Annotated in this window: 47 protein-coding genes and 1 pseudogene; 18 read left to right on the forward strand and 30 right to left on the reverse strand. The window is 74.2% G+C overall.

The window, feature by feature from the left end:
- Nucleotides 1–179: 179 nt before the first annotated feature.
- Both ACIA5F_RS06005 and ACIA5F_RS06010 read right to left on the reverse strand, forming a co-directional pair.
- The gene (locus ACIA5F_RS06005) at nucleotides 180–1757 is read right to left on the reverse strand and encodes an aldehyde dehydrogenase family protein (protein ID WP_399349616.1); all 1578 of its coding nucleotides are present in this window, start codon (nucleotides 1755–1757) and stop codon (nucleotides 180–182) included.
- 258 nt (nucleotides 1758–2015) lie between these two features.
- Nucleotides 2016–2426 (reverse strand): rodlin, encoded by a 411-nt coding sequence (locus tag ACIA5F_RS06010; protein ID WP_399349618.1) that lies wholly within the window; start codon nucleotides 2424–2426, stop codon nucleotides 2016–2018.
- Nucleotides 2427–2725: 299 nt separating this feature from the next.
- Here ACIA5F_RS06010 and ACIA5F_RS06015 point away from each other — a divergent pair, with 299 nt between their 5' ends.
- Nucleotides 2726–4711: a serine hydrolase gene (locus ACIA5F_RS06015; protein WP_399349620.1), complete on the forward strand. Its 1986-nt coding sequence runs from the start codon at nucleotides 2726–2728 to the stop codon at nucleotides 4709–4711.
- Between the two features lie 102 nt (nucleotides 4712–4813).
- Here the strand turns inward: ACIA5F_RS06015 and ACIA5F_RS06020 are convergent, their stop codons facing one another.
- Genes ACIA5F_RS06020 through ACIA5F_RS06035 form a run of 4 tightly spaced genes read right to left on the reverse strand, consistent with a single transcriptional unit; the run spans nucleotide 4814 to nucleotide 7952 of the window.
- Nucleotides 4814–5590, reverse strand: coding sequence for a class I SAM-dependent DNA methyltransferase (locus ACIA5F_RS06020; RefSeq protein ID WP_399349622.1), 777 nt, complete (start codon nucleotides 5588–5590; stop codon nucleotides 4814–4816).
- Between the two features lie 37 nt (nucleotides 5591–5627).
- Entirely contained in the window at nucleotides 5628–6581 is a 954-nt protein-coding gene (locus tag ACIA5F_RS06025; RefSeq protein ID WP_399349624.1) for a transporter, read from the reverse strand.
- A complete protein-coding gene (locus ACIA5F_RS06030; RefSeq protein WP_399349626.1) occupies nucleotides 6578–7528 on the reverse strand; it encodes an ABC transporter ATP-binding protein in 951 nt (316 codons plus the stop codon). The genes ACIA5F_RS06025 and ACIA5F_RS06030 overlap by 4 nt, the downstream gene beginning before the upstream one ends.
- Nucleotides 7529–7562: 34 nt before the next feature.
- Entirely contained in the window at nucleotides 7563–7952 is a 390-nt protein-coding gene (locus ACIA5F_RS06035) for a GntR family transcriptional regulator (RefSeq protein WP_399349627.1), read from the reverse strand.
- 184 nt (nucleotides 7953–8136) lie between these two features.
- On the opposite strand from ACIA5F_RS06035, the gene ACIA5F_RS06040 reads away from it, so the two are divergent.
- Nucleotides 8137–8964 (forward strand): PhzF family phenazine biosynthesis protein, encoded by an 828-nt coding sequence (locus ACIA5F_RS06040; RefSeq protein WP_399349629.1) that lies wholly within the window; start codon nucleotides 8137–8139, stop codon nucleotides 8962–8964.
- 61 nt (nucleotides 8965–9025) lie between these two features.
- Here ACIA5F_RS06040 and ACIA5F_RS06045 read toward each other — a convergent pair whose 3' ends face one another.
- Together ACIA5F_RS06045 and ACIA5F_RS06050 are read right to left on the reverse strand one after the other, a co-directional pair.
- Entirely contained in the window at nucleotides 9026–9472 is a 447-nt protein-coding gene (locus tag ACIA5F_RS06045) for a GNAT family N-acetyltransferase (RefSeq protein WP_399349631.1), read from the reverse strand.
- A gap of 193 nt (nucleotides 9473–9665) precedes the next feature.
- On the reverse strand, nucleotides 9666–10625 hold the full coding sequence (locus ACIA5F_RS06050; RefSeq protein ID WP_399349633.1) for a LysR family transcriptional regulator: 960 nt from the start codon (nucleotides 10623–10625) through the stop codon (nucleotides 9666–9668).
- Nucleotides 10626–10765: 140 nt separating this feature from the next.
- On the opposite strand from ACIA5F_RS06050, the gene ACIA5F_RS06055 reads away from it, so the two are divergent.
- The 3 genes from ACIA5F_RS06055 (at nucleotide 10766) to ACIA5F_RS06065 (ending at nucleotide 15435) form a co-directional block, all read left to right on the forward strand.
- Nucleotides 10766–14278, forward strand: a complete 3513-nt coding sequence (locus ACIA5F_RS06055) for a M28 family peptidase (RefSeq protein WP_399349635.1) — start codon at nucleotides 10766–10768, stop codon at nucleotides 14276–14278.
- A gap of 336 nt (nucleotides 14279–14614) precedes the next feature.
- Nucleotides 14615–14818, forward strand: coding sequence for a cold-shock protein (locus ACIA5F_RS06060; RefSeq protein ID WP_399349637.1), 204 nt, complete (start codon nucleotides 14615–14617; stop codon nucleotides 14816–14818).
- Between the two features lie 185 nt (nucleotides 14819–15003).
- On the forward strand, nucleotides 15004–15435 hold the full coding sequence (locus ACIA5F_RS06065; protein WP_399349639.1) for a GNAT family N-acetyltransferase: 432 nt from the start codon (nucleotides 15004–15006) through the stop codon (nucleotides 15433–15435).
- A gap of 176 nt (nucleotides 15436–15611) precedes the next feature.
- On the opposite strand, the gene ACIA5F_RS06070 is transcribed toward ACIA5F_RS06065, so the two are convergent.
- Nucleotides 15612–15932 carry a hypothetical protein gene (locus ACIA5F_RS06070; RefSeq protein WP_399349641.1) on the reverse strand — a complete coding sequence of 107 codons (321 nt, stop codon included), beginning with the start codon at nucleotides 15930–15932 and terminating at the stop codon, nucleotides 15612–15614.
- Between the two features lie 191 nt (nucleotides 15933–16123).
- On the opposite strand from ACIA5F_RS06070, the gene ACIA5F_RS06075 reads away from it, so the two are divergent.
- The gene (locus tag ACIA5F_RS06075; protein WP_399349643.1) at nucleotides 16124–17161 is read left to right on the forward strand and encodes a PHP domain-containing protein; all 1038 of its coding nucleotides are present in this window, start codon (nucleotides 16124–16126) and stop codon (nucleotides 17159–17161) included.
- Between the two features lie 66 nt (nucleotides 17162–17227).
- Here the strand turns inward: ACIA5F_RS06075 and ACIA5F_RS06080 are convergent, their stop codons facing one another.
- Entirely contained in the window at nucleotides 17228–18121 is an 894-nt protein-coding gene (locus ACIA5F_RS06080) for a UbiA family prenyltransferase (RefSeq protein ID WP_399349644.1), read from the reverse strand.
- Between the two features lie 76 nt (nucleotides 18122–18197).
- Between ACIA5F_RS06080 and ACIA5F_RS06085 the strand changes: the two genes are divergently transcribed.
- The 6 genes from ACIA5F_RS06085 (at nucleotide 18198) to ACIA5F_RS06110 (ending at nucleotide 23836) form a co-directional block, all read left to right on the forward strand.
- A complete protein-coding gene (locus ACIA5F_RS06085; protein WP_399349647.1) occupies nucleotides 18198–19259 on the forward strand; it encodes a type III polyketide synthase in 1062 nt (353 codons plus the stop codon).
- Between the two features lie 10 nt (nucleotides 19260–19269).
- Entirely contained in the window at nucleotides 19270–19848 is a 579-nt protein-coding gene (locus tag ACIA5F_RS06090; protein ID WP_399350223.1) for an isoprenylcysteine carboxyl methyltransferase family protein, read from the forward strand.
- Nucleotides 19845–20870 carry an NAD(P)/FAD-dependent oxidoreductase gene (locus ACIA5F_RS06095; RefSeq protein WP_399349649.1) on the forward strand — a complete coding sequence of 342 codons (1026 nt, stop codon included), beginning with the start codon at nucleotides 19845–19847 and terminating at the stop codon, nucleotides 20868–20870. The genes ACIA5F_RS06090 and ACIA5F_RS06095 overlap by 4 nt, the downstream gene beginning before the upstream one ends.
- A 174-nt stretch (nucleotides 20871–21044) precedes the next feature.
- On the forward strand, nucleotides 21045–22652 hold the full coding sequence (locus tag ACIA5F_RS06100) for a carboxylesterase/lipase family protein (RefSeq protein WP_399349651.1): 1608 nt from the start codon (nucleotides 21045–21047) through the stop codon (nucleotides 22650–22652).
- A gap of 120 nt (nucleotides 22653–22772) precedes the next feature.
- Nucleotides 22773–23552: a DUF1524 domain-containing protein gene (locus tag ACIA5F_RS06105; protein ID WP_399349653.1), complete on the forward strand. Its 780-nt coding sequence runs from the start codon at nucleotides 22773–22775 to the stop codon at nucleotides 23550–23552.
- Entirely contained in the window at nucleotides 23549–23836 is a 288-nt protein-coding gene (locus tag ACIA5F_RS06110; protein WP_399349654.1) for a hypothetical protein, read from the forward strand. Before ACIA5F_RS06105 ends, ACIA5F_RS06110 begins: the two co-directional genes overlap by 4 nt.
- Before the next feature lie 55 nt (nucleotides 23837–23891).
- Here the strand turns inward: ACIA5F_RS06110 and ACIA5F_RS06115 are convergent, their stop codons facing one another.
- Nucleotides 23892–24425, reverse strand: a complete 534-nt coding sequence (locus ACIA5F_RS06115; RefSeq protein WP_399349656.1) for a GNAT family N-acetyltransferase — start codon at nucleotides 24423–24425, stop codon at nucleotides 23892–23894.
- Between the two features lie 154 nt (nucleotides 24426–24579).
- Here ACIA5F_RS06115 and ACIA5F_RS06120 point away from each other — a divergent pair, with 154 nt between their 5' ends.
- The 5 genes and pseudogenes from ACIA5F_RS06120 to ACIA5F_RS06140 form a co-directional block, all read left to right on the forward strand.
- Nucleotides 24580–25839: a sulfite oxidase gene (locus tag ACIA5F_RS06120; RefSeq protein ID WP_399349658.1), complete on the forward strand. Its 1260-nt coding sequence runs from the start codon at nucleotides 24580–24582 to the stop codon at nucleotides 25837–25839.
- Nucleotides 25840–25971: 132 nt separating this feature from the next.
- The gene (locus tag ACIA5F_RS06125) at nucleotides 25972–26769 is read left to right on the forward strand and encodes a beta-glucanase (RefSeq protein WP_399349659.1); all 798 of its coding nucleotides are present in this window, start codon (nucleotides 25972–25974) and stop codon (nucleotides 26767–26769) included.
- 167 nt (nucleotides 26770–26936) lie between these two features.
- Complete coding sequence (locus tag ACIA5F_RS06130) at nucleotides 26937–27734, forward strand: VOC family protein (RefSeq protein WP_399349661.1); 798 nt, start codon at nucleotides 26937–26939, stop codon at nucleotides 27732–27734.
- A 131-nt stretch (nucleotides 27735–27865) separates the two neighbouring features.
- Nucleotides 27866–28183, forward strand: a complete 318-nt coding sequence (locus ACIA5F_RS06135; RefSeq protein ID WP_399349663.1) for a hypothetical protein — start codon at nucleotides 27866–27868, stop codon at nucleotides 28181–28183.
- 253 nt (nucleotides 28184–28436) lie between these two features.
- Nucleotides 28437–28868, forward strand: a pseudogene (locus tag ACIA5F_RS06140) (serine hydrolase); the annotation flags it as partial.
- 23 nt (nucleotides 28869–28891) lie between these two features.
- On the opposite strand, the gene ACIA5F_RS06145 reads toward ACIA5F_RS06140, so the two are convergent.
- The 19 genes from ACIA5F_RS06145 to ACIA5F_RS06235 form a co-directional block, all read right to left on the reverse strand.
- Entirely contained in the window at nucleotides 28892–30277 is a 1386-nt protein-coding gene (locus ACIA5F_RS06145; RefSeq protein WP_399349664.1) for a M64 family metallopeptidase, read from the reverse strand.
- Nucleotides 30278–30762: 485 nt separating this feature from the next.
- Nucleotides 30763–31077, reverse strand: coding sequence for a DUF6158 family protein (locus tag ACIA5F_RS06150; RefSeq protein ID WP_399349666.1), 315 nt, complete (start codon nucleotides 31075–31077; stop codon nucleotides 30763–30765).
- 183 nt (nucleotides 31078–31260) lie between these two features.
- A complete protein-coding gene (gene hypE, locus ACIA5F_RS06155) occupies nucleotides 31261–32322 on the reverse strand; it encodes a hydrogenase expression/formation protein HypE (protein ID WP_399349668.1) in 1062 nt (353 codons plus the stop codon).
- Nucleotides 32315–33499 (reverse strand): hydrogenase formation protein HypD, encoded by a 1185-nt coding sequence (gene hypD / locus ACIA5F_RS06160; RefSeq protein ID WP_399349670.1) that lies wholly within the window; start codon nucleotides 33497–33499, stop codon nucleotides 32315–32317. The genes hypE and hypD overlap by 8 nt, the downstream gene beginning before the upstream one ends.
- Complete coding sequence (locus ACIA5F_RS06165; protein WP_399349672.1) at nucleotides 33496–33816, reverse strand: HypC/HybG/HupF family hydrogenase formation chaperone; 321 nt, start codon at nucleotides 33814–33816, stop codon at nucleotides 33496–33498. Before ACIA5F_RS06165 ends, hypD begins: the two co-directional genes overlap by 4 nt.
- The gene (hypF, locus tag ACIA5F_RS06170) at nucleotides 33785–36163 is read right to left on the reverse strand and encodes a carbamoyltransferase HypF (RefSeq protein ID WP_399349674.1); all 2379 of its coding nucleotides are present in this window, start codon (nucleotides 36161–36163) and stop codon (nucleotides 33785–33787) included. Before hypF ends, ACIA5F_RS06165 begins: the two co-directional genes overlap by 32 nt.
- Entirely contained in the window at nucleotides 36163–36984 is an 822-nt protein-coding gene (hypB, locus tag ACIA5F_RS06175; RefSeq protein ID WP_399349676.1) for a hydrogenase nickel incorporation protein HypB, read from the reverse strand. The genes hypF and hypB overlap by 1 nt, the downstream gene beginning before the upstream one ends.
- A gap of 3 nt (nucleotides 36985–36987) precedes the next feature.
- On the reverse strand, nucleotides 36988–37383 hold the full coding sequence (locus ACIA5F_RS06180) for a hydrogenase maturation nickel metallochaperone HypA (RefSeq protein WP_399349678.1): 396 nt from the start codon (nucleotides 37381–37383) through the stop codon (nucleotides 36988–36990).
- 123 nt (nucleotides 37384–37506) lie between these two features.
- Complete coding sequence (locus ACIA5F_RS06185; RefSeq protein ID WP_399349679.1) at nucleotides 37507–37611, reverse strand: DUF6893 family small protein; 105 nt, start codon at nucleotides 37609–37611, stop codon at nucleotides 37507–37509.
- Nucleotides 37608–38138, reverse strand: coding sequence for a hydrogenase maturation protease (locus ACIA5F_RS06190; protein ID WP_399349681.1), 531 nt, complete (start codon nucleotides 38136–38138; stop codon nucleotides 37608–37610). Before ACIA5F_RS06190 ends, ACIA5F_RS06185 begins: the two co-directional genes overlap by 4 nt.
- On the reverse strand, nucleotides 38135–39520 hold the full coding sequence (locus ACIA5F_RS06195) for a hypothetical protein (protein ID WP_399350225.1): 1386 nt from the start codon (nucleotides 39518–39520) through the stop codon (nucleotides 38135–38137). Before ACIA5F_RS06195 ends, ACIA5F_RS06190 begins: the two co-directional genes overlap by 4 nt.
- Before the next feature lie 149 nt (nucleotides 39521–39669).
- Nucleotides 39670–40371, reverse strand: coding sequence for a DUF6084 family protein (locus ACIA5F_RS06200; protein WP_399349684.1), 702 nt, complete (start codon nucleotides 40369–40371; stop codon nucleotides 39670–39672).
- Nucleotides 40368–41027: a DUF5947 family protein gene (locus tag ACIA5F_RS06205; protein ID WP_399349686.1), complete on the reverse strand. Its 660-nt coding sequence runs from the start codon at nucleotides 41025–41027 to the stop codon at nucleotides 40368–40370. Before ACIA5F_RS06205 ends, ACIA5F_RS06200 begins: the two co-directional genes overlap by 4 nt.
- Nucleotides 41024–41590, reverse strand: coding sequence for a hypothetical protein (locus ACIA5F_RS06210; RefSeq protein ID WP_399349688.1), 567 nt, complete (start codon nucleotides 41588–41590; stop codon nucleotides 41024–41026). Before ACIA5F_RS06210 ends, ACIA5F_RS06205 begins: the two co-directional genes overlap by 4 nt.
- Nucleotides 41587–43371: a nickel-dependent hydrogenase large subunit gene (locus ACIA5F_RS06215; protein WP_399349689.1), complete on the reverse strand. Its 1785-nt coding sequence runs from the start codon at nucleotides 43369–43371 to the stop codon at nucleotides 41587–41589. The genes ACIA5F_RS06210 and ACIA5F_RS06215 overlap by 4 nt, the downstream gene beginning before the upstream one ends.
- Before the next feature lie 114 nt (nucleotides 43372–43485).
- Entirely contained in the window at nucleotides 43486–44541 is a 1056-nt protein-coding gene (locus ACIA5F_RS06220) for a hydrogenase expression protein HypE (RefSeq protein ID WP_399349691.1), read from the reverse strand.
- A 474-nt stretch (nucleotides 44542–45015) separates the two neighbouring features.
- On the reverse strand, nucleotides 45016–45264 hold the full coding sequence (locus ACIA5F_RS06225; RefSeq protein ID WP_399349692.1) for a hypothetical protein: 249 nt from the start codon (nucleotides 45262–45264) through the stop codon (nucleotides 45016–45018).
- Nucleotides 45265–45403: 139 nt separating this feature from the next.
- Nucleotides 45404–46084, reverse strand: coding sequence for a response regulator (locus ACIA5F_RS06230; RefSeq protein ID WP_399349694.1), 681 nt, complete (start codon nucleotides 46082–46084; stop codon nucleotides 45404–45406).
- Nucleotides 46081–47271, reverse strand: a complete 1191-nt coding sequence (locus tag ACIA5F_RS06235) for a sensor histidine kinase (protein WP_399350227.1) — start codon at nucleotides 47269–47271, stop codon at nucleotides 46081–46083. Before ACIA5F_RS06235 ends, ACIA5F_RS06230 begins: the two co-directional genes overlap by 4 nt.
- Nucleotides 47272–47544: 273 nt before the next feature.
- On the opposite strand from ACIA5F_RS06235, the gene ACIA5F_RS06240 reads away from it, so the two are divergent.
- Entirely contained in the window at nucleotides 47545–49764 is a 2220-nt protein-coding gene (locus tag ACIA5F_RS06240) for an MMPL family transporter (RefSeq protein WP_399349696.1), read from the forward strand.
- Nucleotides 49765–49852: the final 88 nt, after the last annotated feature.

A 49852-nucleotide genomic window follows, 5' to 3' on the forward strand; every position in this document is an offset into this window, starting at 1 on the left:
TCCCCCAGCTACCGCTGGGAGGTGCCCCCGCGCTCGTTTCGTCTCGGCTCCTCTTCGAGGCCCTTGGAGGCCGAGCTGTCGGGGCGCCCGAGTACGTCCAGCACTACGGGCACTCTCCGCCTTGCGATGCGCCGCACCGGACGCCGCGGGCCTTACCGGCACCACTTCGACGACAGGACCTACGGCATCAGCTGGTACGCGGGAAAGTTGCCCGGCAGCCGTTCGCCGGCGGGGCCCTGGGTGACGGCCCGGACGAGCAGTTCACCGCCCACGAACGCGCCGCGCCAGGAGGCGCCGAAACCGCCGAAGAGCTCCTCCCGGTCCCCCCGGGAGCGGGGTGTGCCGTGGCCGAGTTTGAAGGCGCGGATCTGCGGGGCGAGACGGGCGAAGGTGTCCGGGTCGTCGGTCGACAAGGTCGCCACCAGCGCCCCGTTGGAGGCGTTCATGGCGGCGAGCAGCTCGGCCTCCGTGTCGACGAGGACGATGGTGTCGACGGGGCCGAACGGCTCGGCGTGGTAGAGCGGCGAGGCGGCGGGCGGGCTCAGCAGGGCGAGGGGGGCGGCGTACGCCGAGGTGTCCTGGCCGGGCAGGAGGCGCGCCGGGTCCAGGGCGCCCCGGAAGAGCGGTACGGCGCCCCGCTCGATCGCGTCGGCCGCCTGGCCGGCCAGCTCGCGGGCCTTGGCCGCGTTGATGAGCGGGCCGAAGTCCAGTGCGGGCAGGGGGTCCTCGGGGCGGGCGACGGCGAGCGGGTGGCCCGTACGGACGGACGCGACGGCGGGCAGGTAGGCGGCGAGGAAGGCGTCGAAGACGGTGCGCTGGACGACGAAGCGGGGGTAGGCGGTGCAGCGCTGCTTGCCGTAGTCGAAGAGCCGGGGGACGAGCGCGGTGAGGGCGGGCCAGTCGGTGTACTCCCAGATGCCCCAGGTGTTGAGGCCCTCCTGCTCCAGGATGTGGCGTTTGCCGAGGTCGGTGACGGCGGTGGCGATCCGGGCGCCGGTGTCGCGACCGCCGACGAAGGAGACACAGCCGATCTCCGGGGAGCGGACGAGGGCCTCGGAGAGTTCCCCGCCGCTGCCGCTGACCAGGGTGACCGGGACGCCCTCGCGCCGGATCAGCGCACAGGCGAGGGTGAGACAGGCGACCCCGCCGTCGGTGGGGGCCTTGGCGATGACGGCGTTCCCGGCGAGGGCCTGCACGAGCATGGCGTGGACGAGGACCGACATCGGATAGTTCCAGCTGGCGATGTTGGAGACCGGCCCGTCGAGCGGGGGGCGGCCCTCGACCATGGGCGCGATGTTCTCCACGTACCAGCGGACCCCGTCGACGGCCCGGTCGACATCGGCGCGGGCCAGGCGCCAGGGCTTGCCGATCTCCCAGACGAGCAGGAGCGCGAGGGAATCACGGTGCGCGTCGAGGGCGTCGAGGGCGGCGCCGACCCGGGCACGCCGTTCGGGCAACGGGACCTGTCGCCAGGCGCGGTGCTGGTCGAGGCCGGCCCGGACGGCCCGGCCCGCGGTGACGGCGTCCAGGCGGGGCGGTCCGGCGACGGGGCTGCCGTCGACGGGGCTGGTCGCGGGGAGCGCGTGGCCGTCGGGGACCCAGGAACCGTCCCAGAGGTTGAGGACCCGGTCGTCGCGGAACGCCTCGGGGGCGACGGTGAGGGCCCGTTCCCAGGCGTCGCTCCAGGAGGTGCCGGGTTTCAGCGCGCGGACGGGCGCGGCGGCGGCCGGGGGCGCGGAAGAGGAGGTGGAGGGCATCGGTGGTTCTCCGCTCAGGGGCGGGCGGGGGCGGACCCGCGTCGGGTGGAGGTCTTCGCGCACGCCCACGGGGGCCGGAAAACACCGCAGAGCCCCGCCCCTTGAAGGGGGAGGCTCTGCCCTGTGATCGGTGCCCACCGGACCGGGCGGCCGGTCCTGCCTGCGGAGAACCGGACGCGCGTGTCCGGGTGGAACAAGCCGGGGCCCCGTGGACACTCGCGCAGGCATCGGAGGCCCCGGCTCGAAGAGGGGACTGCGTCAGCTGCCGGCGGAGACGTTGCCGGAGAGGACCGGGATGTTGTCCAGGATGTGCGAGAGCGGCTCGTCGCCCTTGGCCTGGGTGGAGTTCTCGGTGCACTGCTGGTTCTGCGGGTTGGACAGGACGGGGATGTCCTGGATGCCGACGTTGATGAGGGCGATCAGCGACTGGGCGTTGACCTTGGCCGGCAGGCCGATGCAGGGCTTGTTCAGGCTGCCCTGGACCAGGCTGAGCTGCGGGCTCTGGTCGCCGTGGGTCTTCTGGTTGCCGTACGCCTGGACGGCGCCGTTGCCGTTGACGGTGTTGACCCCGTTGTCGTTGCCGATGGCCATGGCGGGGGCGGCCACTGCGGCGCCCGCGCCGAGGACGGAAGCGGTCACGGCGGCGGTGGCCATCATCTTCTTGATCATTACTGGTCCTTCTGTCGCACGAGTGCCCGATGGTGAGCGCCTTGATCAACGGCCGGGCCCCGGTCAGGTTCCGCTGCTTCACCCGATCGGCGGCGCGTCCGGACCCGGTGGTCCGGAGTATGACCGAACGGTCACAGCCCGGGGTGCGGGGAACGAGGTGATCACGACGGACGTCTAGCGGTTCGGTGACGGCGTGTCGTGCGCGTCGCCGGACGGAATCGGCAAGAACCGGCGGGCCGTCGGCCACCGCGTGGGCGGTGGAGGTGACGGCCGGGTGTGAGCAGCAAGGCGGCGCTGGGATGAAAGCGGTAACGGTGGCGGGCGAGCCCTCCGACACTCCGGAGGCCGAGGAGCCCCGCGGCCCGGGAACGGCGGACCCGGACTCCGCACACGGGACCGGACCGGAGGAGAAGGCCGAGGACTCGGCGGGGGACGCGGCGGACCCGGACTCCGGGGCCGAGTCGGAGCCCGAGCCCGAGTCCGGCGGCGAGGACGAGCCGGAAGCTGAGACGGAACCGGAACCGGAACCCGAGCAGGAATCGGAGACGGAGCGCCCCGAGGAGGCGGAGCCTGCGGCGGGCGAGGTGGCCGACGGCGATCCGGAAGACTCCGTGGCCGGGAGCGACAGCGACAGCGACCAGGCTGAGCAGGATGGTGAGGCTGCGGCCGGAACCGGAGTGGACCCCGAACCAGAGCCGGAGCCAGAACCGGAACCCGAATCGGAACCGGAATCGGAACCCGGGCCGGAAGCCCGCACCGCGTCCGGGCCGGAATCCGAGGGCCCGAAGAACGGGACGGATGGGGAGGACGGGGCGGACGGGGAGCCGACGAGTCGGCTCCCCGTGGTCACGCCGCGGGACACCACCGGAACCGTCCTCCTCGCGAAGGTTTCCGTTCCGCCGCGGGCCGAGGCCGTGCGGACGGTCCGGGAGGAGCCCTGGGCAGCCCGGCAGGCACCCCTGCCCCCGTTGGAGATGCCGGCGGAGTTCACCTACCCCGCTCCCCCGCCGGAGCCGGAGCCGGAGCCGGAGCCGGAGACACCCCGCCGGACCGGGGTGCGGCGGGTCAAGGTGTGGGTCCCGGTCCTGCTGCTGGCCGCCGGGGCCGTCACCGCCGCCCAGTTGCTGCGCCCGCTGCCCGCGCCGACGCTCGTCCCGACCGGGACGGTCCACACCATCGACGGGCAGTTCGGCATACCGTGGCCCGCCAAGGGCCAGGCAGCCGTCCGGGTCCCCGGCTCCGGGGAGATCGGCACCTTCGGCGAGCAGAAGCCGGTGGCGATCGCGAGTGTGGCCAAGGTGATGACGGCCTACGTGATCCTCCGCGGCCACCCGTTGGCCAAGAACGATCCGGGCCCGGACATCGAGATCGACGCGGAGGCCGTGGCGGAGGGCGCCTCCGTCGACGAGTCCCGGATCGAGGGGCTCGTCGCCGGGACGAAGTACAGCCAGCGGGACATGCTCAAGATGCTGATGATCCCCTCGGGCAACAACGCCGCCCGGCTGCTGGCCCGGTGGGACGGCGGCACCGGCTCCGACACGGCGTTCGTCGCCAAGATGAACGCCGCCGCCGCCGAGCTCGGGATGCGGGACACCGCGTACACGGACCCCAGCGGTCTGGACAAGGGGACCGTCAGTACCGCCACCGACCAGCTGAAACTCGCGGAGGCGGTGATGAAGGACGACGCGTTCCGCGCGATCGTCGCGCTGCCCGACGCGACCGTCAAGGGGCTGCCCGCGCCGCTCTACAACAACAACGACCTGCTCTCCGTCACCGGGCTGAGCGTCAAGGGCATCAAGACCGGATCGAGTTCCGCCGCGGGCGGCGCGCTGATGTGGGCCGCGTACAAGACGGTCGGCGGCGAGACCCCGCTGATCCTGGGCGTGGTGCTGGAGCAGCGCGTGGACGGCCCGGACCCCCAGGCCCTGAAGAGCCTCGCCCTCGTCAAGACCAACAGCAAGAAGGTCATCGGGGCCGTGCGGGAGGCCCTCGCCTCGGTTCCGGCCGTCCGCAAGGGGCAGGTCGTGGGGCATGTGGACGACGGGCTGGGCGGCCGTACCCCGCTGGTGGCCACGGAGGACCTGAACGTGGTCGGGGTGCCCGGTCAGAAGCTGCGGATGTCGCTCGACACCGGCGTCGGGCCGCTGCCCCGGACGGCGAGGGCGGGAACCGGGATCGGCGTGCTGAGGATCGGCGAGGGGGAGGGCGCGAAGTCCGTCCCGGTCGCGGTGCGGGGCCCCTTGGCGGAGCCGTCGTTCGGCACCCGGCTCACCCGGCTCCGCTGAGGCGGAGAGAAGAGGGAAGAAGAGGGAAGAAGGTCCGCCCGGGGCCTGCGGCGCTGTGCGCGGCAGGCCCCGGGCGGGCGGGTGCGGTGGCGGGGCCGTTGCTCAGCCCACGGTGACGCGGATCTTGGACTGGCCGTGGCCCAGTTTCTCCCAGTCCGCCATGAAGCGGGCGGTGAGGCCGTGCTTGGCCGCCAGGTCCACGAGGGTCTGCGTGCGGTAGTAGAAGTCCTCGCGCAGGACCTGGTGCTCGGTGCCCTCGGTGCGGTCGAAGGTGAAGTCGAACCAGCCGCCGGGGGCCAGGACACGGCCCACATGGGCGAAGCACTCGTCGATGATCCCGATCGGTGAGTGGGAGAAGACGCTGTGGGCGTGGACCACGTCGAAGTGGTGGTCGGGCAGGAAGTCCAGGGTGAGGTTCTGGGTGATGGTCAGGTGCGGGAGCTTGGCCTGGAGCTCCTGCTTGGTCAGGGTCTCCTTGGCCGATATGAGGATGTCGGGGGAGATGTCGATGCCGTAGTAGTGGCCGGCGTCGAGGTGGTCGATGAAGCGCCAGCCCGCCCGCAGGTTGCCGCAGCCGATGTCGAGCATCCGGTGCCGGGGGGTGAGGCCGTGCTCCAGGAGGTAGTCGAACTGCATCTTGCCGAGCGCCAGCCAGCGGTCGTGGGTCTGGCTGCCCACGGCGGCCTCGGGGTTGCGGCCCGTGTCGGAGGCCATGACCGCCCGGTAGTAGCCCACGTGGTCGGGATGCTTCAGGCGCAGCCAGCCGTCACGCGCCGCGCGGCGGAGGTAGGGAGTGATGCGGTCCGGGTTGGTCATCGCGTAGCGGACCTTGTGACCGACACTGGTCCGGTTGGCGAGGAGATTCTTCTTCGTGGCCATGGATTCCCTTGTCTGATGACGGTACGTGAGGGACTGCTCAGGCGGTGGTGCGGCGCAGGACGACGAGGATCAGCACGACCAGGGCGGCCACGAGGCCGACGTAGAGCGCGGTCTCGATCCACTGGAAGACCCAGAAGTCGCTGCTGGGGTAGACCTTGTGGTAGCGGGCGACGAAGCCGTGTTCGTCCATGCACTGGCGGAGGGGGTCGCCGGAGGTCTGGCACACCTCAAGGATGGAGTGCTCTCGCCCGTCGGGCGTCAGGTAGCCGAACTCCCCCGTGGACCAGGCGCTGCCGACCGGTGTCTTGGGTGTCGTGCCGGGGGTGATCCGGACCTCGGGGGAGATCCAGCTCCGCCGGAAGAAGGCCAGGAACACACTGGTCGTGCCGATCGCCGCGAAGGTCACGGCCATGGCGGGCAGGGTGCGGCGGACCAGCAGGCCCACGGCCGTGCCGACGGTGAGACCGAACAGGGCGCAGGCCACGGAGGCGGGCCCGGTCGCGTTGTAGATGGCGGCGTCGTGCCAGTAGAGCCCGTCGAGCGTGTTGGAGACGGGCGCCCACCACCAGGCGACGAGAGCGGCGACGACGGCCGAGGCGAGCGTGGTGAAGAGCGCGGCGAGGCCGAAGCGGGCGACGAACCAGTCGCGGACGCCGATGCCCTGGGTCAGGGTCAGCCGGAAGGTGCCGGTCTCCAGCTCGCGCCCGATGAGCGGGGCGCCCCAGAAGACGCCGATGAGGGCCGGGAGGGCGATCCCGAGGATGCCCAGGGCCCTGATCGCCTCCGTGTTGCCGTCCACGATGAGCATGGAGGCCAGGCTCTCGCAGTCGCCGTTCCATCCCTTGCACGGGACGAACCGGTACTCCTCGATGAGCGCCGTCATCGCGGCGCGCCGGTGGGCGACCCAGGCCGCGCAGGCCAGGAGCAGCAGGGTCGCGGTGAGGAGCATCACGCGCTGCTGGCGCCAGGCCAGCCAGAGTGCGCCGGTCATGCGGCGGCCCCTTCGGGAGCCGTGGCGGACGTGGTGGCGGACGTGGTGGGGTGCGGGGCGCGCAGGTAGGCGAGCAAGAGGTTTTCCATGGTGGGGGTCTCGGCGATCCAGCGGTCGTCGGCCCCGGGCAGGGGCGCGGCGCCGGTGGCGGGGTGACGGACGAGGGCGGTGACCTGGCGGCCGGTCCTGGCGGCGTGCACGACGGCCGTGCGGTCGAAGCCGTGGGGCAGGCCGTCGGTCTCGATGGGGTCGGCGCGTCCGGTGAGCCGGGTGTGACCGTCGCACAGCTCCTGGATGTCGCCGCAGAGCCGTACCGTGCCGTCCCTGAGGAGGAGGACCCGGTCGCAGACCTCGTCCAGTTCCGCCAGGACGTGCGAGGACATCACGATGCTGGTGCCGTGCTCGGCGGCCTCGGCCATGAGCAGGGCGGTGATCTCGTGCCGGGCGAGCGGGTCGAGGTCGGCGAGCGGCTCGTCCAGGAGGAGCAGCCCGGCGCGCTTGCCCAGGGTCATGGCGAGGGCGACGCGGGTGCGGTTGCCGCCGGAGAGGGAGCCGATCCGCGCGTCGAGGGGGATGTTCCCGGCCCGTACGAGGCGTTCGGCGGCGTCCTGGTCCCAGCGGCGGTTCAGGCGGCGGCCCAGGCGCAGGGTGTCGGCGACGGTGAAGCGGGCGAAGAGCGGCCGGTCCTGGGCCAGGAAGGCCGTGTCCTCACGGGCCTCGCGGGAGCCGGGGGCGTGGCCGAGGACACGTATCTCCCCGGTGGAGGGCCGCAGCAGACCGGCCGCGAGCTGGAGCAGTGTGCTCTTGCCCGCGCCGTTGGGTCCGACGAGCGCGGTGATGCTCCCGGCGGCGATGTCGATGTCGCACGCCCACAGGGCCCGGCGGCCCTCGAACTGTCTGCCGAGCCGCGTCGCGCGCAGCGCGCCGGCGACGGTCGGGTCACTCACGTGGTGTGTCCTCTCTCTGCCCCGAGACCGCGGGCTACGGCCCGGAGGGGGTGAAACATGTGTCCGCGACGGCCGTGACGAGCGCGGTGACGTCGTCACGGTCGAGTCCGGCTTCCCGCGCCCGGGTCATCCAGGCCGCGAGGGCGAGGCCGAGCGGGGCGTCGGCCGCCGTCTCGGGGCGGGACAGCGAGCGCCGTACGAAGGTCCCCGCGCCGGGGCGGGGTTCGACGAGCCCTTCGCGCTCCAGTTCCCGGTACGCCTTGAGCACGGTGTTCGGGTTGATCGCGGTGGCCGCGACCACTTCGCGGGCCGTCGGCAGCCGGTCGCCCGGCTCCAGTACGCCCATGCGCAGCGCCTGCTTGACCTGGGTGACGAGTTGCAGGTAAGTCGCGACACCGCTGCGCCGGTCGACCCGGAACTCCATCTCCACCTCATTTCACTAACGTGTTAGTGGAATAGTGCAGACTCCGGCCCTGCCCGTCAATTTCAAGATCACCGGACCCGCGTCCGGCCCGGCCGGGCCGCCCGACCCTGGACCACCCCCGGGCAGGCCACTCTTGCGGAATTGGCCTTGCCGGTGCGGTGATCGGCCCGGGTACGTTCGCCGCATGCGCATCCACATCGTCGACTCCTTCGCCGACCGTCCCTTCTCCGGGAACCCCGCCGGTGTCTGTCTGCTCCCGCCCGGTCAGTGGCCGCAGGACCCGTGGCTGCGGCAGGTCGCCGCGGAACTGAACCACTCCGAGACCGCGTTCGCCCTCCCCCTGCCGGCCGGGGGCGAGGCCGACTGGGAGATCCGCTGGTTCACCCCGCTCGTGGAGACCAACCTGTGCGGCCATGCCACATTGGCCACGGTCCACACCCTCCACCGGGAACGCGGCCTGGTCGGTACGGTGCGGTTCCGCAGCCGCTTCAGCGGCGTCCTGACCGCGTGGGTGGACGGGGACGGCGCCGTCACCCTGGACTTCCCGGCCGCCCCGCACCACGAGGTTCCCGTCCCCGACGGTCTCGCCGAAGCCCTCGGGGTGCGGCCCGAGGCCGCCTTCCGGACCGGCGCGCTCGGTGACCTGCTCACGGTCCTGCCCGACGAGGCCGCCGTCCGGGCGGTACGGCCCGACCTCCCGGCGATCGCCGCCCTGACCCGGCGCGAGGGGCTGCGCGGTGTCATCGTCACCGCGGCGGCCTCCTCGCGGGAGCCGGGCTACGACTTCGTCTCCCGCTTCTTCTCGCCCGCCGAGGGGATTCCCGAGGACCCGGTCACCGGCAGCGCGCACACCGCGCTGGCCCCCTACTGGTCCGCACGGCTGGGCCGTGACGGGCTGACCGGGTTCCAGGCGTCCGCCCGGGGCGGCCTGGTCGGGACCTCGCTCCACGGCGACCGCGTCCACCTCACCGGCCCGGCGGTCACCGTGCTGGAAGGGACCCTGCACGTCTGACACCGCCGCGGCGGCCACGACGACCAGGAACAGGCGGGGTGGGGCGGGCCGGGAGGCCGTGTCAGCGGGGCTCGCGGACGAAGAGGGTGACGGTCGCCCCCTCGACGAACCCGTGCCGGCGCATCAGCGCGGCCGAAGCCTCGTTGCGGGACTCCACATCGGTGACGACGGCGGTGGCGCCCGCCTCCTCCAGCGTGCGGCAGCAGGCTTCGGCGAGCCGGCCGCCGACGCCCCGCCCCTGGAAGTCGGGGTCGGTGGCGATCCATTCGAGGTTGCCCCAGTCGGCCCGCTGGTCGAAGCCCATGGACCCGAGCACGTACCCCGCGACCCGGTCGCCCGCGAGCGCCACCCAGCACGCGGACTCCACGCCGTCCAGGTGGTGGGCCACGGCGGAGAGCGACCACGAGGTGTAGGGCTTGACGGACAGGTCGTAGAGGCGCCGCCCCAGGGCCAGGACCTGCGGTACGTGATCCACGGACAGGGGAACCAGCCGGATCTCGGACACCATGGGACGACTCTAGAACGCTCGGCCGGTCACCGCCCGTCCGCGCTCCGCCACCCGGGCCCCACCCGGGCCCCACCCGTCCGGCGCCCGGGTGCCCGCGTGTGCCGGGAGCTCCCGGCAGGACAGGAACGCGGCCTGCCCGCCGCTCCCCGCCACGGCGGCTCCCTCGTGGAGAGCCCGGCGGCGGGCCCGGCCGTCAGTCGAGGGCCGGGTGCAGCTCGGGGTGGGCGTCCCACCACTCCTGGTGGAAGCGGTTGTTGCCGACATTGGCCAGGTAGGCGCGGGCCGCCGCGCGGTAGAGCAGTTCCGCCTGCCGGGCCGAGACCGAGGAACGGTTCCAGGCGAGGCGGATACGGCCGGTGACCGGGGAGCCGACGAGCGGGCGCAGCACCGTACCTTCCGCCCTCAGCGCGGTCGGCTGGCTGAGCGAGATCACCCGGCCCGCCGCGATCAGGTCGTAGTGCATCTTGCGGTCGGTGATGCGGTGGCTCAGCGAGGGGATGAAACCCGCCTTCGCGCAGGCCGTGGTCAGGGCTTCGGGGCCGCCGTCGTCGTCCTCCACCAGCGTCATCCACGACTCGGCGGCGAGGTCGGCCAGGTCGATGCGGTCCAGGTGCGCGAGGGGGTGGCGGGCCGACAGCCGGATGCAGAACGGTTCCCTCGGGACCAGGGTCCGGACCAGGACCCCTTCGGGGAGCGCCACCTCGTGGTCGTTGACCTCCCCGTACACGATGGCGTCGTACTGGCCGGCGCCGAGCATCCGGGAGAGCGCCGTCACCGAGTCCTCCAGGTCGACGGTGATCTCCCGGCCCGACATCGACAGGTCCGTGCGCGCGAGGAGGCCGTCGAGCAGGACGAGCATGATGCAGCCCAGCCGCAGCGGGGCGTCGGCGGCGAGGGCGCGGGCCTCCGCGCCGAGTGCGTCCATCTCGTTCAGCACCCGGCGCGCCTTGGCCAGGACGAACTGGCCGAGCGGGGTGGGCTCCACACCGCCCCGGCCCCGGACGAAGAGCTCACCGCCGGTGGCCCGTTCGATCCGGCGGAGCTGGGCGGAGAGCGCGGGCTGGGAGACGCCGAGCCGGCGTGCGGCGGCCCCCAGACTTCCCGCTTCCGCTATCCGGCAGACGGCTTGCAGGTGCCTCAACTCCAGCTGCATCCGGGCAGCGTACGCAGCGCGGTGCCGTCGCACCATAACGCGGGTCTTATGCCGTCCAGGATGTCCCATTCTTGCCATGTCCACGCTCATACTCGGCGGCGACGAGCACGGACTCCCACCCCCCACGATCGGAGTGGACGTTGCAGCCCACCAGACTGACGGCGACAGTGGCGGCCCTGGCGCTGACCGCGAGCCTCGCCGGCGCCCTGGCCGGGACGGCATCGGCCGCGCAGCAAGCGCAGCCCGCACCGCCCCCGAAGGACACCTCCGCCGCCCGCGCGGTCGCCGCGGCCGACCAGGCCGTAGGCAGCGGTCTCGACTCCCTGGTCAACTCCTCGCAGGAGCAGTACGAACGACGCCTGGTCACCCCCTGGCTGCGGGACCTGTACTCCGTGGCCTACGAACGCAGCTACCGCGGCCTGCCGGTCGTCGGGGGCGACGCGGTCGTCCTCGCGGACGGCGAGGGCAAGGTGCGCACCCTCCAGTCCGCCTCCTCCGTACGGATCGACGTGCCGACCCGGCCGACCGTCACCGCCAAGGACGCCGAGACGGCCTCGCGGGCGAAGCTGGTGAAGGTCGACAAGGTCGAGAGCAGCCGGCTGGTCGTCAGGCTCAAGGACGACAGGCCGGTCCTGGCCTGGGAGACCGTCCTGACCGGGCGGACGGGTACGGCCCCCAGCCGGCTCCACGTCTTCGTGGACGCCCGCACCGGCGCGGTCGTCGACACCCACGACGAGGTCGTCGCGGGCACCGGCAACAGCAAGTGGAACGGTCCCGGCCCGCTGGCCATCGACACCACCGCCTCGGGCTCCACGTACACGCTGCGCGACCCCAACCGGGCCGGGCTGAGCTGCGCGGACTACAGCACGGGCGCGGTCTTCTCGAAGTCCTCCGACTCCTGGGGCACCGGCAACCCCACCTCCAAGGAGACCGGCTGTGTGGACCTCATGTTCGCCGCGCAGAAGCAGTGGGACATGCTGGGGCAGTGGCTGGGCCGCAACGGCGTCAGCGGCAACGGCCGCAGCTTCCCGGGCAAGGTCGGCCTCAGCGACCTGAACGCCTACTGGGACGGCAGCGCGGTGACGATCGGGCGCAACAGCGCCAACGAGTGGATCGCCGGCCTGGACGTGGTGGCCCACGAGTACGGGCACGCCATCGACTCCAACACCCCCGGCGGCACCAGCGGCCAGGAGGCCGGGCTCGGCGAGGGCACCGGGGACATCTTCGGCGCGCTGACCGAGGCGTACGTCAACGAACCGTCCCCGTACGACACACCGGACTACACCGTCGGCGAGGTGATCAACCTCCAGGGGCGGGGCCCGATCCGGAACATGTACAACCCGCCGGCCGTCAACAACGACCCCGCGTGTTACAGCTCCGCGATACCCGGGACGGAGGTGCACGCGGCGGCGGGCCCGCTGAACCACTGGTTCTACCTGCTGGCCGAGGGCACCAGCCCGGGCGGCGGCAAGCCCAGCAGCAGCACCTGCAACCAGACCACGCTGACCGGTGTGGGCATCCAGAACGCGGGCAAGGTCTTCTACGGCGGCATGCTGCTCAAGACCAGCAGCATGTCGTACAAGAAGTACCGTACGGCGACGCTCAGTTCGGCGAAGGCGCTCGACACCACCTGCGACCTCTTCACCCGGACCAAGGCGGCGTGGGACGCCATCAGCGTGCCCGCCCAGACCGGTGACCCGACGTGCACCCCGAGCGGGCAGAACAACGACTTCTCGCTGGCGCTGAACCCTCCCTCGGGCACCGTCCAGCAGGGCGGATCGGTCACCACCACGGTGACCACCAGCACCACCACGGGCACGGCCCAGTCGGTGACCCTGAGCGCGTCCGGTCTGCCCGCCGGGGTGAGCGCCTCGTTCAGCCCGGCCACCGTGCAGTCCGGCCAGTCCTCGGTGCTGACGCTGAGCGCCACCTCCAACGCGGCGCCCGGCTCCTCCGGTGTCGTCGTCAAGGGGCAGGGCTCCACGCTCTCCCACACCGTCGACTACGCGCTCAACGTCGGCGGGACCCAGCCCGGCAACGACCCGCCGGACATCGGCGTCGCCAACATCCAGGCGCACCTGGCCCAGCTGAACACCATCGCCTCGCAGAACGGCGGCAACCGCCGTGCGGGCAGCGCCGGTCACACCCAGTCGCTGGCGTACGTGAAGGGCAAGCTCCAGGCCGCCGGGTTCACCGTCACCGAGCAGAGCTGCACCTCCTGCACCTACCCGTCCAACAACCTGATCGCCGACTGGCCGGGCGGCCCCGCCGACCAGACCGTCGTGTTCGGCGCGCACCTCGACGGCGTCCCGGCCGGGCCCGGCATCAACGACAACGGCTCGGGCTCCGCGACCCTGCTGGAGAACGCCCTGGTCCTCGCGCAGAAGAACCCCACGATGACGAAGCACGTACGGTTCGCCTGGTGGACCGACGAGGAGCAGGGGCTCAACGGTTCCCGTTTCTACGTCAACCAGCTGAGCGCCACGCAGCGTTCGGCCATCAAGGCCTACTACAACTTCGACATGGTCGGCTCCACCAACGGCGGCTACTTCATCAACAACGTCAACTCCGCCGCCGCCGCACCGCTCAAGGCGTACTGGACCTCGCTGAACCTCGCGCCCGAGGAGAACGTGGAGGGCCAGGGCCGCAGTGACGACGCCTCCTTCCAGGCGGCCGGCATCGCCACCTCCGGCTACGCGGCCGGTGCCAGCGCCCGCAAGACCTCGGCGCAGGCGGCCAAGTGGGGCGGCACCGCGAACGCGGCCTACGACTCCTGCTACCACAGCGCCTGCGACACCACGAACAACATCAGCGCCACGGTGCTGGACCGCAGCGCCGACGGTGTCGCGTACGCCGTCTGGAAGCAGGCGGTGGGCGGTGAGGCCCCCGCGCAGGACTTCTCGCTGAGCACCAGCCCCTCCGCGGGCACCGTCACCCCGGGCGGGACCACCTCGGCCACGGTGAACACCACCACCGTGAGCGGGGCCGCCCAGACGATCGCCCTGTCGGTCTCCGGCGCGCCCAGCGGCGTGAGCGCGACCCTCAGCCCCTCCTCCGTGCAGTCCGGCAGCTCCTCGACGCTGTCCGTGCAGGCCGCCGCGGGCACCGCGCCGGGTACGTACACCCTGACGGTGACCGGCTCCGGCACGGTCGGCCACACCACCACCTACACGCTGACGGTCGGCGGCGGGGGCGGCACCTGCACCCCGCGCCAGCTCGTGGCCAACGGCGGCTTCGAGGGCGGCACCAGCCCCTGGACCACCACCTCGGGCGTGATCACCAACCAGGCCGGCCAGGCGCCGCGCGGCGGCTCGTACATGGCCTGGCTCAACGGCTGGGGCTCGCCCCGTACGGACAGCGCCGCGCAGTCGCTGACCGTCCCGTCGGGCTGCTCCTCGTACCGGCTCTCCTTCTACCTGCACATCGACACGGCCGAGACCGGGAACGTGGTCTACGACCGGTTCACGGTCTCGGTCAACGGGCAGACGCTGGAGACCCTGTCCAACGTGAACGCCGGTCCCGGCTACGCGCTGAAGTCGTACGACCTCGCGCAGTTCGCCGGCCAGACGGTCTCCTTGCAGTTCAACGGCGTGGAGGACCAGTCCCTGCAGACCTCCTTCGTCGTGGACGACGTCACCGTCCAGGTGAGCTGACGCCCGCCCGACCCCCCATGGAGTCCGGCCCGGTCCCCCTCGGCGGGGGCCGGTCCGGACTTTTTTCGGCCGGGATTTTCCGGACAGGAGAGGGGATTCAGCCCCCACACGGCCGAATCGTATAATTAGTATTACCACGTGCTTCCGGCGGAACCGTGCTACCGTCGATCTTAGTTGCAGTTGTGGTTCCCAAAGACTTCAAGTGCCCTTGCCGAGTCATATCCGGTAAGAGCACTTTTGTTTTATCCGGACTTTTTCTCCGGGCGGGGCAATCAACGCGGCGACAGGGAACGCGCACCGTGCACGTCCCGGGAACTGCCCCGAAGGAGATCTGACATGGCTACTGGAACCGTGAAGTGGTTCAACGCGGAAAAGGGCTTCGGCTTCATCGAGCAGGACGGCGGCGGCGCCGACGTCTTCGCCCACTACTCGAACATCGCCGCCCAGGGCTTCCGTGAGCTCCAGGAGGGCCAGAAGGTGAAGTTCGACGTCACGCAGGGCCAGAAGGGCCCGCAGGCGGAGAACATCACCCCCGCCTGACGCCTCCGCGTACACCGGGCCGGGTCCCGCACCTCAGGGTGCGGGACCCGGCTCTTGTGTTTGCCGTGTCCGCCGTGTTTCCCGGGAAAACTTTCCGGGAAGACTGTCCCTTTCACGCCCACGGAGCCCACGGAGCCCCCCGGGCGGCCGGATCGCCGTGCGGGGCCCCCGATACGCTGCCGCCCATGAAGATCATCGACCTTGAGCCGGGCGACCCGCGCCTGACGGCCGACCTGCTGCCCGTGCTGCTCGAACTCCGCCCGCACCTCACCGAGGACCTGTTCCACGCGATCTACGCCGAGGGACACTCCCAGGGCCTGCGCTTCAGCGCGGCCTACGGCGACGACGGCGCGTGCGTGGGCGCGGCCGGCTGGCGGATCGTCGCCACCACCTTCCAGGTCCGCAAACTGTACGTGGACGACCTGGTCACCGCCGGAGCGGCCCGCTCCACCGGGGTGGGCCACGCCCTCCTGTCCCACCTGGAGCAACGCGCCCGCGCGGCGGACTGCGCCGTGCTCAACCTGGACTCCGGCACCCAGCGGACCGACGCCCACCGCTTCTACTTCCGGGAGCGGATGGCCGTGACCGCCTTCAACTTCGCGAAGCCGCTCCTCTGACCGGGCCCGTCCCGGCAGGGGCACACCCACCGACGCCGGGTCCGGGACGGCCCCCGCCGTAGGTCCTGTCGTCACAGTGGCGCCGGTCAGGCCCGCGGCGTCCGGTGCCGGGCGTCGCGGGCCAGGCAGGACTGTGACGACAGGGCCCAGGAGCGTCCCGGACCCGGCGCCAGGTGTCACCCGGCTTCGGCGGCCGTCCGCCGGTACTGACGGGCCGTCAGCTGGCCCTGGGCGAAGGCGTCGCCGTCCGGCGAGTAGGGACCGCCGCGGTCGAAGAGCAGGTCGGTGATGCGCCGCCACTCGGCCACCGCGGCGCGGGTGCGGCCGTCGGCGTCCTCCAGGTCTCCGGCGGCCTTCAACGCCGCCCGCTCGGCGGCTTCGAGCGCGGCGGCGCTCTGGTGGTGCGTCATGCCGGTGGCTTCGCTCCGGACCCGGTCCCGGGCCGCGCGTTCCTCGGCGGAGGGTCCGTACGGTACGGCAGCGGCGTCATCGGTCATCGGGGGCCCACCTTCCGTTTCGTGGTCCTGTCGTGTGGTCGTGCTTCCTGCTCCGGCCCCGGCCGGTCCGGGCCGTCCTGCCCCGTCCGGCACCCGTGGGCCCGGGAGTTCACGGCCGGGCCGCCGGTGCGCGCCGTCCCCCGGTGGCCCGCGCCTCTCCCGCTTGTCAGACTGGCACGAGGAGGTGTCCGATGGAACCGGTTGCGGCACTGGACCGGATCGCCTTCCTGCTGGAGTGCGCGGGGGCGCCCACGTACCGGGTGCGGGCCTTCCGGACGGCGGCGGCCGTGCTCGCGCGCAGGGACGGCCCGGAAGCGGCCGAGCGGGTACGGGCCGGTTCGCTGGAGGCCGTGCGGGGGATCGGCCCGAGGACGGCCCAGGTCGTACGGGAGGCGCTCGCCGGGGCGGTCCCCGCGTACCTGCGGGTGCTGGAGGACGAGGCGGCGGCGCTTCCCGAGGGGCCGCCGCCGGGGCCCGCCGCCCTCGCGCTGCGGGCGGCGCTGCGCGGGGACTGCCACCTGCACTCGGACTGGTCGGACGGGGGCGGCTCGATCGAGGCCATGGGGCGCGAGGCGGCCGGGGTGGGGCACGAGTGGGCCGTCCTCACCGACCATTCGCCGCGGCTGACGGTGGCGCGGGGGCTCTCGCCGGAGCGGCTGCGCGAGCAGCTGCGGGCGGTGGCCGAACTCAACCGGGGCTGGGCGCCGTTCCGGCTGCTCACCGGCATCGAGTGCGACATCCTGCCGGACGGGTCGCTCGATCAGGAACCGGAGCTGCTGGACCGGCTCGACGTCGTCGTCGGCTCCGTCCGCTCGAAGCTGCGGATGGAGGCGCCCGCGATGACCCGGCGGCTGCTGGCGGCCGTGCGCGATCCCCGGCTGGACGTCCTGGGCCACTGCACCGGGCGGCTGGTGACCGGGCGGACCCGGCCCGGGTCGGAGTTCGACGCGGAGGCCGTCCTCGCGGCGTGCGCGGAGGCCGGGACCGCGGTGGAGATCAACAGCCGGCCCGAACGGCTCGATCCGCCCCGGCGGTTGCTGCGGTCGGCGGTGGCGGCCGGGACACTGTTCGCGATCGACACGGACGCGCACGCCCCGGGCCGGCTCGACCTGCAGATCCTGGGCTGCGTACGGGCCGTGGAGTGCGGGGTCCCCGCCGACCGGATCGTCACCACCTGGCCGGCGCAGCGGCTGACGGCCTGGACCCGGGCCCGGCGGGCGGCCGGGTAGGTCCTGCTCGTCCGGCGGCCGGTGCGGGAGCGGGCCCGGGCCCGGCGGGTCTCCGGGCCCGCGGTGTCAGGTGCCGAGCCCGCGCACGAGCAGGGCCGCGTCGGCCCCGGCGACGGCCAGGGTGGTGAGGAACGGGAGCCGGCCGCGGGGGCGGAGGGCCACGAGCAGCGCCGCCACGGCCGTCATCGGCAGCAGGAGCGTGCCGTACGGGGTCACCGGCCCGGGGGCTCCCACGACCAGGGTGAGCGTCGAGCCGAGGAGCAGGAGGCCGGTGAGGGCGGCCGAGTACCGGGCGCCGAGCCGCTGCGGCAGGCCCGTGACCCCGGTGGCGAGGTCGTCGTCGATGTCGGGCAGGACGTTGGCGACGTGCGCGCCCGCGCCGAGCAGGGCCGCGGCGGCGGTGAGCCACGGCGGTGGCCAGGGCGCGCCCGGCAGGCCCAGGGTGACGAAGGCGGGCAGCAGGCCGAAGGCCAGGGCGTACGGCAGCCAGGAGAGGACCGTGCTCTTGAGCCGCAGGTTGTAGGCCCAGGCCGCCGCGACGCAGCCGAGGTGCACCGCCGCGGCGAGCGGCCCGCACGCCAGGGAGAGCGGGACGCAGAGCAGCAGCGCCAGGGCCGCGGCCCGGGTCACGGCCGCGGGGCGGACCGTACCGGCCACCAGGGGCTTGTCGCGGCGGCCGGTGGCCAGGTCCCGGCGGAGGTCGGCGCGGTCGTTGCTCCAGCCGACCGAGAGCTGTCCCGCGGCCACGGCGGCCACGGTGAGCGCGGCCCCCGGCAGGGCGCGGCCCGTGGCGGCCGTCAGCACGGCGGTGACGAGGGTGACGGCCGCCGCCGGGAGGGGGTGACAGGCCCTCAGCAGGCCGGTGGCCGTGGACCGCGGCGCGGTGGGGAGCGCGGGGTCGGCGGGGGCCGCAGCGGCGGGCGGGCCGAACCGGTGGGGGTCTCTGGTTCTCGCGGGCACGGTGTCACGGTATGCGGCGCCGCGCCCGGTTCAGGTTATTCATCACGAAGTGTCAGTTTTTTCCTATGGTGAATCAATGACCCGTGTCCTGGCAGTGAGCAGCGTGTTCCCGCCCCATCGCCACCGGCAGTCCGAGATCACGGAAGCGCTCGCCCGCTTCCTGCCGCCGGGCTCCGACGCCGCCCTCCTGCGCCGGGTGCACGCCTCGGTGGGGGTGGAGACCCGGCACCTGGCGCTCCCGCTGGAGCGGTACGGGCCGTCGAACGACTTCGGCGCGACCAACGCCCTCTTCGCCGGCACCGCCCTCGACCTCGGTTCCCGCGCCCTCGCGCTCGCCCTCGGCGAGGCCGCTCTGGCGGCGCGGGAGGTCGATCTCATCATGTCCACGACGGTGACCGGGCTGGCGACGCCCTCGCTGGAGGCCCGGCTCGCCGTCCGCGCGGGGCTGCGTCCCGAGGTGCGGCGGGTGCCGCTCTTCGGTCTCGGCTGCGCGGCCGGGGCGGCGGGGACGGGCCGTCTGCACGACTACCTGACGGGCCGGCCGGACCATGCGGCGCTCCTCGTCTCCACCGAGCTCTGCTCGCTCACCCTCCAGCCCGCGGACGCCTCGGCGGCGAACCTGGTGGCCGGGGCGCTCTTCGGTGACGGGGCGGGCGCCCTGGTGATGGTGGGGCGCGGCCACCGGCTGCACGACACCGGCACCGGGCCCCTCGTGGTGGACTCGCGCAGCCGCCTCTACCCGGGCACCGAGCACCTGCTGGGCTGGGACATCGGCCACTGGGGTTTCCGGATGGTGCTCGGCCGTGAACTGCCCGAGCTGGTCAGGCTGCACGTGGCCGAGGAGGTCGAGTCCTTCCTCGCCGGGCACGACCTGAAGCCCTCGGACGTCGACGCCTGGATCTGCCATCCCGGCGGGCCGAAGATCCTCGACGTGCTCGCGCGGGCGCTGGCGCTGCCGGAGTCGGCCTTCGCCCCGAGCCGGCGCTCCCTGGCCGCCGTGGGCAACCTCTCCTCGGCCTCCGTCCTGCACATCCTGGGCGGGGTCCAGGCGGCGGGGCCGCCGCCGCCCGGCTCGGTCGGGCTGATGCTCGCCTTCGGTCCGGGCTTCGCCTCCGAACTCGTCCTGCTGCGGTGGTGACCCCGTGCCGATGACCCTGTACCTGCTGCTGACCGGCCTCGTGGCGGCCGAGCGCCTCGCCGAACTCGTCACGGCCCGCCGCCACACGGCGTGGAGCCTCGCGCGCGGGGGCCGCGAGTACGGCCGGGGCCACTACCCGGCCATGGTCGCCCTGCACACCGCGCTGCTGGTGGGCTGCGCGGTGGAGCCCTGGGCCGCCGGGCGCCCCTTCGTCCCCGTGGTGGGCTGGAGCGCCCTCGCCCTGGCCGTGGCGGCCCAGGGGCTGCGCTGGTGGTGCGTCGCCGTGCTGGGGCCGCGCTGGAACACCCGGGTGCTCGTCGTCCCCGGGCTGCCGCTGGTGGGCGGGGGGCCGTACCGGCTGCTGCGCCACCCCAACTACGTCGCGGTCGTGGTGGAGGGGGTCGCCCTGCCGATGGTGCACTGCGCCTGGGTGACCGCGCTCGGCTTCACGGTCCTCAACCTCGCGCTGCTGCGGGTACGGGTCCGCTGCGAGGACGCGGCCCTGGCGCAGGCGGGCCCGGTGGGCGCGGACGGCGTGCCGGCCGCCGGCCGGGGCTCCTCCGTACCGGCGGCGGGGGCCGCGCCGTGATCGACCTGCTGGTCGTGGGCGGTGGCCCGGCCGGGCTGGCCACCGCCGTCCACGGCGCCCTCGCCGGGCTGGAGGTGGTGGTCGTGGAGCCCCGGCCCATGCCCGTCGACAAGGCGTGCGGGGAGGGGCTGATGCCGGGGGCCGTGCGCCGCCTGCTGGCGCTGGGCGTGCCCGTCGCCGGGCAGCCGTTCCACGGCATCCGCTACCTGGACGGCCTCGACGGCCGGTGCGCGCAGGGGCTGTTCCGGGACGGCCCCGGTCTCGGTGTCCGGCGGACCGCACTCCACGCGGCGCTGGCCGAACGCGCCCGGCACCTGGGGGTGCGGGTGGTCGAGCGGCGGGTCGGGGAGGTCCGCCAGGACGCCGACCGGGTCGGCGCGGCGGGGCTCACCGCCCGCTACCTCGTGGCGGCGGACGGCCTGCACTCGCCCGTCCGGCGGGCGCTCGGCCTGTGCGCCCCGCCCGCGCCCGGCCGGACCGCGCGCTACGGCCTGCGCCGCCACTACGCGGTGGCGCCGTGGAGCGACCTGGTCGAGGTCCACTGGTCGGCCCGGTGCGAGGCGTACGTGACCCCGCTGGCGCCCGACCGGGTCGGGGTGGCCGTGCTGACCTCGGACCGGGAGTCCTTCGACGTCCAGCTCGCCCGGTTCCCGCTGCTGTCGGCCCGGCTGCCGCCGTCCCCGGGCGCGGCGGTGCGCGGGGCGGGTCCGCTGCGGCAGCGGGCCCGGGTCCGGGTGGCGGGGCGGGTGCTGTTCGTGGGGGACGCGGCGGGGTACGTGGACGCGCTGACCGGCGAGGGGCTCACCCTGGCCGTGGCGGCGGCGGGCGAGCTGGTGCGCTGTGTGCGGGCCGGGCGGCCCCAGGCGTACGAGCGGGCCTGGCGGGACCTCTCGCGCACCTACCGCGCGCTGACCACGTCCTTGCTCTGGGCCCGCCGCCAGCCCCGGCTGGCCGGGCGGATCGTCCCGCTGGCGGCCCGGCTGCCCCGGGTGTTCACGGGGGCGGTGAACCTGCTCGCGTAGGCCGTTCCTCCCCGGCCGGGGAGGAACGTGTGCTGTCACATCGGGTGGTGCTCGCGGCCTCCGCCGCCGTGCGGGGCGGGGGACGGGGCCTCACGGGAAAGGGCGTCCGTCGTGCCCGTCGTCCGTCTCCCCCGGCGCCGTCGCGGGCCGCTGGTCCCGCCGGCCCGGTCTCCCGTGCCGTTCCTGTTGCTCCTGCTGCTGCCGCTGGTGGTGGCCCTGGCCGTGGCGCCGCCGGGACCGGGGGCCGCCTTCGCCGCCGGGGCGGGGCGGCCCGTCGTGGAGACCGACCGGGGGCCGGTGCGGGGGCGGGCGCACGGCGCGTACAGCACCTTCGAGGGCATCCCGTACGCCGCCGCCCCGACCGGCGCGCTGCGCTGGCGGCTTCCGGAGCCGGCGCCGCGCTGGACGGGTGTACGCGACGCCGGGGCGGCCGGGGCCCGTTGTGTGCAGCTGCCGCCGCTGGGTCCGGGCGGGCCCGACGGTTCGGAGGACTGCCTGTACCTCAACGTCACCGCCCCGCGCGGCCGTCCGGACGGCCGCGCGGGGCCGCGTCCCGTCATGGTCTGGTTCCACGGCGGCGGCTTCGCCAACGGCTCGGGCGACTTCTACCGGCCCGGCCCGCTGGCCGTGCGGGGCGGCGCCGTGGTGGTCACGGTCAACTACCGGCTGGGGATCTTCGGTCTCTTCGCCCACCCGGCACTCGGCGGAGCCCCCGACTTCGCCCTCGCCGACCAGCAGGCGGCGCTGCGCTGGGTGCGGGCGAACGCGCGACGGTTCGGCGCGGACCCGGCCCGGGTCACCGTGTTCGGCGAGTCGGCGGGCGGTCTCAGCGTCTGCGCGCACCTCGTCTCCCCCGCCTCGGCGGGCCTCTTCCACCGGGCGATCGTGCAGAGCGGGTCGTGCTCGACCACCATGCCGCCGCGCTCCCTGCTGCCCGGCCTCGGGAGGTACGAGCCCTTCGTGCCCGAGCGGCGGGCGGTCGCGGACGGCGCCGCGGCGGCGGAGCGGCTCGGCTGCGGCCGGGCCGCCGACCCCGGGGTGCTGGACTGCCTGCGGCACAAGGACGCGTACGCGCTGGCGACGGGGGAGCTGATGCAGCGCTTCTCGCTCGTCGCGTACGGGAACGGCCTGCTGCCGCTGGAGCCCCGGCGGGCGCTGGAGGCGGGCCGGTTCCACCGGGTGCCGGTGGTCCAGGGCGCCACCCGGGACGAGATGCGGATCTTCGTCGGGCAGACCCTGGCGGCCTACCCGATCGGGGACGGGGCCGCCTACCGGGCCCGGCTGGAGCGGTCGTTCGACCCGGCGACCGCCCGTGCCGTGCTGGCGCGTTACCCCGTGACGGCGTACCCGACGCCCGCCGTGGCCTGGTCGGCGCTCCTCTCCGACGCCTCGTTCATCTGCCCGACGCTGCGGGACGGCGCGGCGCTGGCCCGGCACGTGCCGACGTACGCCTACCTCTTCGGTGACGAGGGCGCGCCGAACTACACCGGTCTGCCGGAGCCGCCGGGGCTGCCCTACGGGGCCTCGCACGGCTTCGAACTGCCCTACCTCTTCGCGCTGGCGCCGCTGAGCGCGCCGCAGCGCGCGCTGGCGGACCGGATGGCCGGGTACTGGGGCGGCTTCGCCCGGACCGGGGTGCCGGCGGCGCCGGGGGCTCCGGTGTGGCCGCGTCACCGCGCCCCGGCCTCGGTCCTCTCGCTGGCGCCGGGGCCGGGAGGAATCCGTCCGTTCGACGCGCGGGCCGCGCACCACTGCGCGTTCTGGGACGCCCGGTGGCCCTGAGTCGGGTGGGGGGAGCGGGCGGGGTGGGCGGGTGGGCGGCCGACTCCCGCCCGTCGTCGGCGTATCCGGTCGGTCGAAGGTCCCGGTTGAATGTCCCGGTCTGGGTAATCTTCAGGGGACATGGTGCGCAACCGGCTCAAGGTGGACTCGATGGAACGTCAGATGCGTGTGCCCGGTGCGGTCCTGGCGGCCTCGCTGCTGCTGGCCCTGGCGGGCTGCTCCGGCACCGCCGCCCCGGCGGGTGACGCGAAAGCCTCCGCGCCGCCTCCGGCCGCCGCTTCGCCCGCGCCCGCCGCGCCGGGGGACACCCCGGCGGCCGGGGACGCGAAGCCCGCCGCCGGGGACGTGCTGCCCGGCATGGTCGACCTCGCGGTGGCCCGGACGCAGCTGGCCGCGCTGAAGGTGGGGCCCGTGGGCACGATGGCGGGCTACAGCCGCGCCAAGTTCGCGCACTGGGCCGAGCAGGGCGACAAGTGCGACACCCGCGAGGTCGTCCTGCGGCGGGACGGCACCGGTGTCGTGCGCGACGCCGAGTGCCGTGCCGTCTCCGGCACGTGGACGAGCCTGTACGACGGCCTCGTCCTGACCGACGCGTCGAAGCTGGACATCGACCACATGGTGCCGCTCGCCGAGGGCTGGCGCTCCGGCGCCGCCGGGTGGGACGCGGCCCGGCGCAAGGCGTTCGCCAACGACCTGACCCACCCTCAGCTGCTGGCGGTCTCCGCGGCCTCGAACCGCTCCAAGGGCGACCAGAGCCCGGACCTGTGGCAGCCTCCGCTGAAGTCGAGCTGGTGCCAGTACGGCCGGGCCTGGACCACCGTCAAGTCCGTCTACGGGCTGACCGTCACCGAGCCGGAGAAGCGGAAGCTCTCCGCCATGCTCGACACCTGCGCGTCATGACCGGGCCGTGGCGGCGCGAGGACCGGGTGGTCGCCGGGCCGGGCGGCGCGATGACCGACGAGGTCGGGGTGATCACCGGCCCGCTGACGCTGCGGACGGTGGCGGTGGCCGGGGGGCTGCTCCGCTTCGACATCCAGTACACGGACGCCGACGAGTGGTACACGCTCACCGGCAGCCCCCTCCCCCACCACGGCGATCCCGCCGCCCTGCACGGCGCGGCCCTCGCCTCGGTCCGGGCGGGCCACGCGGCCCAGGCGCCCGGGACCGGCCCCGGGCCGGTGTAGGCGCGGCCTCCCGCGCGCCCCGTGCGCGGGAGGCCGGTGGCGGGGCCGCCGCCGGTCAGGCGTCGTACTCGCTGAGGTCGATGCTGTGGATGTGCAGGAGGAAGCCGTGCACCGGTTCGGTGGTGTCGCTCTCCAGCTCCATGCCGAGCTTGCGGATCACGTTCTCGGACTCGTCGTTGCCCGCCCGGTTGACGGCGATGACCCGGTCGAGCCCGCGGTCCTGGAGCGCGTACTCCAAGGTGGCGTGGGCGGCCTCGGAGGCGTAGCCCTGGCCCCAGAACTGGCGGCCGAGCCGCCAGCTGATCTCCACGGCCGGAAGCACCTGCGGCAGGTACTCGGGGACGGAGAGCCCGCTACAGCCGATCAGCTCGCCCGAGCCGAGGAGCTCGACGGCGAAGAGGCCGAAGCCCTCCTCGTCCCACTCCTCCTCCCAGCGCTCGATGTCCTCGGCGGTCTGCTCCAGGTCGCGCACCGATCCGTCGCCGATCCACCGCATCACCTCCGGGTCCCCGTTGATCTCCGAAAGGGGGATGAGGTCGTCGTCGTGCCAGCGGCGGAGGATGAGGCGGGGGGTCAGGATCTCGGTCATACGGCCCATCCTGCCGAACACCGTCGGCCTGCGGTAATCGGGGCCGCCATTGCCACCGTGTTGCAGGTTCATGACCATCGCCGCCGGGAGGTTCCCGCGCCCCGCCCGGGGCTTCTACCGTCCGCCTGGAACCGCGACCGAGGAGTGTCCCGCCATGCCTTTCGACCCGTCCGACGAGAGCACGTACGACCGCGCGCGCCTGCGGCAGTGGGCCCGCGGCCGGGCCCGCTCGGCCGGGGTGGACCGCCGTGACCTGCTCAGGCTCTTCGCGGCGGGCGCCGCGGCCGGGCCCCTGGGCCTGGGCGCGGCGGGGACGGCCGGGGCCGCCGCGGCCGGGCCCGGCGTGGTCAAACCGCTGCCGCCCGAGCTGTTCACCGTGCGGGGCACCAACGCGGAGACGAACTTCGCGGCGCTGCGCGGCACCGGGCCGCTGACCCCCGTCGACCGGTTCTTCGTCCGCAACCACACCTCGACCCCGCGGATCGAGGCGGACGCGTGGCGGCTGACGGTGTGGGGCGACGGGCTGACGGACGGGCCGGTGGAGTTCTCGTACGACCAGCTGCGCGCGCTGCCCGCCGTCGAGCGGACGCTGTTCGTCGAGTGCGCGGGCAACGGGCGCAGCTTCTACGCCTCGCAGCAGGGGCAGCCGGTCAGCGGCACGGCGTGGACGCTGGGGGCGATCGGGGTCGCGCGCTGGCGCGGGGCGCGGCTGTCGGACGTGCTGCGGCGGGCGGGTGTGGGCGGGGACGCCGTCGACGTCCTGCCCCGGGGCCTGGACGACGAGGTGGTGGCGAACGGGGTGAACCTGGGGCGGGTGCGGCGCCCGCTGCCGGTGGCGAAGGCGCTGGACGACGTCCTGCTGGCGTACGGGATGAACGGGGAGCCGCTGCCGCCCGACCACGGGGGGCCGGTGCGGGTGGTGGTGCCGGACTGGATCGGAATCTCCTCGGTGAAGTGGGTCGGGGACATCGAGGTGAGCGCCTCGCCGCTGTACACGCCGTGGAACACCGACCTCTACCGGCTCTTCGGGCCCGCGCACCCCGCGGAGGGCAGTGCCCCGCTGACCCGGCAGACGCTCAAGAGCGCCTTCGAGCTGGAGCTGGGCGCGACCGTGGCCGTGGACCGGACGCGGCTGCTGACCGGGCGTTCCTGGTCGGGCGCGGCCCCGGTGCGCCGGGTGGAGGTCAGTACCGACGGCGGCGCCCGGTGGCGGCGGGCGCACCTGCGCGACACGCCGTGCCGGGGCAGCTGGGTGCGCTGGTCGGTGCCGTGGACCCCGCGGGCCACGGGTGCGACCGCCCTGCTGGCGCGGGCCACCGACGCGACCGGGCGGACGCAGCCGGAGACGGCCGTCCACAACACGCAGGGCTACCTCTTCGACGCGGTCGTACGGCATCCGGTGACGGTGGTGTGAACCTTTCCGGCCACAGCACTAGCATCGCTCCGTGCGACCGGAAGGTCACCTGACGTCAGCGGATCGGCATGGGCGCGGGTGGCCCGGGCAGAACCTGTCCGACGGGACGCTCCACCCCCTCGGAGGAACAGCATGCTCCCAGCATCCACCGGCCGGCTTCGGACCCTCCTGCGACGCCTCGGCGTCGGCGCCCCGGGGGCCGTCGCCGCCGCAGAAGCCCCCGCACCCCCACCCGGCCCCACCGTCCCCGCACCCGCGCCCGGCCCTGTCCCCGACCCCGGCCGGGTTCCGGTCTTCACCGCAGACTTCACCTCGGCCTCCCAGTGGGTCGCCGGCCGGTCCTGGGCGTACCCGGGCGGCGGTCCGGTCAACCCCGGGGACAACAAGCTGGACCACCTGGTCCCCGACGCCTCGTACAGCCGCTGCGGCTCCTTCCGGGCCACCCTGCGTCCGGACGGCGACTGGGACGCCGGGCTCCTCACCACGGAGGGCAGCGCCGACGGCTTCCAGGTGCGCACCGGGGACGTGCTGGAGACACGGGTGCGGCTGCCCGTCGAGACGGGGGCGTGGCCGGCCGTCTGGACCTGGCGCGACGGCGGCCAGGAGGTCGACGTCTTCGAGTACCACCCCGACAACCCGGATCTGCTGGAGCTGTCCAACCACGTCCGCTCCGGGAACCGCTACTACCGGGACCCGGCCGTCCGCCCCGGCGCCTGGGTGGACCTGCGGGTGGAGTTCGGACGGTCCTCGGTCGTCTGGTGGGTCAACGGCGTCCGGGTGTTCTCGGACGGCAGGGGCGTGGGCCGCGGCTGGCACGCCTACCTGATCGTCAACCTGTCCGTCAGCGCCGGGCGCTACCATCCGGCGCCCGCGCCGGGCGTCACGGAGATGGCGTACGAGGTGTCCGGCCTGCGCGTCTACCGGCGGTAGCGGGTGCGGCGCGCCCTCGTCGCGGTGCGGGACCGGTCCACCGCTCCTACCCTTTTGTGCGTATATGGCTTGTGACGTGTACGGGCAGGCGGGTCCGGGTACGGCGGTGCGACCGCGGGGGGCGGGCGGGGCGCACCGGACCCGGTGGACGAAGGGCGGTACGAGCGGTGAAGCTGTCGACGAGGGAGGTCTTCGGGGCCCCGTGCTGGGTGAGCCTGACCGCGCGCGACCTGGGCGCGGCCCAGCGCTTCTACGGGGCGGTGACCGGCTGGACCTTCCGGCCGGACCGGCTCGGCGAGGCGTTCTCGGTGGCGGAGCTGGACGGGGTGCCGGTGGCGGGCATCGGGGCGCTGGCCGTGGACCTGGCGCTGCCGGTGGCCTGGACCCCGTACTTCGCCGTCGCGGACGCCGATGTGGCGGTGGACCGGGTCCGGGAGCGCACCGGCACGATCGCGGTCGGCCCGGTCTCCTTCTCCCCCGGCGGACGCGCGGCGCTCGTCGCCGACCCGGACGGCGCGGTGTTCGGGATCTGGGAGGGCGCCGTCTTCTCCGACTGGCGGGTGGGCGAGGACCGCGCCCCCGCCTGGCTGGAGCTGCGCACCCGCAACGCCTTCGACGCGGCGCTGTTCTACGGTGCGGTGCTGGAGTGGGCCACCGGCCGGACCGGGGGCTGCGAGGTCTCGTACGAGGAGGACCAGGTGGTCCTGAGGCGGGCGGGCGAGGCCGTGGCCCGCCTCGACAGCGGTCCCGTCGAGGCGGGCGCCTACTCCCCGTACACCCGGCCGCGCTGGCACGTCCACTTCCGGGTCCCCCGGCTCGGACCGGCCGTGGAGGCGGCGCTCGCCCTCGGCGCGAACACCGTCTCCGCCGTCAACGAGAACCGCACCGACCGGTGGGTGGCGCTGCGGGACCCGGACGGAGCCCTGTTCACCCTCACCGCCTCCCTGACGGCGCCCCCGGACTGAGCCGTCCGGGGGCGGGACCGGCGGGCCGGGCGGGTGTTCCGGCGGCCGGACAGGTGATCTCCGGGCGGTGCGCGCTGCGCCTGACGGGTGGTACGCGGTTCCGTCCGGCCCCGCCGGGCAAACGCTCATCCATGACCGTCTACGTCGTCACCGTTCCCGGCACCCTCCTGACCGAACTGACCCCCGAGGCCCGCTCCACGCTGGTCGGGGCCCTGCGCCCGGCCGATCCGCGCGGTACCGGCGGGCCGGGCGCGGAGGACCTGGAGATCCTCTCCTTCTACTCCGGGTCGTCCGCCTTCAGCCTCCATCTGGAGGTGGAGGCCGCCGACGCCGCGGCGGCGGAGCGCAAGGCCCGTGACCTCGCCTCGGCCGCGCTGCGGGAGGCGGGGCTCGCCCCCGGGTCCGTGCCCCTGGGGGAGCCGGTGATCACCGGCATCATCTCCGAGTAGGCCGTCTCTTCCGGATCTTGCCCGGCCCTTGCCGGAGACGCCCGGGCCCGCGGTGCCGGGCCGGTGAGGGGCCCGTGCGACAGCGTTTCGTTCCGAGGGTCGGTCCGGCCGGCCCCGTCCGGGGAAGGCACACCATGCGCCCGTCACCGCGGCGGCGGCCCTGATGCTCGTCGAGGACGGCCTGATCGCCCTGGACGACCCGGTCGGGCCGTGGCTGCCGGAACTGGCGTCCCCCGTGGTCGTCCGGACGCCGGACGCCCCGGACGGCCAGTGGAGCAGTCTGCCCGCCTTCCCGTCGGGCGGCGGCGGGCTGGTCTCGACCGCCGCCGACTGTCACGCCTTCGGCCGGATGCTGCTCGCCGGAGGGACCGCCGGAGGGCGTCGGCTGCTCCCGGCCCGCTCGGTGCGGCGGATGACCACCGACCGGCTCACCCCGGCCCAGCGCGCGGGCGGCGAACTCTTCCTGGAGGGGCAGGGCTGGGGCTTCGGCGGGTCGGTCGACGTCACCGCGCGCGACCCCTGGAACGTGCCGGGCCGCTACGGCTGGATCGGCGGCACCGGGACGACGGCCCACATCATCCCCTCCACCGGCACCGTCGCCGTCCTGCTGACCCAGCTGGAGCTGGGCGGCCCGGCCTCGCCCGCCTTCACGCACGACTTCTGGCGGTACGCGGCCGGGGTCTGAGCCGCCGGGGCCGGGGCCCGGGCTCAGAACCGGACGTTCCACTCGGCCGTGGACCGCAGGGTGCGGGCGAGCCCCGGGTCGCGCACCGAGGCCGTCCGGTCCTCGGCGGTGACGGTCAGCCGGTGCGTGCGCGGGTCGAGGAGCCACAGCTCCGCCACCCGCACCTCGGTGCGGCCCGCGAACCGCTTCAGTTCCCTGCCGTCCAGGTACCAGCGGATCTCGGGCTGCCGCCCGTCCGGGGTGGCCAGCCGGGGCACCGAGACCCTGGCGGTGTCGCGCACCCGCAGGGTACGGGCGGCGGGCGTGAGCGGGGTGACGATCCGTGCGTGCCGGTAGAAACCGGCGATCATCGCCTCGACGCCGGGAAGGTTGAAGGGCTTGCCCAGGACGCGCATGAGCGAGGCGTCGGTGGGCCGGTACAGGCCGCTGACGAAGTAGCCGCCGCCCTCGTACGCGCCGACCGGGGAGCCGTCCGGGGACGGTTCCCCGAGCCAGCGGTGCCACTTGGCCCGCTGCCCGGCCATCCCGTCGGCGGTCAGCGTGGAGCTGTTCGAGTCGGCGGGTTCGGGGCCGGAGTACCTCTCGTACTCCGGGACACCGGGGTAGAAGTACTCGTCGGCCAGTTTGCCCAGCGAGTGGCCCGTCTCGTGGAGGGCGACCTGGCCGGACTTCGGGTGACCGGCCGAGGCGGTCGCCACCCCCTCGTAACCGAGGGTGGCGCTGGGCTCGTTGTAGCCCGCGCCGCCGTACTTGGCGCTGTTGGCCAGCACGACGACGAGGTCGGCCTCGGGCGCCTTCGCCACGTACGCGTCGACCTTGGGCCGGTCCACGCAGAGCAGCCGCTCGATCTCCTGGCACCAGAAGTGGCTGCCCAGGGCCGTGTCCCGGACGGTGTCCGGGCCGGGGTCGCCCGAGACGCCCGACTCGGGGGAGACGGCGTCGACCGTCCAGACGTTGAAGAGGTTCCGGTAGCTGGTGTACGGCTCGACGGCCGTCACCTCGGCCCATTTCTCCTCGGCGTCGGTACGGAAGCGTGCCAGTTCGGCGGCGGTGTAGCCGTCGCCGATGACGACGACGTCGAGGCGGTCGGTGGTGGGGCCGTTGTCGATCACCTTGGTGACCTGGCCGTCGGCCGCCCGCCCGGCCTCGGAGAGGCGGGGCGCGGTCGCCGCCCGGCCGCTGTCGGCCGGTACCCGGACGTGCCCCGATCCGGCGTCGCCACCGTGCTCCGGCCCGGGTATCTCGACTTCCACCAGGGAGTGTGTCCCGGGGCCCCCGGGGACCCCGGCGGCGGCGGGTGCGGCGGGTGCGGCGGCCAGGAGCACGGCGACGGCCCCGGCCAGCGCGACGGCCGTGCGCAGGGCCGGGCGAACCGCCCGGCGGTCGGCCGGAGGGCGGAGTGCGTTCATGAAGTGGGCTCCGGTGAAGGGGAGTTGGGCGCGCGGACATCCCTCGTACGCACATGCGTACGGAAACGGGTTGCCCAACGTAAGTGGCGTGCCGGGCGCGCGCAATGGGCGCGGGGCGCCGCGCGGGCCTGACGGACGGATACCGGGGAGCGGTGGACACCGCCGCGCGCGCCGCACGTGGTCTCGCGGCGGCGACCCGGCCCGTGCCGAAGCGGGGTGACGGGGCGGCAGGTGTGCGGGTGGGCGGCGCCCGGTGGTGACGGCCGCGTGCGCGCGCCGACCCCAGCCCTCAGCCCTCAGCCCTCAGCCCTTCACCCGCTCAGGGCGTCGGGGGCGCCGGGGGCGTCGGGGGCTCGGAATTCGGCCGGGCGCGGAGGGGCAGGTGTCCGGCGGGCCCGGGTACACCCGGGCGGCGCCCCGGGCGGGCGCAGGGCGGACCGGCCCGGGACGCGTGGCGTCAGGCGTCAGGGGTCAGGGGTCAGGGGTCAGCCTGTCGGGGGCTCCCCGCCGCCGTGGGCGTGGGCGCCGGGGACGGTCCGGTCCGCGTCGGTGCGGTCCGTGTCGTCGCCGCTCCGGGCGCGGGCGCCCGAGCGGGTGCGGCCCGCGATCTTGGCCCGCTGCGGGTGACGGCGCACGTACTCGTGCTCCAGCTCGTTCATCCGCTGGGTGTGGGTGACCAGGGCGTCGTCGGACCCGTGCAGGAGGGTCTCGTGACGTGTGCGGTGGATGGCCTCCAGCTCCTTGAGCAGCCGGCCCTCCTCCAGATTCCGTGCCGACGGACCGCCGTCGTGCTCCGCCATGGCAGGTACACCTCCTCCTCGCCCGGTCGCTCGCCGCCGGGGAGCGGCTCGTCCCGGCCGACTACTCCATCATCCCCCGTGCGGCCCGCTCCGTCCCGGTCTGCGGCGCCCCTGCGGTGGCCCGCGCACCGGGGCGGGCCGGTCGCGGGGGCACAGCAGGGGCACGGCAGGGGCGCGGCGGGTTCAGCAGATGCGCGGGAGCTGTTCCCCGATCGGCAGGTCGACCACCCGGGTGCCGCCGAGGCCCGTGCGGGCCACGACCAGGCCCGGGTGGGCCTCCACCGCCTCGCCGATCACCGCCGCGTGGCGGCCCAGCGGGTGGGCGCGCATGGCGTCGAGGACGGCTTCGGCGTGCTCGCGGGGGACGAAGGCGACGAGTTTGCCCTCGTTGGCCACGTAGAACGGGTCGAGGCCGAGGATCGCGCAGGCGTTCGCGACGGCCCCGGGGACCGGGACCCGGCCCTCGTGGACGACGACACCGGCCCCGGAGGCGGCGGCGATCTCGTTGAGGGAGGCGGCCAGGCCGCCGCGGGTGGGGTCGCGCAGGACGTGCAGGTCGGGGGTGACGGCGAGCATGGCCCCGACGAGGGGGCCGAGGGCCGCGGTGTCGCTCTCCACGTCCACACCGAACTCCAGCCCCTCGCGCACGCTCATGATCGCGATGCCGTGGAGCCCGATCTCGCCGCTGACGATCACGACGTCGCCGGGGACGACGCGCTGCGGGCGCAGGTCCACCCCCCGCGGGATCAGCCCGATGCCCGCGGTGTTGATGTACACGCCGTCGCCGTGGCCCGTCTCGACGACCTTGGTGTCCCCGGTGGCCACCTCCACCCCGGCGGTCCGCGCGGCGGCGCCGAGGGCTTCGGCCACCCGTGCCACCACCGAGAGTTCGACGCCCTCTTCGAGGATGAACCCGCAGGACAGGTAGGCGGCCCGGGCCCCGCTCATGGCCAGGTCGTTGACGGTGCCGTTGACCGCCAGGTCACCGATGGAGCCGCCGGGGAAGAACAGGGGCCGCACGACGTAGGAGTCGGTGGAGAAGGCGAGCTTGACGCCGCCCAGGCAGACGGCGGCGGAGTCGCCGAGCTGGGAGAGGACCTCGCCGCCGAAGGCGGGTGCGAAGAGGTGCTGGACCAGTTCGGCGGAGAGCGCGCCGCCGCCGCCGTGGCCCATCACCACGCGGGGCCGGTCACGCAGGGGGGCCGGACAGGTCCAGCCGGTGACGTCGAGGGTGGTCTCAGGCAACGGGGCTCGCCTCCAGCGTCGCGAGGGCCGCCGGGGTCCCGGTGGCCGGGGTGTGGCGGGCGGCCGGGGCACCCGCGGCGACCGGTGTGAGTTCCAGCCGCCGGTAGAGGTAGTACGCGGCGCAGGCGCCCTCGCTGGACACCATCGTGGCGCCGAGGGGGTTGCGCGGGGTGCAGGTGGTGCCGAACGCCTCGCAGGCGTTCGGTTTGATCAGCCCCTGGAGGACTTCGCCGCTGCGGCACTCGGCGGGCTCGCGGGTGTCGATGCCGGTCACCGAGAAGCGGTGTTCGGCGTCGTACTCCCGGTAGCGCGGGGAGAGCCGCCAGCCGCTGCCGGGGATGACCCCGATCCCGCGCCAGGCCCGGTCGGTGACCTCGAAGACGTCCTCCAGCATGGCGAGGGCGGCCGGGTTGCCCTCCGGGCGGACGGCGCGCGCGTAGGCGTTCTCGACGGTGTGCTCACCGCGTTCGAGTTGCCGTACGGCGCGGCGGACGCCTTCGAGGATGTCCAGCGGTTCGAAGCCCGTCACGACGATCGGGACGCGGTGGCGGGCGGCCAGCTCCGGGTACTCGGCCGTCCCCATGACGCTGCACACGTGCCCGGCGGCGAGGAACGCCTGGACCCGGCAGCTCGGCGACTGCATGATCGCCTCGATCGCCGGGGGCACCCGCACGTGCGAGACCAGCAGGCTGAAGTTGGGGATGCCCAGCCGTTTCGCCTGGTGGACCGTCATGGCGTTGGGCGGTGCGGTGGTCTCGAAGCCGATGCCGAAGAAGACCACCTCGCGCCCGGGGTTCTGCCGGGCGATCCGCAGGGCGTCCAGCGGGGAGTAGACCACCCGTACGTCGCCGCCCTCGCTGCGCACCTGGAAGAGGTCCCGGCCGGTTCCCGGGACGCGGAGCATGTCCCCGAAGGAGCAGAAGATCACGTCGGGGCGGGAGGCGATCTCCAGGGCCTTGTCGATGACCTCCAGCGGGGTGACGCAGACCGGACAGCCCGGGCCGTGGATCAACTCGATGAGATCCGGGAGGAGTTGGTCGATCCCGTGCCGGATGATGGTGTGGGTCTGGCCGCCGCAGACCTCCATCAGCGCCCAGGGGCGGGTCACGGTGGCGTGGATGTCGTCGAGCAGCCGGCGCGCCAGGGCCGGGTCCTGGAACTCGTCGATGTACTTCACTGCTGAGCCTCCTGCGGTGCGTCCTCGTCGAAGGGCCAGGGGGAGTCGCCGGCCTGCGCCGCCAGTTCCCACGGGTCCGCGAACTCCTCCTGGAGCGTGCCGAGCCGGGAGAAGAGCGCGAGGGTCCGCAGCGCCGACTCCTCGTCCAGCCGTTGCAGGGCGAATCCGACGTGGACGATGGCGTACTCGCCGACCTGGAGGTCCGGCAGGTACTCCAGGCAGACCTCCTTGACCACGCCGCCGAAGTCGACGGTCGCCATGCGGGTGCCGTCCTGCTCCCCGATGTCAATCACTTTCCCGGGTACCGCCAGGCACATGGGACTCTCCTCGCTGTGGGTGTTCCGTGACGCGCGAAGCCGCCGCCACCATGAGCTGGCCGAGTGCCAGCCCCCCGTCGTTCGGGGGGACCCGGTGGTGGCGCAGTACGGTGAAGCCCTGGTCCCGCAGTCCGGTGGCGCAGGCCGAGGAGAGCAGGGCGTTGGCGAAGACGCCGCCGGTCAGGGCGACGGTGTCCAGGCCGTGCCGTTCGCGCGCGAGTGCGCAGAGCCGGACGACGAGGGTGGCCACCGAGGTGTGGAAGCGGGCCGCGATCAGGGCGGCGGGGGTTTTCGCGCGGAGGTCGGCGACCACCGCGGCGAGGACCGGGGACGGGTCGGCGAGGACCGGACAGGCGGCGCCCGGCGCGGGCACGCGCAGGGCGAAGGGGTGGCCGGGGCCGCCCTCCCCGGCCGCGGTGAGCGCGGCGGACTCCAGCTCGATCGCCGCCTGGGCCTCGTACCCGGCGCGGTGGCAGACGCCCGCGAGGGAGGAGACCGCGTCGAAGAGGCGGCCCATGCTGGAGGTCGGGACGCAGTGCAGCTCCCGGTCCAGCTGGGTGCGCAGGACGCGCAGTTCGTCGTCGGGGCAGGCCGCCGCGCAGGGCAGGTCGGGGCTCCAGGCCAGGCCCGCGGCGCGCAGGTGGGCCAGGGCCATCCGGTACGGCCGGCGCACGGCGGCGTCACCGCCCGGGAGCGGCACGTACGCGAGGTGGGCGAAGCGGGTGTAGCCGGTGTAGTCGGCGAGGAGGACCTCGCCGCCCCAGACCGCGCCGTCGTCGCCGTAGCCGGTGCCGTCGAAGGCGACGCCGATCACCCGGCGGCTGCCGTCCAGGCCGTGTTCGGCCAGGGCGGAGGCGATGTGCGCGTGGTGGTGCTGGACCCGGACCACCGGCCGGGTGCCCGCGTGGCGCAGGGCCCAGCGGGCGGAGCGGTAGCCGGGGTGCCGGTCGGCGGCGAGCAGGGCGGGGCTCACTCCGGTGAGGGACTCCAGTTGCCGCTCGGCCCGGGTGAAGGCGTCCTGCGTGGCGAGGTCGTCCATGTCGCCGATGTGGGCGGAGAGCCAGGCCCGGCGGCCCTCGCCGAGGCAGAAGGTGTTCTTGAGGTCTCCGCCGGTGGCGAGGGTGGCGGGGACCGGCAGGGGCAGGGTGAGGGGCAGCGGGGCGTAGCCGCGCGCGCGGCGCACGGTCAGCGGTTCGCCGTCGACGACGCGTACCACCGAGTCGTCGCAGGGGACGTGGATCGGGCGGTCGTGGGTGAGCCAGGCGTCGGCGAGGGGGGCGAGCCGCTCCAGGGCCTCGTCGTCGTCGGTGACGATGGGCTCGCCCGCGAGGTTTCCGCTGGTCATGACGAGCAGGCGGGGGCCGGGCGGGTCCCCGGGCAGGCCGAGCAGCAGGTGGTGCAGGGGGGTGTACGGGAGCATCACGCCGAGGTCGGGGCAGCCCGGGGCGACGGCCGCGGCCGGGCCCCGGGAGCCGGTGCGGCGGCGCAGCAGCACGACGGGCCGGACGGCGCCGGTGAGCAGGGCGCGTTCCTGGGGGCCGGTCCGTACGAGGCGCCCGGCTTCGGCGAGGTCGCGGACCATCAGGGCGAAGGGTTTGTCCCCGCGGGCCTTGCGGTGGCGCAGTGCGGTCACGGCGGCGTCATCGGTGGCGTCGCAGGCGAGGTGGTAGCCGCCGAGCCCCTTCACCGCGAGGACGGCCCCGGCGGCCAGCAGCCGCCGGGCCCCGGCGACGGGGTCGGGGCCGGGCACCTCGCGGGGCGGGTTCCCGGCGAGCAGGCGCAGCCGGGGGCCGCAGGCCGGGCAGGCGACCGGCTGGGCGTGGAAGCGCCGGTCGCGCGGGTCCGCGTACTCGCGGGCGCAGTCGGGGCACATCGGGAAGCGGGCCATGGTGGTGTGGGCCCGGTCGTAGGGCAGTCCGGTGACGATGGTGAAGCGCGGCCCGCAGTGGGTGCAGGTGATGAAGGGGTGGCGGTGGCGCCGGTCGGCGGGGTCCGCGAGTTCGGCGAGGCAGTCGGCGCAGGTGGCCACGTCCGGGGGGACGAGCGTGCGGGCGGGGCCGCCGGTGCGGGAGGCGACGATGGTGAATCCGGCGCCGCCCGAGGCCGGTACCTCGCAGTGGTCGACGGCGTCGACCACTGCGAGCGGGGGTGCTTCCGCCGCGAGCCGGTCGCAGAACCGCGAGACGGCCGCCGGGGCGCCCTCGACCTCCGCGACGACGCCTTCCGGGGTGTTGGTGACGTGCCCGGCGAGGCCGAGTCCGGTGGCGCGGGTGTACACGTAGGGGCGGAAGCCGACGCCCTGCACCACGCCCCGGACGGTGACCCGGCGGCGTTGTACCGCTTCCATCAGCGGGTCTGCGGCAGGGCGGGATGCTCGTCCGGGTGCGGATGCGGATGCACGTGGTCGTGACCGTGGTCGTGGTCGGGTCCGTGGCTGTGCTCGTGCTCGTGGTCGGGGACGTCGGGGTGGCCGTGCGGCTGCCGGGCGGCCATGACCGGGGTGTGCGTCCGGGCGCCCGAGGCGACGGCCAGTGCCCGGTCCAGGAGCAGGCCCACGCCCTCGCCCGAGCGGGCGGAGGTCCGTACCACCTCCACCCCGGGGTTGACCTGCTGGACGTGGGCGCGGAAGGCGGCCTCGTCGAAGCCGACGGCCTCCGCGATGTCCGTCTTGGTGATCACCACCAGCTGCGCCGTACCGAAGGCGGTGGGGTACTTCAGGGGCTTGTCCTCCCCCTCGGTCACCGAGGCGAGGACCACCCGCAAGGACTCGCCGAGGTCGTAGGAGGCCGGGCAGACCAGGTTGCCGACGTTCTCCACGAAGAGGAGCCGGGTCTCCTCGGGCAGCCATCCGTCCAGGTGGCGGCGGAGCATGGCCGCCTCCAGGTGGCAGAGCCCGTCGGTGAGCACCTGTCTGACCGGTACGCCGGAGCGCGCCAGCCGCAGGGCGTCGTTCTCGGTGGCCAGGTCGGCCGTGAGCGCGGCGACGGCCACCGCGCGCTCGCGGGCGAGGAGCAGTTCGCGTTCCAGCAGGGCCGTCTTGCCGCTGCCGGGGCTGGAGAGCAGGTTGACGACCACGGTTGCCCGGGCGGTGAGTTCGGTACGCAGGGTGTGCGCCGCCGCGTCGTTCTTGGCGAGTACCGCCTGTCGCAGGTCGACCACTCGGCACATGGTTCAGCGCTCCTCGGGGATCGGTTCACGGGTACGCGCGGGGGCGGGGCCGTCCTCCCGGTCGGCGCTGACGATCCGCAGTTCACGGCCCGAGAGCAGCTCGACGCCGGTCGCCCCGCCGCAGCCGGGGCAGCACAGGTCGGGAGGGACGCCGACCGCCCAGACGTCCGGGCAGGACGCGCACCGGGCGCGGGCGGTGACGGATTCGATGACGAGCTCGGCGCCGTCGAGGACGGTTCCCGCGCAGGCCAGTTCGAAGCAGAAGGCCAGGGCGTCGGGGACCACTCCCGCAAGCTCTCCGACCTGCATCCGGACCCGGGTGACGGCGCCCGTCCCGGCGGCCCCGGCCGCTTCCTCCACCTGGTCCACGACGGCCAGGGCGATCGACATCTCGTGCATCGGACTCCGTCCTGCCGGGGCTCATTAGACCGGCGGGACGGGGGCGGTGCGGGCGGGCACGCCGGGGTGGGCCCCGTCCCGTACACCATTCGGTCGATGCCGGATGTTTCCTGTTACATCCCCTTACATCCGGCGCATCCGGAGGTAGCGCTTGATATCGGGAAGGATCTGCGCGAGCACGGCGAGGAGGGCGGCGAGGGTCGCCCCGCCGACGAGGGCCTTCTTCATGGGGTTCTCCTCAGTTCGCGGCGGGGCCTCTCGCCCGCGCCCGGGCCGTCGTGGAGCAGCTCCAGGACCATCCGTACGGCGCCGGGCACCGCGGCGGCCACCGGCGGGCTCAGGCCGATGCCCTCCTCGGTGCGGGCGGGTTCGCAGCCGACGACCAGGGTGCGGCGGGGCGGGGTGGAGCCGGTGCCCGCGCACAGGGTGCCCAGGAGGGCCAGGACCGTGTCGGGGGTCATGTGGTGCCCGTCGAGGACGGCGGCGCCCGCGGGGCCGGGTACCCCGGACGGGCCGGCCTCGATCAGGTAGAGGGTGCCGGGGGCGCCGCCGCGGGCGGTGGCGTCGACCAGGACGAGCGTGTCGTAGCCGTCGAGGAGCTGGTAGGCGAGGTGGACCCCGCGGACGCCGAAGTCCACCACCTCCGCGCCGGGCGGCAGCGGGTGCCCGGCCAGGCTCCGTACGGTCTCGACGCCGAAGCCGTCGTCGCCGAGGAAGACGTTGCCGATGCCGGCGACCAGGGTCCTGGTGTTCACGCGTCCTCCAGGGGGGTGACCTCGTCGGGCCGGAAGTAGAGGAACCGGCCCTGTTCCCGGCGGATGTCGGCGCCCGGGTCGCCCTCCACGGTGACGGCGAGGTGGACTCCCCCGTCGACGTCGTGCAGGACGGCCTCGACCAGGGCGGCGCGGCCCTGGAGGAAGAGGTCCTGGGCGTCGCTACGGCGCGGTCCGGGCCGCAGCAGGACCCGGCTGCCCGCGCCCACCAGGACGCCGTCGACGGGGACCCGGTCGCGCACCGGGTCGGCGGGGTCCGCGTGGGCCGGGTCCCACCAGGGGGTGTCCGGCCGGAACACGGCCGCCCCGGCGGCAGGTCCGGGGAGGGGGTCGGGGAGGGGGTCGGGGGGCTCGTCCGGGCCGGTGATCCCGCGCAGCGCGCGCACCGCGCCGTGCAGGCGTTCGAGGACCTCGGGCGGCAGGGAGTCGGCGAGGTCGATCACGGCGGCGGCGCGGGCGTCGGTGCCCCGGGCCTCGCGTTTCTCCTGGTCCGTCAGGGCGGCGGTGCGCAGCGCGAGGATCTCGTCGATCTCGGTGGCGTCGTACATGGCTCCGGCGCTCTCGGGGGCTACGGCCGGGTGGTCCTCCAGGATGATCGGCGAGGAGAGGACCACATCGGCCCGGCCGGGCCCGCCCGCGAGGACGGGCCAGGTGTGCCGGTTGACGCAGGCCGCGACGGCGCCCTCGGCCCACTCGGGCGGGTCGGTCATCGACAGGAAGGAACCGGCGTCGAGGCCCAGCAGGAGGTGGACGGCGACCAGCGAACGGGGCAGGGCCGCGTCTCGGTCGGCGGGGCCGCCGGGGTCCGGTCCCCACGGGCTGGTGTTCTCCACCACCGCCGTGAGCCGCAGGGCCCGGTAGGGCACGTCGAGTTCCACCGTGCGCAGCCGTAGGACGCCGTGGACCGCCTCGGTGCGCCGTACCAGCCTGCCCACCGGCCGGCCCTCGCCGTCGTGGACGGTCTCGGTCTCCTCGCGGGCCGGGCGGGTGAAGGGGACGGTGATCCCCTCGCCGGTGAGCGCGGCGACCGGGACGCTCACCCCGACCCGTTCCTCGGCCCCCTCGTCCCACGGGACGAGGACGCGGTCGGGCAGGTGCAGCGCGGCGGTGTCCTCGAACGTGCCGTCCGCCAGGGCCCGCTGGACCGTGCGCCGCTGGGCGTGCAGGAAGCGCAGTTCGACGGCGAGGGCCGCCGCGCCCTTCGGTTCCATCAGGATCTCGGTCTGCTGGAGGGCGTGTTCCTCCTGCACCGCGCTCCACGCGGGCGGGACCAGGACGCCGAACTGCCAGCGCAGCCGGTTCTTGGCCGCGGAGGCCCGGTAGGGGTAGAGCACGTACCCCTCGAAGAGGACGGTGTCGGCCACCTGCCGGGCGGCGGCGAAACGGGCGGCGACCGCCGCACCCGCGCCCGTGGTGGTTTCCGTGCCCGTGGTGCTTCCCGTGCCGGTGCTGGTTTCCGTGCCGGTGCTGGTTTCCGTTCCGGTGCTGGTTTCCGTTCCGGTGCTGGTGGTGGTCACGGCGCCGTCCTCTCGGTGACACGCGGCAGTACGGCGCCGAGCCGGACGGGGCCCGGGGGCGCGGGCTCGGTGCGGGCGGCCGCGTCGAGCAGGGCGCGCACGGTGGCCTCCCAGGAGGCCAGCGCGTGGCGCGAGCGGAAGGCGAGCAGCGCGTCCATGGCGTCGCGGGGCAGCCGCAGCCAGCCGCAGCCCGGGAAGTGCTGTTCGACCATCTCGTGCCAGACGGCGACCGGCATCCGGTACGAGGCTTCGCGGTCCCAGGGCACGGGTTCGACGCGGAAGCCGCCGTCGCCGGTGAAGGCCGTGCCGGAGAACAGCATCAGCAGCGGGGCCTCGCCGTCCTCCAGCGCGCCGAAGTACCGGCTCGCCGCGATGTCCATGTCGTAGGTGCAGGGCACGGTCAGGTCGGTCTCGGTCTCCCCGGTGAAGCTGGGGACCATGAGCGCGACCTGGGCGAACTGCACGGGCTGGAGCGTGGTGCCCCAGCGCGCGCGTGCGCCGAACAGGTCGGCCAGACCCGCGGCCTCGGCGGGCCCGTATCCGCGCCGGGCCGGTTCTACGCGGATCTGGCAGCGCAGGGCGAGGGCGTGCACCCGGGCGTCGTCGGCCGCGGTGATCCGCAGCCGGAAGACGAGGGTGGGGCCGGCGGCGTACGGGTCGGCGCGGACGCCGGTGCAGGTGAAGGCGAGGTCCGTCATGGCCGGTGTGCCTCCGCCGGGACCCTGGACCGTCGCCCGACCTCTTCGAAGAAGCTCCGCAGGGCGGCGCGGGCCTCCGCGCCGCCGTCGAAGCCGTGCCACAGCAGTCGCATCCGTCCCACCAGTTCGTAGCAGATGTCGATCGGCACCAGATGGATCTCGGCGCGGCCCTCGGAGCGGCGCAGCAGCAGCGCCTCCACGTCGGGTTCCAGGAGCCCGGCCAGGCGGCTGGTCCCGAGCACCTCCTGCCAGGTGTCCGGGGAGAGTTCGCTCTCGGTGGCTCCGGCCGGGCTCGGGTAGAGGGCGACCAGGCGGTCGAGCGCGGCGTTGCGGAAGAAGAACGCGACGCCGACCGGGATCTGGAGGCGTTCCCAGGCGGTGTCGTCCAGGTGGTGGCCGGGGTCGGTGAGGTAGCGGCCGGGGACCGCCCGGAACCGCCCGGTGGCGGCGCCCGGCCGGTCGAAGAGCAGGGCGCAGGCGGTGCAGGCGCAGACCAGGGCGCGGCGCTCGGTCTCCACCAGGTGGCGGTGGCCCTCCTCGGGCACGCTCACCCCGCACAGTTCGCAGCGCTCGGGGCGGGGCGGGCGCGGGCCGGTGAACCGCCGCAGGCCGCGCGTGCCGGGTGTGCCGGGCGTGCCCGGCGTCGGCCCGCTCACGGCACCCGCGCCGGGGTGTGCGGGCGGGTGCCGATCTGGAGCAGGGGCAGCGGCGGGGGGCCGGCCGGGGCCAGTTCGACCGTGGTCACCTCGGGCGCGTAGCAGGCGAGGAGGTCCCGGGTGGCCGCGGGGACCTCCGTGGCGGAGGAGCAGCCGCAGCCGCCCGCGCCGGGTGCGGGGCGCAGCCGCAGGGTGCCGGTGGCCTCGTCGAAGCCGAGGGGTTCCAGGGCGTTCCCCGCGCTCGTGAGGGCGCGGTCGATCCGGGTGCCGACGTCCTCGGGGTGGAGGTGGTGCAGGGTCAGCAGGCTCGCCACGAGTTCGTCGTCGAGCAGGGCGGGCGGGAGCGCCGGGGGAAGCGCGGTCCGGGACCCGGGACGGGGGGCGTCCGCCGGGCCGCCGAGGTGTTCCACGATCCGGGCGAGCCCGGCGCCGTAGAAGTCCATGAGGACGCGGACCAGTTCCTCGGCCGCCGCGCACACCTCCCGGTCGCCGGTGGCGGCGAGGCGGTCGAGCACCTCCTCGACCCGGTGTCCGGCCTGCTGGGCGTCGGCTGCCGCGCTCATCCGCCGAACCCGCTCAGGCCGGTGGGCAGGTGGGTCCGTTCGATCTTCTTGCCGTCGCCCACGTACATGTGGACCCCGCACGGCAGACAGGGGTCGAAGCTGCGCACGGCCCGCATGATGTCGATGCCCTTGAAGTTCTCCGGGGTGTTCTCCTCGAAGATCGGGGTGTTCTGGACGGCGTCCTCGTACGGCCCGGGGGTGCCGAAGGTGTCGCGGGTGCTCGCGTTCCACGGGGTCGGCGGGTAGGGGTGGTAGTTGGCGATCTTGCCGTCGCGGATCACCATGTGGTGCGAGAGGACGCCCCGTACGGCCTCGGTGAAGCCGACGCCGATGGACTCGTCCGGCACCTCGAACTTCTCCCAGGTCCGGGTGCGTCCGGCGCGGACCTCGGCGAGGCCCTTCTCGGCGCAGTGCAGCGCGATGGCGGCGGCGTACGCCTGGAAGTAGGTGCGGGCGCGGTTGCGTTCCAGCGCGTTGCTCCACTTCGGGATCTTCCACTCGAAGCGGGTCTCCGGTTTGGTCATCGTGCGCGGCAGGGTGATGACGACGCTGTGCCCGGTGGCCTGGACGTAGTCGGTGTGGACCAGCCCGGACAGGGCGGTGGACCAGAGCCGGGCGAGGGGGCCGCCGCCGGTGTCGAGGGCGAGGTGGTCCTTGCCGTCGAACCAGCGCGGGGACATCACCCAGCTGTACTTGTCGTCGAAGTTCCGCTTCTGCGGGGCGGGGATGGTGTGCTGGTTCCAGGGGTGGCGGGGGTCGACCGGGTTGCCGAGCGGGTCGTGGGTGACGAACTGTTCCTGGCCCTCCCAGTCGTCGTAGTACGAGCTGCCCAGCAGGATGCGGATGCCGAGGTTGATCTCGGTGAGGTCGTTGGTGACCAGTTTGCCGTCGACGACGATGCCCGGGGTGACGAACATCTTCCGTCCCCAGTCCGTCATGTTGGCGTACGTGAAGTCGCAGTGCTCGGGGTCGTTGAGCGCGCCCCAGCAGCCGAGCAGCACCCGGCGGCGGCCGACCTCCTCGTACCCGGGCAGGGCCTCGTAGAAGAAGTCGAAGAGGTCGTCGTGGAGGGGGACGACGCGCTTCATGAACTCGACGTACCGCATGAGGCGGCTCATGTAGTCCGTGAAGAGCTGGACGGAGGCGATGGTGCCGACGCCGCCCGGATAGAGCGTGGAGGGGTGCACGTGGCGGCCCTCCATCAGGCAGAACATCTCGCGGGTGTAGCGGCTGACCTGGAGGGCCTCGCGGTAGAACTCGCCCTCGATGGGGTTGAGCGAGCGCATGATGTCGGCGATGGTGCGGTAGCCGTGCTCGCCGGCGTGCGGGGCCTGGGTGCGCTCGGCCAGCTCCAGTACACCGGGGTTGGTCTCGCGGACCATCTTCTCGCAGTAGTCGACCCCGACCAGGTTCTCCTGGAAGATGTTGTGGTCGAACATGTACTCCGCCGACTCGCCGAGGTTGATGATCCACTCGGCGAGGTGGGGCGGCTTCACCCCGTAGGCCATGTTCTGCGCGTAGACGGAGCAGGTGGCGTGGTTGTCGCCGCAGATCCCGCAGATGCGGCTGGTGATGAAGTGGGCGTCGCGGGGGTCCTTGCCCCGCATGAAGACGCTGTAGCCGCGGAAGACCGACGAGGTGCTGTAGCACTCGGCGACCCGCTTCTGCTTGAAGTCGATCTTCGTGTGGATGCCGAGGCTGCCCACGATCCGGGTGATCGGGTCCCAGGCCATCTCCACCAGGCCGCTGCCGTCACCGGCCGTCTTCGTCTTCGGTGCCATCGTGTCTGCCGTGACCCTTCTTCGGTGCGGGAGGAACCGGGCGTGAACTGGACGGGGGTGGACCGGGCGGGGGTGGACCGGGCGGGGGTGGACCGGGCGGGGACTGCGGGGAGGTCACCAGCGCGGGCGGTAGCCGGTGGTCAGCTGCTCGCCGGTGCGGCGCCACTTGGGCTCCTCGTCCACGGTGTGGGCCGTGATCGCCCGCAGCCTGCGGATCACCGCCCCGTACGCCCCGCTGGCGGCGCTGGAGACCTTGCCCCCGGGAGGTTCGTCCATGAACGGCATGAACTTGTCGGGGAAGCCGGGCATGGTGCAGGCGATGCAGATGCCGCCGACGTTCGGACAGCCGCCGATGCCGTTCATCCAGCCGCGCTTGGGGACGTTGCACTTGACGACCGGGCCCCAGCAGCCGAGTTTGACCAGGCACTTCGGGGAGTCGTAGGTGTGGGCGAACTGGCCCTGCTCGTAGTAGCCGGCGCGGTCGCAGCCCTCGTGGACGGTGTTGCCGAAGAGCCAGGTGGGGCGGAGCTTGTCGTCCAGCGGGATCATCGGGGCCGAACCCGCCGCCTGGTAGAGCAGGTAGGTGAGGGTCTCGGAGAAGTTGTCCGGCTGGATCGGGCAGCCCGGCACGCACACGATCGGGATGCCCGCGTGGGACTTCCAGTCCCAGCCCAGGTAGTCGGGGACGCCCATGGCGCCGGTCGGGTTGCCCTCCATGGCGTGGATGCCGCCGTAGGTGGCGCAGGTGCCGATGGCGACGACGGCGAGGGCCTTGGGGGCCAGCCGGTCGAGCCACTCGCTGGTGGTGATGGGCTGGCCGGTCTCCGGGTCGTCGCCGAAACCGCACCAGTAGCCTTCGGGTTTGATCTTCTCGTTCGGGATCGACCCTTCCACGACCAGCACGAAGGGGTCGATCTCGCCCCGTTCCCCTTTGAAGAACCATTCGATGAAGGTGTCCGCGCCGCCGACGGGGCCGCACTCGAAATCGATCAGGGGCCAGTGCACCGCGATCCTGGGCAGACCGGGGAGCACGCCCAGCACGATCTCCTCGATGCTGGGCTGCATGGCGGCCGTCAGGGAGACGGAGTCACCGTCGCAGCTCAGACCCGCGTTGATCCAGAGGATGTGGATCGGGGGGTCCTCCACCGGGACCGGCGTCGCTGCGTCCATGGGGATGCCTCCTCGGGGAGGTGTGCGGGGAGAGTCTCCGTATCGCCCTCCGCCTTTCTTGCTAACAGGTGCGCGGGCCGGGTGCTCTGTCATGTTCGGCCAGTCCAGTGACGGCGCGGCTCCGGAAGGACGCAGCGGAGGCCGCGGGGCCGGACGGGGCCGGTGGCACGGGCCGGGGCGGGGTGGTGCGGGCGGGGGCGGGGTGGTGCGGGGCGCGCGCCGGAAGAAAGGCGGGCCGACCGGCTCCGCGCCCGGGGACGGAGTCCTACGATGGGTGGGGCCTGTCCACCGTGCGGGGAGGGCCCTGTGGTGACACGTCCGGTGGTGACACGTCCGGTGCGTACGGGCGGGATGCCCTGCCCCCCGACCCGTCCCCCGCGGACTCCCCCGCCGCCGAAACGCCCGGTGCGGCCGCCACGGCCCGGAGCACCGGTGGCGGGCCGTCACGTGGGCACGGGGCCCGGACCGTCGCCGTCAGCGGGCGGCTCCGGATCTTCCCGGGCCGCCGCCTCCCGGAGCCGGGGTGACCGCCAGCAGCGGCGGGGCCGGTGAGGACCAGCGGTGGCCGCAGGGGTCGAAGACCAAGGTCACCGGCCGGCCCGGCCGCTGACGCCAGGAGATGCGGTCCGGCGGGCTCCCGCAGACCGGACAGCAGGGCAGCGGGCTCGGCTCGGACAGGCACCCGGGTACGGCCGCGAGCGGCGTGGAGTGCGGTTCGCGCATGGAGACTCCCTGGTCGGGGGGTTGGGCTGGTCGCACTGTGCCATGGACGGGACCCGATCCGCACGGACGGATCCTCCAGGGTTCCCGCCGGCCGGAGCTGTGCACTCCTGCGGGTTCCGACGTCAGGGGCGCCCCGGGGTCAGGCGCCGCGGCGCCCGGCCTCCACGAGGCCCGACTCGTAGGCCGCGATCACCGCCTGCGCGCGGTCGCGGACACCCAGCTTGCCGAAGATCCCGGTGATGTGGTTCTTGACCGTGGAGACACTGATGTCCCGGTCCCGGGCGATCTCGGCGTTGTCGAGTCCGGCCGCCATCAGCTGCCAGATCTCCAGCTCGCGCGGGGTGAGTTCGGCGGCGGGTCCGGCCGGGGGCGCGGCGTCCTGCGGGCGGAGCCGGCCGGGGGGCCGTACGTAGGTGGAGATCAGCCGGGTCAGCAGCCTCGGCGCCACGACGGCCTCGCCCGCGTGGACGGTGCGGACGGCGGCGATCAGCTCCTCGGGCGAGACGTCCTTGGGCAGGAAGCCGTACGCTCCGGCGCGCAGGGCGGCGACCACGTACTCGTCCATGTCGAAGGTGCTGAGGGCCAGGACCCGGGAACCGGGGAGTATCCGGGCCAGTTCCCCGGTGGCGCCCACTCCGTCGAGCACCGGCATCCGGATGTCCATGACGACCACGTCGGGCCGCAGTTCCCAGGCGAGGGCGACGGCGCGGGCGCCGTCCTCGGCCTCGCCCACGATCTCGAACTCCGGGTCGGGGGCGAGGATCAGGGCCAGGCCCCGCCGTACCAGCGGCTGGTCGTCGGCTATCAGGACACGGATCATCGGTCCCCTCCCTCTCCTGCGGCCACCGTCACGGCCACGGTCGCGTCCGGTGTCCGCGGGGCGGGAAGCCGCGCCGCCACCTTGAACCCGCCCCCGGCCAGGGCCCCGGTCTCCAGCGTCCCGCCCTGGAGGGCGACGCGTTCGTGCATGCCGAGCAGACCGTACCCGGTGCGGGACTCCGGCCGTACGGGCGGGGGCTGCGGTGCGCCCGCCCCGTCGTCGCACACCTCCACGACGACCTCGTCCGGGCCGTACGACAGCCGGACGCGGGCGTGGGCGGGGCCCGCGTGCTTGCGGGTGTTGGTCAGGGCCTCCTGCACGATCCGGAAGACCGTGAGGCCGACGGTGGGCGGCAGCGGGCGGACCGGCCCGTCCACGGTGAACTCCGTCCGCGTCCCGGCCAGCCGGGATTCGGTGACGACGCGTTCGAGGTCCGCGGGGCCGGGCTGCGGAGCCGGCGGGGTCTGTTCCGGTTCCTCCCCGGCCCGTAGGACGTCGAGGAGCTGGCGCATCTCGCGCAGCGCCATCCGGCCGGAGCCCTCCAGGGTGACCAGGGCCTCGCGGGAGGCCTCCGGGTCGTGCGCGAGGTTGGCCCGTGCCCCGCCCGCCATCAGCTGCATGGTGGTGATGTGGTGGGCCACGATGTCGTGCAGCTCACGGGCGATCCGGCGGCGTTCCTCGGCCACCGCCCGGTCGGCGAGCAGGACGCGGTTGGCGTCGACCTCCCGCTGCCAGCGGTTGACCGCCACGGCGGTACCGACGACGAGGAGCGTGGCGGCGGCGTTGCCGGCGACGATCCAGCCGGACGGGAGCAGCACGCCGTCCTGGCCGAGGGCGGACAGCGGCACGGCGGCGAGGGCGCACACCGTGACCACGGCGGGACGGCGGGTCCTGGTGACCGTGTAGAGGGCGACCACGAGGGCGACGGTGAAGTGCGGCGGCATCGGGTTGCTCAGGTTCATCACCATGCCCAGGGCCAGCACGGCCGCGAGCGTCGTCACCGGGCGGGCGCGCCGGGCGAGCAGGGTGAGTCCGGCGGCCACGAGGAGGAAGAGCACCGGCACGGACAGGGGCCGCCCCTCGTGCAGGGACCCGATGGAGAAGCCGATCACGTCCAGGGCCGCGGCCCCGACCACCATCAGTGCCTCGTTCCGTGTCCACGCCAGCCTGTCGACGCCCGTGCGCATCGTCACCGTCCTCCCCCGCGCGGCCGCCCGGCCCGGCTCGTGCCGGGGTCTCGCGCGACCGTCCAGGCTCCATTCTGGCACCGGCCGCGCCCGGTGCCACCGGCCCGGAGGGGGAGGTGGACCGGGACTGCGGTCCTGGTCGGGGCGCAGGGACCGGACCGTGGTCCCGGGCGGAGTTCCTCCTGTGCCCCGATGTCCGCGGGGGTCCGCGCCTGATGGTCTGGGGACGTGCCGGGAGGACCCGGCGCCACCGCACAGACCCCGAGGAGCAACGTGATCCGCGCCCTGACCGGATACTCGACGAGAAGTCCGTGGAAGGTGATCGCCGTCTGGGCCGTGCTGGGTATCGCGCTGACCGTGCTGGGCCAGGCCTTCGTCTTCCGCGCCACCCAGTCCAGTACCGGCGAGTTCCTGCCCTCCTCCTACGACTCGGCCGCCGCGCTGAGGATCGCCGAGGAGCGGTTCGGGGCGGAGCCCGACGCCAATCCGCTGACCGTGCTGGTGGCGCGGGCGGACGGCGGCGCGCTCAGCGGCGCCGACGAGCGGCGGATCGACGCCGTGGCGCAGGAGCTGGGCCGGTACCGGGTCACCATGCCCCGGCCCGAGGACACGCCGCCCTTCCTCGTCCAGGACCACTCCCAGGTCCCCGAGATCGCCGGGGCCATGACGGCGCCCGACCGGAGCTTTCGGCTGCTCTCCGCCGAGCTGAGCGGCAATCCGGCCGATCCCGGGCTCCAGAGCACCTACCGGGCCTTCCGTGACCACGCCCGGGCCGAGTTCACCGAGGCGGGGATGCGGACGGGGTTCACGGGTGGGCTCGCCGACAGCGTGGACTCCGCCGACGCCGAGGAGACCCGCGCGAAGGTGATCGGTGTCGTCATGCTCGGCGTCATCGTGCTCCTGCACGTCCTGGTGTTCCGCAGCTTCCTGGCGGCGCTGCTGCCGCTGATCGCGGTGGCGGTCGTCGGCGGGGCGGCGGCCGGTGTGGTGATCGGCGCGGCGATGCTGACGGGGACGCGGCTGGCGCCGTCCACCCCGGGGCTGATCAACGTGGTGCTGGTGGGCATCGGCGTCGACTACTTCCTCTTCCTGCTCTTCCGCTTCCGCGAGCAGTTGCGCGCGCGGCCCGAGCAGTCCGGCCGCGAGGCGGCGGCCGAGGTCGCCGGGCGGGTGGGCACGGCGATCACCTCGGCGGCGCTGACCATCGTCGCCGCGTTCGCCACGCTCGGGGTGGCGACCTTCGGCCAGTTCCGGGTCCTGGGTCCGGCGATCGCGGTGTCCGTCCTGGTGATGCTGCTGGGCAGTCTGACCCTGCTGCCCGCGCTGCTGGCCGTCACCGGGCGCCGGATGTTCTGGCCCTCCCGCTCCCTGGACCGGGAGGACCGCGCGGGCTCGGCGGCCCGGATGGGCGAGCGGGTGGCCCGGCGGCCCCTGATGCTGGTCCTCGCCTCGGTGGCGCTGCTCGGCGCGCTGTCCGCCGGACTCGTCGGGATGCGCATGGACTACGGGCAGACGGGCGCCGGGGAGCGGACCGCGGCGGCGGTCACCGCGGCCGAGATCTCCCGCGCCCTGCCGGCCGGGGTGTCGGACCCGACCAGTGTGTTCGTCACGGCCCCGGACGGTTCCGCGCTGACGGCCGAGCGCCTCGGCGGGCTGTCCCGGGCGCTGGCCGGGGTCGACGGGGTGGGCCAGGTGGCCGCCACCGTGCTGAGCGAGGACCGCGGGGCGGCCCGGATCGACCTCTTCCTGACGGCCTCCCCGCAGCTCCAGGAGGCGCGGGACCTGGTCTCGGGTCCGGTCCGGGACACCGTCGCCGCGCACCGGCCGGCCGGGACCGAGGCCCATGTGGGAGGCACTGCGGCGGTCTTCGCCGACATCGCGGCGGCCGTGGACAAGGACCTGCGGGTGGTCTTCCCGGTGGCGGCGGCGCTGATCGCGCTGATCCTGGTCGTGCTGTTGCGGAGCCTGCTCGCGCCGCTGGTCCTGATGATCGCGGTCGGGTTCGGTTTCGCCGCGACCCTGGGCGCCTCGACCCTGGTCTTCCAGCAGGCGCTGGGGCGGGCGGGGGTGGACTTCACGCTTCCGCTGGTGCTGTTCCTCTTCGTGGTCGCGCTGGGCACCGACTACAACATCCTGATCAGCGACCGCATCCGGGAGGAGATGGAGCGGCCCGGTCCGGCCCGCGCGGCGGTGGCGCGGGCGGTGCGGCACACCGCTCCCGCCATCGCGACGGCGGGCGTGGTGCTGGCCGCCTCCTTCGGGAGCCTGGCCGTCAGCCCGGCCCCGTCCACCCAGCAGATCGGCTTCGCGACGGCCCTGGGGATCATGCTCTCCGCGTTCGTGCTCTCGATCGTGCTGGTGCCCGCGCTGGCGGCGCTCCTGGGCCGGTCCCTGTGGTGGCCGCTGCGGCCCCGGCGCCCGGCCGCGGACGCGCCCCGGCACTCGGGCGGGACGCTCCCGGAGCGCCGGGACCACGCGGACGCCTCCCGCTGACCCGGCCGGGGGGGGGCCCCGGGGGGGCGCCCCCCCCCGCCCCCCCCCGCCCCGCGCGGCCGGCCCCCCCCCCCCCGCGCCCGGGGCG

The sequence above is a fragment of the Streptomyces sp. NPDC051567 genome, assembly GCF_044454165.1.
Taxonomy (GTDB): domain Bacteria; phylum Actinomycetota; class Actinomycetes; order Streptomycetales; family Streptomycetaceae; genus Streptomyces.

Excerpts from the sequence above, each read along its gene's own strand:
- ACIA5F_RS06005 (WP_399349616.1), bottom strand. The coding sequence starts at position 1,757 with ATGCCCTCCACCTCCTCTTCCGCGCCCCCGGCCGCCGCCGCGCCCGTC.
- ACIA5F_RS06010 (WP_399349618.1), bottom strand. The coding sequence starts at position 2,426 with ATGATCAAGAAGATGATGGCCACCGCCGCCGTGACCGCTTCCGTCCTC.
- ACIA5F_RS06015 (WP_399349620.1), top strand. The coding sequence starts at position 2,726 with ATGAAAGCGGTAACGGTGGCGGGCGAGCCCTCCGACACTCCGGAGGCC.
- ACIA5F_RS06020 (WP_399349622.1), bottom strand. The coding sequence starts at position 5,590 with ATGGCCACGAAGAAGAATCTCCTCGCCAACCGGACCAGTGTCGGTCAC.
- ACIA5F_RS06025 (WP_399349624.1), bottom strand. The coding sequence starts at position 6,581 with ATGACCGGCGCACTCTGGCTGGCCTGGCGCCAGCAGCGCGTGATGCTC.
- ACIA5F_RS06035 (WP_399349627.1), bottom strand. The coding sequence starts at position 7,952 with ATGGAGTTCCGGGTCGACCGGCGCAGCGGTGTCGCGACTTACCTGCAA.
- ACIA5F_RS06040 (WP_399349629.1), top strand. The coding sequence starts at position 8,137 with ATGCGCATCCACATCGTCGACTCCTTCGCCGACCGTCCCTTCTCCGGG.
- ACIA5F_RS06045 (WP_399349631.1), bottom strand. The coding sequence starts at position 9,472 with ATGGTGTCCGAGATCCGGCTGGTTCCCCTGTCCGTGGATCACGTACCG.
- ACIA5F_RS06050 (WP_399349633.1), bottom strand. The coding sequence starts at position 10,625 with ATGCAGCTGGAGTTGAGGCACCTGCAAGCCGTCTGCCGGATAGCGGAA.
- ACIA5F_RS06060 (WP_399349637.1), top strand. The coding sequence starts at position 14,615 with ATGGCTACTGGAACCGTGAAGTGGTTCAACGCGGAAAAGGGCTTCGGC.
- ACIA5F_RS06065 (WP_399349639.1), top strand. The coding sequence starts at position 15,004 with ATGAAGATCATCGACCTTGAGCCGGGCGACCCGCGCCTGACGGCCGAC.
- ACIA5F_RS06070 (WP_399349641.1), bottom strand. The coding sequence starts at position 15,932 with ATGACCGATGACGCCGCTGCCGTACCGTACGGACCCTCCGCCGAGGAA.
- ACIA5F_RS06075 (WP_399349643.1), top strand. The coding sequence starts at position 16,124 with ATGGAACCGGTTGCGGCACTGGACCGGATCGCCTTCCTGCTGGAGTGC.
- ACIA5F_RS06085 (WP_399349647.1), top strand. The coding sequence starts at position 18,198 with ATGACCCGTGTCCTGGCAGTGAGCAGCGTGTTCCCGCCCCATCGCCAC.
- ACIA5F_RS06090 (WP_399350223.1), top strand. The coding sequence starts at position 19,270 with ATGACCCTGTACCTGCTGCTGACCGGCCTCGTGGCGGCCGAGCGCCTC.
- ACIA5F_RS06105 (WP_399349653.1), top strand. The coding sequence starts at position 22,773 with ATGGTGCGCAACCGGCTCAAGGTGGACTCGATGGAACGTCAGATGCGT.
- ACIA5F_RS06110 (WP_399349654.1), top strand. The coding sequence starts at position 23,549 with ATGACCGGGCCGTGGCGGCGCGAGGACCGGGTGGTCGCCGGGCCGGGC.
- ACIA5F_RS06115 (WP_399349656.1), bottom strand. The coding sequence starts at position 24,425 with ATGACCGAGATCCTGACCCCCCGCCTCATCCTCCGCCGCTGGCACGAC.
- ACIA5F_RS06120 (WP_399349658.1), top strand. The coding sequence starts at position 24,580 with ATGCCTTTCGACCCGTCCGACGAGAGCACGTACGACCGCGCGCGCCTG.
- ACIA5F_RS06125 (WP_399349659.1), top strand. The coding sequence starts at position 25,972 with ATGCTCCCAGCATCCACCGGCCGGCTTCGGACCCTCCTGCGACGCCTC.
- ACIA5F_RS06135 (WP_399349663.1), top strand. The coding sequence starts at position 27,866 with ATGACCGTCTACGTCGTCACCGTTCCCGGCACCCTCCTGACCGAACTG.
- ACIA5F_RS06145 (WP_399349664.1), bottom strand. The coding sequence starts at position 30,277 with ATGAACGCACTCCGCCCTCCGGCCGACCGCCGGGCGGTTCGCCCGGCC.
- ACIA5F_RS06150 (WP_399349666.1), bottom strand. The coding sequence starts at position 31,077 with ATGGCGGAGCACGACGGCGGTCCGTCGGCACGGAATCTGGAGGAGGGC.
- ACIA5F_RS06165 (WP_399349672.1), bottom strand. The coding sequence starts at position 33,816 with ATGTGCCTGGCGGTACCCGGGAAAGTGATTGACATCGGGGAGCAGGAC.
- hypF (WP_399349674.1), bottom strand. The coding sequence starts at position 36,163 with ATGGAAGCGGTACAACGCCGCCGGGTCACCGTCCGGGGCGTGGTGCAG.
- hypB (WP_399349676.1), bottom strand. The coding sequence starts at position 36,984 with ATGTGCCGAGTGGTCGACCTGCGACAGGCGGTACTCGCCAAGAACGAC.
- ACIA5F_RS06180 (WP_399349678.1), bottom strand. The coding sequence starts at position 37,383 with ATGCACGAGATGTCGATCGCCCTGGCCGTCGTGGACCAGGTGGAGGAA.
- ACIA5F_RS06185 (WP_399349679.1), bottom strand. The coding sequence starts at position 37,611 with ATGAAGAAGGCCCTCGTCGGCGGGGCGACCCTCGCCGCCCTCCTCGCC.
- ACIA5F_RS06200 (WP_399349684.1), bottom strand. The coding sequence starts at position 40,371 with ATGACGGACCTCGCCTTCACCTGCACCGGCGTCCGCGCCGACCCGTAC.
- ACIA5F_RS06210 (WP_399349688.1), bottom strand. The coding sequence starts at position 41,590 with ATGAGCGCGGCAGCCGACGCCCAGCAGGCCGGACACCGGGTCGAGGAG.
- ACIA5F_RS06215 (WP_399349689.1), bottom strand. The coding sequence starts at position 43,371 with ATGGCACCGAAGACGAAGACGGCCGGTGACGGCAGCGGCCTGGTGGAG.
- ACIA5F_RS06220 (WP_399349691.1), bottom strand. The coding sequence starts at position 44,541 with ATGGACGCAGCGACGCCGGTCCCGGTGGAGGACCCCCCGATCCACATC.
- ACIA5F_RS06225 (WP_399349692.1), bottom strand. The coding sequence starts at position 45,264 with ATGCGCGAACCGCACTCCACGCCGCTCGCGGCCGTACCCGGGTGCCTG.
- ACIA5F_RS06230 (WP_399349694.1), bottom strand. The coding sequence starts at position 46,084 with ATGATCCGTGTCCTGATAGCCGACGACCAGCCGCTGGTACGGCGGGGC.
- ACIA5F_RS06235 (WP_399350227.1), bottom strand. The coding sequence starts at position 47,271 with ATGCGCACGGGCGTCGACAGGCTGGCGTGGACACGGAACGAGGCACTG.